We start from the raw sequence: 56,253 nt of genomic DNA, 5'->3' as shown, positions 1-56,253 counted from the left end.
GCAGTCGCTTACCTTCGGCTTCGATGTCAGATCGCTGGCCGACAGCGGCTTCAGGCACCCCGCCTTGACCTATTACGGCGAGCAGGTTTCCGACGGCATCGATTATCTCAGCCTGTTTCCCGTGGGCGGCGCAACCCGCGCGAACCTGTTCACCTTCCGCGAGGTCGGCGACCCCTGGGTAAAGGCGTTCCGGCAGAACCCGAAGGAGACGCTGGCCGCAACCCTGCCCGGATTGGCTGGCGTTCTCGGCGATTTCGAGATCGTTTCCCCGGTGCAGAACTGGCTGATGGACATAGCCGTGTCGGAAAATTGCCGGCAGGACGGCATCGTCCTGATCGGAGACGCCTACCAGACATCCTGTCCGGCCGCCGGCACCGGCGTGGCGCGCCTGCTCAGCGACGTCGAACGGCTGTGCACGGCCTGCGTCCCGGCCTGGTTGTCGACGCCTGGAATGCCGGCCGCCAAGATCGGCGAATTTTACGACGACGAGCAAAAGCGCGGGGCTGACGCCCACTCCCTGGAACTGGCGCGATACCGCAGGAGCCTGACCACCGAAACGAACCTTCGCTGGCGCGCGCGCCGACTGATGTCGTTTTCGAAACGCCGGACATTTTCCAGCCTGGAACGCTACGTTCCATCTGTGGTGGCGGCCCTGGTGGCAGTCCTGCAAATGGTTCGCGGTGAACGTTTCATCTGATTGTCTTTGCGCCGGCAGGCCTGAAAAAAACCGCTCAGTCCGCCGACGGGGCGCGGTTGAAGATGCGGCGCGCAAGCTTCTTGACCGCAGGCAACTTCTCTACCGCCAGGCCCGCGGCGTAGCCGAGCAGGCTGCCGTGGCGGGAAATCTGCCACATGGCCGATGGTTCCGAGCCGAAAGTGAGCTTGTAGGGTTCGTCGCCGATGGTGAAATCGAGGAAGCTCTCACCCCGCTCGATACAGTCGCGGGCCACCTGCTCGAACATCAGGCTTCCGATCGACATGTTCTTGAAGTCGAAATCGAAACCGCCAAGGATGACGAGCAGCGAGTTGCGGTGCGCGAGGCCAAGCGCAACGGCGATAGGCTTTTCATCGAGCCACATCGCATAGGTACGCGCCGAGCCGTCGCGTCCCGCCATGGCGATTGCCGTGTAGAAATCGTAATAGGGCGGCAATTGCAGCAGGTCGCCGGTGCCGTCGCGGTACTTGAACCGCTCTCCGCGATAGACACGCATCGCCTGAAACGCTGTCGCCATGGCATCCGGGTCGGTGACGCATTCGAACCGGACCTCGCCGCGACGATGCAACTGCCGGGATTTCTTGGCGATTTCCTTGCCGTAGGACTGCGTTATCCGTTTTTCCCGCCATTCGGGAAACGATGCTTCGAGCTTCGAGGCGTAGGCACTCATGCCCATGTCTTCGCGCGCGTCGATGCCGAGCAGCTTTTCCAGGCGGAGCGAGCGGTCGGCCAGTTTGCCGATCCGCAGCAGGTCGTAGGGTTTCAGCAGGCGCTGGATGGCCGCGACGCTGGCAGTATCGGCGACAATCGCGTCGAATGTCCTGGCATCGGCCACGGGCGAGGCGTAATCCGACACGCGCAAATCCGCGAACTCGATGACCCGCAGCCCTGCGTAGCGCCGCCGCACGAGCGGCAGCACCAGCGCCAGACGCTTGTCGGCCTGAATGCGGACGACGATGACCAACGGGGCAGCCGAATTCGGCTCCATCAGCTTTGCGTAGAGCGATGAAAGCCAGTGCGGGTGCTGAAAGGCAGAAGCCTCTGATTCATCGAACAATTTTCGATATTCCGAAGACTGGAAATCGAATGAATTTTCAACGGCTACTTCGAACATGATCTACCCGGCGCTTCTCAAGTGAGATGGTCTCCCAACCGACCTCTTACCCCTTGTCCTATACGTATCAATGGTTTGTTACTAAATTCGCCCTAGTCTGGAGGGCGGTGAGGGGAAATAACAGTGACGGCAATTGAGGTAATCGTTCCGCACCCTGGACCGAGGCTGTGGCACCGCATCGTGATCGAACGGTTGCGAACGGATGGGCATGGCGTGTCGGTCGTACACCAGTCCGGTGCCGGCCAATGGCCACCGTCGATGAAGGCTGCGTTGCGCTTCGAACGACGCCTCTTTCGCAGGCACGAACCGGGATTGGCTTCCATCCTGCCGGAAATTTCCGAAATGTCATCGGCTACTGCACCGAACCTGCGCGTAGACCTGTCGGGCGCAGCACCTAACGGTTCCATACCGACGCTCCGGCTGGCGTTTGACGGAGCCTGTTCGGACGCTGCCATGGTCGTCGCCATTGCCAATGGCCGCTTGCCGGAAATCGAAGCCGTGCTGGACGCTGACCGCGTGGTCGGCAGAGCATTTCCGATGCTGGACAAGCGCGAGTCCACCGCGCTCGGCTCCGACGACGTGCTTGCCCGCGCCGTGACGCTGGTTCTGGCTATGGTCAAGCGCTTCGATGGTGGCTGGAGTGCCGATGCCGGCAAGGCTCGCCCGCGCATCCTCGGCGCGGCAGGCGATCTGCGCTTCATGTCGGCTTACGCCTGCAAGGCCTTGCCGCGCCTTGGCCGCGAAGCCCTGCGGCGAAGCCGCTACCGCCACGCGCATTGGCGCGTCGGCTACCGCTTTATCGACGGCCCCGGCATCGCCCAAACCGGCGCGTTGGGAACCGGATGGGCGCGGATTGCCGATCGGGGTGATCGTTTCTATGCCGATCCGTTCGCTTTCGAATGGCAGGGAAAGCCCTATATTTTCGTCGAAGACTACCCGCACGCCACTAAAAAGGCGGTGATCTCGGTCGCGGAATTCGATGCCGGCGGCGTTGCGCAAACTCCCGACCCCGTGCTGGAGGAGCCTTTTCATCTTTCCTATCCGCAGGTCTTCCACTGGGAAGGCGAGGTCTGGATGCTGCCGGAGGGGAGCGCCGGCGGCGGGCTGACGCTTTACCGCGCGGCGGAATTTCCGCGACGCTGGGAAGCCCATTCCACGCTGCTCGAGGGTGAGATTTCGGACGCCACCCTGCTGGAGCACCAGGGGCGCTGGTGGCTTTTCGCTACACAACGCGACGGCCATGGCAGCACCTCCGATACGCTGGTCGTCTTTCAGGCGCCCAAGCCTGTCGGGCCGTGGACGCCGCACCGGTTGAACCCGATCCTCATCGACCGCCGCACGGCGCGGCCCGGCGGCGCGTTCATTCGCACGGACGGCAAGCTTCTGCTGCCGGTGCAGGATGGCACGCTTGGCTATGGCGGTGGTCTTGGCCTGGTCGAGCTTCTTGAACTGAACGACGAAAATGTCCGGCTTTCCGCGCCGGCCGCGATCTCGGAAACCGGCGATTGGCCCTATCCGCAAATCCACACGCTCAACCGCGCCGGCCGTCTGGAAGTCATCGACGGCATCGCCGCCGTGCGGAAATAATCAAGAACCGAGAAGCAGGTTCTCGTAGCCGACGCACATCGTCATCGGGGAATAGCGGTCGCCAAGACCACGCCCCGTCACTGAAAGTCTTTCGGCAAGGCCGGGCTCATCCATGACGCGGGCAAGTGCCGAGGCGATATTTTTGGCCTCGGTCGCATCGACAAACAAGGCAGCCGGTTCGCCGTCGTCGGCCGTCAGGACCTCGCGCAGCACGGGAAGCCCGTTGGCGATAATCGGCAAGCCGGCCATCGCGGCTTCGACCGCAGCCAGGCCGAACGTTTCGTTGACCGACGGGAAGACATAGGCATCGCCCGTCGCCAGGAATTCGAAGATTTGCGTGGGCAATATTTCGCCGACGAGATGCAGGCGCGCCGTCGTGCCTTGTTTGGCGGCCAGCGACAGGAGCGCCTCGCGTTCAGGTCCGGCCCCGGCGATGGCGACATGCAGCGATGGCAGTTGGCCAAGCGCTGCTACCAGCGCGCGATGGTTCTTCTGTTCGCTCAGGCGCCCGGTGCTTATCGCGATGAAGGCATCGCCGGGTAGTCCGAACCGTACGCGCGCGGCCATTTTGGCGTAGGGCCGGTCCGGGCTCGCCACGCCATGGTCGATGCGCCGTATGCGCCGCCGGTAGGCTGCCGGATAGGCCGCGAATTGCGCCTCGGTCCAGCCGGAATTGACGACGTTCCATTGATAGGCGCCGACGGTGCCCATTGCCTTGTCGATCCGGCTGAGCATGCCCATCACGCCGCTCGATTGCGGCGCGCCGCTCTGGTTGGCGACAATATGGCGAACACCGGCAAGGCGCGCGCCCAGCGTGCCGAAGATGTTGCCGTAGTGCTGGTAGGAAATGACGGCGTCCGGGCGCGCCCTTCGCAGGTAGCGTATCAGCCCGAATGCCGCCATGGCCTCGCCGGAAAGCCCGCGCGGCCGATCCTTCAGCACGAAATCGGCGTGGGCGTCACGGTCGTATATGTCGGTCTTGCGGTACATGAACACGGTGCGCACGTCGTGACCGCGCGCCCGCAGCCCTTCGCCGATCATGTCCGAAACGCGTTGCGCTCCGCCTGCTTCCGCCTGGGTCTGAACCTGAACGATCTTCATGCGGCGGTCTGGCTGGCGGGATCGATTCCTGAAGGGCGGCGTCCGGCAAACAGTCCCATGATCGACGGGTTGATGCCGATGGCGCGCCATGAGATCGAAACGCCGATGATGTTCCAGGTGATGACGGTGCCGGTTATGCCCACTGCCGACCCGACCGGGCCGAACAGATAGGTCATCGCGGCAGTTACGGCCAGGCCCACCACATTGACCACGATCAAAAGCTTGAGCAGCGAATTCTGCAAGCCCGTCAACTGCATCAACAGTTCCAGCGGCCCACAGGACGCCACCACCGTTACCCCGATGCCGAAGACAATAAGCACGGTGTGCATGGTCGGCGTGGCATAGGCATGATCGAAGATGCCGAGGAGTTGCGCCCCGAAGACGAAGAACACGGCAACGGTGGCGATTGCGACGGCGCTGCTGGCCAATGCCGTCAAGCTGGTTGTGCGTTGGACGTGCGCCTTGTCGCCGCCATAAAAGGCGCTGGATATTTCGGGCGCAAGCGCCTGGTTGATGCCGCTCAGCGCCAACGCGGCCAGCCGGGTGGTGCGGTCGGCGACGAACACCGCGCCGGCGATTTCCGGACCGAGGATCGCCGCGACCAGAAGCGTGCTGACTTGCCCCAGCGCCGGCGGCAGCGAGGTTACGCCCCATAGACCGAGCGTCACGCTGGTGAATTCGGATTTCTGCGCCTGTGAAAGCGGCTGCCGCTCTGCCCCCAGCGTGTCGCGCAGCAGCACCGCCGTTTGCGGCAGCACCACCAGGATGAGCAGGACGGCCGTTATCAGCGTCGCGGAAACCGCAGTCAGCCCCACGTCGAGATACCATAGCAAACCGACGGCTGCGATGGTCGCTGCGCGCCAGATCACGTCCCTGGGCAGCAGGCCCGAAATAAGCGCGCCTTTCGCCCGGAAGGCGCCGGAAGCGAACTCCGACCAGGCAAGCGCCAGCGAAAGCAGGGCCGCCGATGCGCATAGCGGCAGCCATTCGGGCGTGCCACTGCCGACATAGGGCGCGAAGCCGACCGCAAGCACCAACAGGCTGGATACGATGACGCCGGCCAGGGCAACGAAAATGGCGCGGTGCATCAGACCATGGGCGGAAGACAGGTCGTTGGCTTCGGCATATTGCGGCCAGAACCGCAGGACCGTGCTTTGCTGGCCGACACTGGCAAAGAACGAGACGAGGCTCGCGCCCGCATAGGTCGTGCTGTAGAGGCCGAACTGGCGCGCGTCGGTGATCGTTGCGATGATGACGAACATCAGGAAGGACAGGCCGGCGCTGCTAAGCTTGATGGCACCCGCAATCGCGCCGCTTCGGGCCAGCACCGCAATCGACATGCGGCCTGTGCCGTTGGTATCGGCGGCCGGCAGGGGAGAGGTTTCTCGGTCTTTCATCGGTCCGGTGCCGGAGGCTCTGGAAAAATACATGCGCGCGTCCTGTCGACGGCATCGCCGCTGCGTCGCCTGTGGCCTGCCACGGGATGAACGCGCCCACCCATAGTCCAAACACGCCGGCTTGCGCCACAAGGAACCGCGACCATGGTTAGCACCTGTATACTGCCCCCAGATCTCGACCGTGACAGCATCCATATAGGGCTGCGCCGCTGCCGGCACGATTGAGGCCGACATTAAAATTCCGATAACCTTAACCCACTGCTAACGTTGATTGAGCATGGTGTATTCCCAAGATCAGGCGCGCGCGCCCTCGAAAGGAACCATGCTCGATGAGCCCAGCCATCGCAGACGATCGCGATCTTCCGCCCTTGTTCGATATCGGCGCTGTGCTGAAGACCCTGTGGGATCGCCGTATCCTGATTCTGGTTGCCGTCGGCGCTGTCGTCATGGTTGCCGTGCTTTATCTTGCCGTCACCAAGCCGGTCTACACGGCTACCGCTTCGATCCTCGTCGACCCGCGCGATTCGCGCGCGACCAGTTTCGACAATGTGTTGCCGGGCATCGGCGCGGACAGCGCGGCAATCGCCAGTCAGGTTGCCGTCATCAACTCGACCGACCTGCTCAACTCCGTGTTCGACTCCGAGGGCCTGCAAAACGACCCGGAATTTTCGGGCGGCGGCCTGTTTTCGTTGTTTCGGGCGAGCCGTCCTCTGGACCGGGATGCGATTTTCCAGCGCTTCCGCGGCAATGTTTCCGTCGATCGCGAAGGGCTGACCTACGTCATCGATATCAGCTTCAAATCGGAAGATCCTGAAAAGGCGGCGCGCCTCGTCAAGGCTATCGTCGCTCGCTACAAGGCCAGCCGTTCCGGCGAAAAGGAAACGGCAAATAGCGAAGCCAATACGATGCTGACCGACAAGATCGGCGGCCTGCAGACCGCCGTTAGCAACGCCGAGCGCGCGATCCAGGATTTCAAGTTCGAGAACAATATCTTCGACGCCAATGCCGGCGGCACGCTGCAATCGCAGATCGACCAGTTCAGTTCGCAGCTTGTCGCCGCGCAGGATCAGGCCGATCAGGCACAAAGCCGCTACGACCAAGCGGTGGCCGCCGGAACCTCGCCTGAGGGCTTGAGCAGGCTTTCCGCGATCCTGAGTTCCACCACCGCGGAAAAGCTGAGGCAGGATTATAACGATCGCGCCGCCAGCCTTGCCAGCGCCCAGGCCGACCTTGGCCCGAAGCATCCCACGATCGCCCGGCTTTCGGCTGAACTCGCCAAGATGCACAGCCTGATGGTCAGGGAAGCCCAGCGCATCACCCAGGAACTGAAGGCCAGCCGCGACATCGCTGCCAAGAATGTCAGCCAGTTGCGGGCCAAGCTCAATGGCCTGCGCGGCAATTCCAACGAATCCAATCTCGCGCAGGTGCAGTTGCGCCAACTGCAGCGCAACGCGGACGCGGCGCGCGCCGTGCTCGACGATTTCCTGAAGCGCTCACAGGAAACGCTTCATATGCAGGGCATGCAGATTTCGCAGGTGCGCGAGATCAGCGAAGCGGTGCCGCCCTTGCAGCCGACCTGGCCGAAGCCCAAGCTGCTGCTGGCGGTAAGCGGGGTTCTGGGGCTGATCATCGGTTGCGCGCTTGCGCTGATGCTGGGGCCGGTGAAAGCGGGCTCGAAAGGCCTGCTCGCGCGCGCCCACAAGTTGCCGGATAACACAAATCCGGGCGGTTCGCCGAAATCCGGAAGGCGCCCTGCCGTCGCCAGGGCGCCAGGCCTTGTCGATTTGGGCGTCTATGCGGTGCCAGCGACGCCGGACGGGACAGCTCGAGGCGGCGTTCATGCCATTGCGCTCAAGGTGCGGCAGTTCGACAGCACGCCGTTCCTGCTTTCCATGCAGCAAGTGCTGGTTCAAATCACCAATCGCCTGAACGAGCACCCGAAACCCTACGTGCTGTTTTTCTCTTCGATCCAAAAGGGCAGCGAGCGCAACCTTGCCGCCGCGCTGATCGGCATCGGGCTTCAGCACATAAAGGAGCGGGTGCTTGTCATCGAGATTGCCGGACAGGCGCGCCAGTTGCCGGCTTTGCGCAGCAGAAGGCCGATGATCGACCCGGCCAGCGGCCTGCCGACAATACTGGTGGACGCCACCGTCATGGGCAAGAACGGCCCGATGGACAATTCAAGCGCCGTCTCCGGCATACTGGCCGAGCAGCGGGGCGCCTTCGATTTCGCGCTGGTCGTCGGTCGTCCGATGGCCGATCCGCTTTATAACCCGGCCCTGGCGGCCGGCGCCGATATGGCGATTTTTGCGTTCACGCCTGCCCAGCGTGGCAGCGGCGCGGCGTGGTTGCAGCAAAGGCTTGCTCCTACAAATATCGCCCGAACGGCGACACTGGTGATCGAGCAGGTCCGCGATCGTCCAGCGATGGCCGGCGCGCAAGCTCGACCCGTCGCCGCCAACGGAAGCCCGCGCCGGAAAACCGTCGCCGCGCAGGGGTGACGGGCTGTGTCCGGTGGCGAGCGGCAGCAAACGACTTTGCCATCGGCGATAACGCGCCGCCAGCTAGGCAGCGGATTGGCCGCGGTCCTTGCCGCGCAATCCTTGCCGGCCTTCGCCTCGCAAGACGTCGAACCCGTCGCGCCGACTCGCGGCTTCAATCTACCCGGCTGGGTCGATCGCGAGGAGGGTGCGGCTCCGGCCAAGGAGACACTCGAAAAGCTTCAAAAGCTGGGCTTTGAGACTGTCCGCCTGCCGGTCGCCGCCGATCTCCTGTTGTCGGGAATTTCGGCGCGCGCGATCATGCTCGGGCGGATCGCCAGCGCCGTTTCGCAAATGACCGCCTTGGGCTTTTCGGTGCTTGTCGACCTGCATCCGGCCGACAAGTTCGCATCCGCATTGCGCAGCGGTTCACCCGAAGGCGAACAGCAGGCGGTCGAGGCGTGGGAAGCGCTTGCGCCGATGCTGGCGGATACGCCGGCCGGCAAGGTCTATGCGGAACTGTTGAACGAACCGCCGATGGAGCCGGCTTCATGGCTGCGCCTGCGCGACCGGCTTGCGCAAACCGTTCGCGCCAGATGTCCCCGCCACACCATCGTCTGGGGGACGGCTCCGTATCAGGGCATATGGGAACTGGCCGATACGCCAAGGCTTGCCGACGACAACGCCGTCGTTGCGGTGCATTACTACACGCCGATGGGCTTTACCCATCAATGCGAGAATTGGGACGCCTCGCCGCTTGGCCGTCTCGCCAATCTGCCGTTTCCGGCCACCGTGGATACGCCGCAGGTCCAGGCGCTCTTCGACAAGCTTGGCCAGTCCGGCGACGAGGCCGCTACCGCCTTCCTGAAGGAGCAATTTTCCCACCCGTGGACGACCGCGAGCATCGCCGCCGATTTCGCCACGCTCGGTCAATGGTCGGCCAAGAACCGCTGCCCGGCAATTGTCGATGAATTCGGCGTTCTCGATTTCTGCGTCGATCCGGCGAGCCGCTCGACCTGGGTGCGGGCGGTGCGACAGGCAGCCGAGGCGAACGGCGTCGGCTGGGCCTATTGGGAACTGGACCAGGGCTTCGGCTTCATCAAGAACCGCACGAGTACGGAAGGCTTCGATCTTTCGATGATCGAAGCCTTGACGGGAGCCTAGCAGTGGCGTCGCCAGCCGCATCCCTTGGCGCAAACCCGGCGCGAAGCCGGCCGCAACCGGGCGCGGAAGCGGCCTTGCATATCGTCGCGGCGCTGCTGCTCATTGGCGGGTCTGTATCTAGCTTCGCTGTATCGACGATCTTCGGCGCCGCCGCCGCCTTCGTGCTGACCCTGCTGGTTTCCACCGCCCTTCCTGCCAGCGTGCCCACCGCCATTGCCTGCGCCTTCCTGTTCCAGAATATGATCGTTGCCTGGTTCACGCCCTACATACCAGACAACAATGCCTTCGATGCGCTACGCGGCGCCAATTTCGTGGTGCTGATGACAGCCTATGGCGCGTTCCTGGCCGCCTCGTTCCAGGTGCGCCTGCGCGCTGTCACGCAGGCGCGGCCCTGGTTGTTGTGGGGAATGGCGCTGGCCGGCCTCATTGTCTTCTACATGCTGCTGGGCGCGGTGCGTGGCGCGCCGAAGGATTCCATCATCTATTTCCGCAACACCATCACGCCGCTAGCCTGTTTTCACATCGGGCTGGTGGCGGCGAGCCTCTACCGGATCGATCTGCGCAAAACCCTGTTTTGGCTGGGCGCGGGCATCATCGTCTATGGCTATTGCGAGCTTACGTTTACGATGGACTTCCTGGGTCTGTTCAACGGCGACCTCTATATCGTGCGCGGAATGCATCGCCAGATCGACACGGGGTACTGGGAAAAAACCATGCAGCAAACAGGCTTCGTGCTGCGCGGCCTGCAAGACGTGATGACCACCACCTTTTTCAACACGCCGTTGTTTGCGGATTTGTTTCCGCCGGTCTTTCGCATCGGCGGGCCAAATTTCCACCCGATCTCCTATGCTTATGCGCTCGGCGTGCTTTCGGTCTGGCTGTTGTTCAAGGGGCGCTGGCTCCTGCCGCTTGCCGCCCTGCCGCTGTTGCTGGTCATCGGCTCAAAGGGTGCGATGTTCATGGTTGCGCTGGCGTTTTTCGTACGCTTCGCGCAGCGCCCGCTGGGCCTGAGGCTGACCCTGCTCGGCGTCCTGGTTGCTGCCGGAACCTGGATCGCCGCGGCGATCGGCTACGGCATTACTCATGGCGACTATCACGTGCTTGGCCTTGTCGCCGGCGTGCGGGGTTTCCTTGGCAATCCGCTCGGGCAGGGGCTGGGCATAGGCGGCAATCTGTCAAGCACCAGCTTCAATCTCGACTGGGATCGTGCGCAGGCGGCCGGTGTCGCCGCCGTCCCGGTCGAAAGTGCTGTGGGCGTGATGCTCTACCAGATGGGCGTCGGCAGCGTCGTGTTCTTCGGTTTTCTGGCCGCCCTTGCCAACACCGCGCGAAAACTGCTTTTGAAAACAGGCAACCCCGAATTCATGTTCGCCTTCGTCGGCATCGTCACCATTTCCACCAATGCGGTGCTGCAGGAAGAGGCGTTCTATTCGCCGCTGGCTCTCGGTTTCTGCCTGCTGCTGGTGGGCACGGCATTAGGCACGCATTGGCGTGAGGAAAGCTTTGCCGCGCGGTTCAGGCCGCCACCGCCCGCTGCTTTCGCGCGCCCCCCGATCCGTGGTTAAGTGCCGGTATGGCGTTTTCGATCCGGCAGTTGCAGTTTTTCGTCGCGGTGGCCGAGCAGGGCACGGTATCGGGCGCTGCCCAGAACCTTTCCATCTCGCAATCGTCGGTGACCGAAGCGATCAAGGAACTGGAGTACGACCTAGGCGTCGAACTGTTCGAGCGCCATTCGCGCGGCCTGAACATCACCCACAAGGGCCACCAGTTCCTGCGCCACGCGACGAAAATCCTGGCGGATGTCTCGGATGCGCGGCGCGCCTTTTCCGACGAGCAGGTGGCCGCTGGCGGCAAGTTGCACCTCGGCGTGACATCTCTCGTCGCCGGTTACGTCCTGTCCGACCTCCTGGCGCGCTACCGCCGAGCCTATCCCGGCGTCGAGGTTTCGGCCATCGAGGACAATGGCGATTACCTCGAACATTTGCTGATCGGCGGCAAGTTGGACATCGCGGTGATGGTCACCACCAATTTGCGCGACCGCATGGCGCTGCAATCCGAAATCCTCGAAGTCTCGGCCTACCGGTTGTGGTTGCCGCTCGGTCACCGGCTGACCTCGACCGAGATCATCGGCATCGGCGACCTTGCAGGCGAGCCGCTGATCATGCTGACCCTGGACGAAATCGAGGAAAGCACAGGCAAACTGCTGGCGGCAATCGGCGCCAAACCCAACGTCGCCTTTCGCACCCGCTCGGTGGAAGCCGTGCGCAGCCTGGTGGCGACGGGAGCCGGGCTGGCGTTGCTGCCGGACCTCGTCTACCGGCCGTGGTCGCTAGAAGGCGACCGCATCGAGAGCCGCGACATGTCCGGCTCCTTGCCGGTGGTGCAGGTGGGCATGGTGTGGCGGCGAGGTTCCGGTCTGCCGCAGGCGGCGCGCGATTTCATCGGCATCGCGCAATCGCAGCGCACGGTTCGGCAGCGCATCTGAGGCTTCTTGGTATCGGTAAAACCGATAGCGACGTTCTGATAAATGAATTTGCGAATGCGGCGATTTCACGACACCTTGTCGCACGCATCGGGCGGCAACGGGAGAGCGGCCGTCCACATGGGAGGATCGACCAATGAATTCATTCCTGAAGTCGTGTACGGCATTTACCATCGCGCTGACCTTCGCCGGGCAGGCCACCGCGCAGGAAATGCTCAAGGAACTGGGCAAGGGCGAGGGCGCGGTCAGCATCGTCGCGTGGCCGGGCTATGTCGAGCGCGGCGAGAGCGACAAGGCCTATGACTGGGTCACCGATTTCGAAAAGAAGACCGGCTGCATGGTGACGGTCAAGACGGCGGCGACTTCCGACGAGATGGTCGCGCTGATGAACGAGGGCGGCTTCGACCTCGTCACCGCTTCGGGCGATTCCTCGCTGCGCATGGTTGCCGGCAAGCGCGTGCAGCCGATCAACACTGATCTCATTCCAAGCTGGAAAACGGTCGACGAGCGGCTGCAGAATGCGCCGTGGTTCACCGTCAACGACGTCCATTACGGTGTGCCCTATCAGTGGGGGCCGAACGTTTTGATGTACAACACCAACGTCTTCAAGGAAGCGCCGAAAAGCTGGAACGTCGTGTTCGAGCCGATGGATTTCCCGGACGGCAAGCCCAACAAGGGCCGCGTCCAGGCCTATGACGGCGCCATCCATATCGCCGACGCCGCCAACTATCTGATGGCCCACAAGCCGGAACTCGGCATCAAGGACCCCTATGAGCTGAACGAAGACCAGTACAAGGCGGCCCTCGACTTGTTGCGCGTGCAGCGCACGCTGGTCGGCCGCTACTGGCACGACGCCATGATCCAGGTTGACGACTTCAAGAACGAGGGCGTCGTCGCCTCCGGCTCGTGGCCGTTCCAGGTCAACCTCTTGGCCAGCGAGAAGCAGCCCGTCGCTTCCACTATCCCTGAAGAAGGGGCGACCGGCTGGGCCGACACCACCATGATGCATGTCGATGCCGCCCATCCGAACTGCGCCTACATGTGGATGGAGCATTCGCTGTCGTCCAAGCTGCAGGGTGACCTCGCCGCCTGGTTCGGCTCCAACCCCGCCGTCCCCGCCGCCTGTAAGGGCAACGAGCTTTTGACCGACGAAGGCTGCAAGACCAACGGCTTCGAGGATTTTGAGAAGATCAAGTTCTGGAAGACGCCGGTGACCCAATGCGCCAGCCAGGACAACCAGTGCGTGCCTTATTACCGCTGGGTGTCCGATTACATCGGCGTTATCGGCGGCCGCTGAGGCCTAGGGCGATGGGATACAGGACTCTACGTCCTGCATCCCCCTCTCCGCCTCGCTTTGCTCGGCACCTCTCCCCCTAAAGGGGCGAGGAACCCAAGCTGGGGAAGCTCGGCATTGCGGCAGCGCTTCCTCGCTCTGCGAAGCGAGGCGGATAGGAGTGTTCGCTGCATCAAATCCTACAGCGTTGAATCGGTAGAAAACTGAACCCATGACCGCAGCCGTATCCTTCCGACAAGTCTCTCGCCATTTCGGCAGCGTGCGCGCCGTCGATGCGGTCGACCTCGACGTCGCGCCCGGCGAGTTCTTCGCCATGCTCGGGCCGTCTGGCTCCGGCAAGACCACCTGCCTGCGCCTGATCGCCGGCTTCGAGCAGCCGACCGCCGGCTCGATCTCGATCTTCGGCGAGCGTGCCGAAGGCGTCCCGCCTTACCGGCGCAACGTCAACACAGTGTTTCAGGATTACGCCCTGTTTCCGCATCTGAGCGTGCTCGACAACGTCGCCTACGGGCTGATGGTCAAGGGTGTCGGCAAGGCGGAGCGTCACAAGGCGGCCGAGGACACCTTGGCGCTTGTCCAGCTTCCCGGCTACGGTGCGCGCCGCCCCGGCCAGCTTTCCGGTGGTCAGCGCCAGCGCGTGGCGCTCGCCCGTGCCCTGGTCAACCAGCCCAAGGTGCTGCTGCTGGACGAACCGCTCGGCGCGCTTGATCTCAAGCTGCGGGAAAACATGCAGGAGGAGCTGAAGGCGCTGCAAAAGGCGCTCGGCATCACTTTCGTCTTCGTCACCCACGACCAGGGCGAGGCGCTGTCCATGGCCGACCGCGTCGCCGTCTTCAACGACGGCAAAATCATGCAGGTCGGCTCTCCGGAAGACATTTATCAACGCCCGGCGACGCGCTTCGTCGCCGATTTCGTCGGCTCGTCCAACGTCCTGCCACCGGATTTCGTCAAGCGCTGGTCGGGCCAGCATCGCTGGGGCAGCCTCAGGCCGGAATCCATCCGCATTGCCCGCACGTCAACGGGCGACGGCGTGCCCGCGCGTCTCATTTCCACCAACTATCTCGGCGCCACCACCAAGCTTCTGCTCGATGTCGAAGGGTTGCAACTGCACGCCACGGTGCCCGCCGGCGCCGCCTTGCCGGAAGCGGGCGAGGCGGTGATGCTCACTTTCAACCGCGAGCATTTGCACCTGATGGATGAGGCGTCATGACCGCCGCCACCATCCCCCCAAACGCCGCGTCCGCCGTTCTGCCCGGCAGCGGTGGCATGCGCGGCGCTCTGTCTGACCTTTTCTGGCGCAGGCCGAAATTTTTGCTGATGCTGATGCTGTTGCCGCCGGTGCTGTGGCTGGGCATCGTCTATATCGGGTCGCTCATTGCACTCCTGGCGCAAAGCTTTTTTTCCATCGACGAGTTTTCCGGCCTCATCAACTACCAGTTCACGCTGAAGACCTATGGCGACCTGTTCCGGCCAGCCAATCTCGACATCATTTTGCGCACGGTGACGATGGCTGCCTGCGTCACCCTTGCTTCGATCGTGGTCGCGTTCCCCATCGCCTACTACGCGGCACGCTATGCGCAAGGCCGCTGGAAGGTATTGTTCTATCTTGGCGTCATGCTGCCGCTGTGGTCGAGCTATCTGGTGAAAATCTACGCCTGGAAGCTCATCCTCGCCAAGGAAGGCATTTTGACCTGGGTGCTGGCAAAGCTGCATGTTCTGTGGGTGCTCGACGCCTGGCTGTCGCTGCCCATCGTCGGCGGAAACTCGCTGTCGGTGTCCTTCACCGGCACCTTCATCGTCTTCGTCTATGTCTGGCTGCCCTTCATGATCCTGCCGATGCAGGCGGCACTGGAGCGCGTACCCCGCAATCTGGTAGAGGCATCTTCCGACCTCGGCGCATCGCCCGGCCAGACCTTCCGCAACGTTTTGTTTCCCCTTGCGTTGCCCGGCATCGTCGCCGGCTCCATCTTCACCTTCTCGCTGACGCTCGGTGACTACATCATCCCGCAGATCATCGGCACGTCGCGCCTGTTCATCGGTCAGGCGGTCTATGCCCAGCAGGGCACCGCCGGCAACATTCCGCTCGCCGCCGCCTTCACCGTGGTGCCCATCGTCATCATGGGTTTCTATCTGTGGGGCGCCAAGCGCTTGGGGGCCTTCGATGCGCTCTGACCGTTCTCAACGCACGCCGCTTGGCCTGAAAATCGCCGCCGGTTGCGGGCTTTCGTTCCTGCACCTGCCGATCCTGCTGATCTTCGTCTATGCCTTCACCACCGAGGAAAAGAGTTTTGCGTGGCCGCCGCCCGGCCTGACGACGCAATGGTTCGCCGTTACCTGGAACCGGCCTGACGTATGGCAGGCGCTGTCGCTGTCGGTGCGGGTGGCCAGCATTTCGACGCTGATCGCGCTGGTGCTCGGCACGCTCTGCTCCGCCGCCGTCAGCCGTACCAAATTCTTCGGTCGCGAAACGATTTCGCTGCTGGTCATCCTGCCGATCGCGCTGCCCGGCATCATCACCGGCATCGCGTTGCGCTCGGCCTTTTCGCTGGCCGAGATCCCGTTCTCGTTCTGGACGATCGTGCTCGGCCACGCCACCTTCTGCGTTGTCGTGGTCTACAACAACGCCGTCGCCCGCTTCCGGCGCACTTCCGGTTCGATGATCGAGGCGTCGATGGATCTCGGCGCGGACGGTTTCCAGACCTTTCGCCATGTCGTGCTGCCCAATATCGCGACGGCGCTTCTTGCCGGCGGCATGCTTGCCTTCGCGCTGTCCTTTGACGAGGTCATCGTCACCACCTTCACCGCCGGCCAGCAGCAGACGCTGCCGATCTGGATGCTGGAGGAACTGATCCGCCCGCGCCAGCGCCCGGTCACCAATGTCGTCGCCATGGTCGTGGTGCTGGTGACGCTGCTGCCGATCCTTGCCGCCTATTACCTGACCCGCGACGGCGACCAGATCGCCGGTTCGGGCAAATGAAACGAGAAGGTGCATCCTTCAAGGCTCGGCTATCGCCTCACGCCTCAGGATGAGGAAGGCAGCACCAACTCCCTCATCCTGAGGTGCCCGCGAAGCGGGCCTCGAAGGACGCACTGGATCACCGTAGGAGGAAGATAAATGGACACCGAGATGCTGATTGGCTCGAAGTTCGAGAAGGGCACGGAATCCGAGGAGGCCGTCCTCAATCCGAAGACCGGCGAAACCATTTTCAACCTGCCGGAAGCCGGCCCCGCTCAGATCGAGGCGGCGGTGGCCGCCGCCGAAAAGGCGTTCGTCACCTGGTCGCGCACCACGCCGGCGCAGCGCTCGGGCTACCTGTTGAAGATCGCCGACCGCATCGAAGCGGAGGCGGAAGGATTTGCAGCCCTTGAAGCGCTGAATTGCGGCAAGCCGATCAACGCCGTTCTCAACGACGAAATCCCGGCTATTGTCGATTGCTGGCGCTTCTTTGCCGGCGCGGTGCGCTCCATGCCCGGCGTCGTTGCCGGCGAATACATCCCCGGCCACACCTCGATGGTGCGCCGCGACCCGATCGGCATCGTCGCCTCCATCGCGCCGTGGAACTACCCTCTGATGATGATGGCGTGGAAACTGGCGCCAGCGATTGCCGGAGGCAACACGGTCGTCTTCAAGCCTTCGGAACAGACGCCGCTGACGGCGCTGAAGCTGGCCAGGATTTTTGCCGAAGTTTTGCCCGAAGGCGTGGTCAGTGTCGTTCTCGGCCGTGGCGAAAGCGTCGGCAGCCCGCTGATCAACCACCCGAAGGTCAACATGATCTCGATCACCGGTGATGTCGCCACCGGCAAGAAGGTGCTTCAGGCGGCCGCGAAATCGGTCAAGCGCACGCATCTGGAACTGGGCGGCAAGGCACCTGTCATTGTCTTCGACGATGCCGATCTTGATGCCGTGGTCAGCGGCCTGCGCGCCTTCGGCTACTACAATGCCGGGCAGGACTGCACCGCCGCCTGCCGCATCTATGCCGGTAAGAAGATTTACGACAAGCTCGTCGCCGACCTGTCGTCGGCGGTCTCGACCATCAAATACAATCGGCCCGACGACACGGAAAACGAGATCGGCCCGCTGATCTCGATGCGCCAGCGCGACCGCGTCGCAAGCTTCGTCGAGCGCGCCTCGGAACTGAAGCACATCGAAATCACCACCGGCGGCAAGCCGGGCGACGGCTCCGGCTTCTTCTACCAGCCGACCGTGGTTGCCGGTGCTCTGCAGGAAGACGAGATCGTGCGCCGTGAGGTGTTCGGGCCGGTCGTCTCCGTCACGCGCTTTTCGGACACGGACGAGGCGGTCAACTGGGCCAATGACAGCGACTATGGGCTCGCTTCCTCTATCTGGACCAAGGACGTCTCGCGCGCCATGGCGACCGCTGCCCGGCTGCAATATGGCTGCACCTGGATCAACACGCACTTCATGCTGACCAACGAGATGCCGCATGGCGGGCTGAAACAGTCCGGCTACGGCAAGGATATGTCGCTCTATGCGCTGGAGGATTATACGGCCGTCCGCCACGTCATGGTCGCGCATGGGTAAGTCCATGTAGCCTCACTCGCTCGCGTCGTCCTCCGCGATCACCTGCCGGCGTTGTTCCCAGGTGCCGGCGGTCTGCGGCTTGACGAACAGGCTGGTGATCTCCGGCACGTCCGCCTTGAGCCGGGCTTCCAGCCGCTCCACGCACGCCTCGATCTCGGGCGCGGCAAGGCGGTCCTCGAACTCGATGCTGAGGCCGGCGACGATCTCCTGCGGCCCCATATGCACGGTGAGAACGCCGTTGGCCCGCTGCACGGCGGGGTCCTGCTGGACGATTTTCAGGATCTTTTTCTGCATGGCTGGTGATGCGGGCTCGCCCATCAACAGGCTCTTGCTTTCGCGGGCGAGGAAGATCGCGGTTGCACCGAGAATGAGCGCGATCCCTATCGAGGCGACGCCGTCTAGTTCCGGCATGTCCAGCAGTTCGGCGGCCAGGATGCCGGCGAAGGCGACGACAAGGCCGAGAAGCGCCGCACTGTCCTCGAACAGGATGGTGTAGACGCTGGGGTCCTTGCTCACATGAACGGCCTTGAACCAGCCGAGCTTGCCCTTGGTCTTGTGGAATTCCTTCAGTGCGATCCACCATGTACTGCCTTCGAACAGGAAGGACAGACCGAGCACAATATAGTTCACCTTGGGATTGGAGACCGGTTCGGGCGTCATGATGTGGGTGACGCCTTCGTAGAAAGAGACCCCCGCACCCAGCGCGAAAACCAGAAGTGCTACGATAAAGCTCCAGAAATAGAGCTCGCGGCCGTGACCGAGCGGATGCATGCGGTCTGCGGGCCGGGCTGCGCGGTGCATGCCATAGAGCAGCAGGCCGCCATTGCCGGTGTCGACCAGCGAGTGCACGCCTTCCGAAAGCATCGCCGAACTGCCGGTAAAGAAAGCGGCGGCGAATTTTGTCAGCGCGATGGCCAGATTGCCCACAAGCGCCGCGTAGATAACGACTTTTGACCCGCTATGTGCCGCCATTGTCACTCCATGAAAGCAGATCAACGCTACATAGTGCCGCCGCTGGAAGCGCCCAGTTTTTCATCGCTCGGCTTTTCATGGGCCTTGCGGACGCGTCAAACTATTGGTTCTATCCAATCTAGCCAACCGCAGGAGCGAATCATGGCCAAAGGTGCGATGAAGGCAGGCAAGGAAGCCCGCAAACCGAAGAAGGATGCCAAGAAGCCGGCGCCAGAACCGGCGCTGAAAGCGCCGCCGGTCAAGGCGACGCGGCTGAAGGACAAATAGCGCACGATCCACCGCCCAGGGAACGGGTTGTCGGCGGCGATTTTCGCTATCCTGAACTAGTCGAGATTTCGATCGTGCGTCGGCGCTGGTGCGACTGCCGATCCGATTTGCTATTCCTGCAGGGACGACCCTGCGGTCTTATGAACAGTCAGCCGGGACGACCCGCCAAATCGACGGAGTTCTTCGATGGCGTGGACCATTCTGCTTATTGCCGGCCTGTTTGAAATCGGCTGGGCAATCGGCTTGAAATACACGGACGGTTTTACCCGACCGCTGCCGACGTTCCTTACCGTAGTATCGATGATTATCAGCATGGCCATGCTCGGCCTCGCGCTGAAGACGCTGCCGGTCGGAACGGGCTATGCCGTGTGGACCGGGGTCGGCACCGTGGGAACGGCACTGCTCGGCATCTGGCTGCTGGGCGAGCCGGCGACTGCAATCAGGCTTGGCTGCATCGCGCTGATCGTTTGCGGCATCCTTGGGTTGAAACTGGCGGCCTGACGTTTTCACAGAGCATCGGAACAACCGAATACCGGACCAGGTTTTTCGGTCCGATGCTCTTGAAACATGTGAAGCCAAAAATCGGCGGCTACAACGCGTCACACCTGAATGGGACCATGCGGTGCGTTTCAAGCCCTTGTTTTGATGCATGTCGTTGCCCCGAAACCGGTTCCCACTTTCAGGCGACATGCATTGAAAATCGGCGAAACGCCAAAAACCGGCATTGCCGCGAGGGCATGCCGGTTTTTCAATTTGGATGCTTACGGCCGGAGCCGGATGCGTCAGCGCGCCGTAAAGCCTGGAGGCGTCCGCCCGCCACGCTGCTTGCGCGCTGCGTAGCGTGCATCGCGCTTGGCCTTGCGTTCCGCGTCGTCCGACAGGAGGCGAGCGATACGCTCGGTCTCTTCTGCCTCGCGAAGCTTGGCTTCGGCCTGCGCTTCTTCTTCCGCAGCGATCCGCGCCGTTTCCGCCGCAGCCTCGCGTTCGGCTTTCTCTGCCGCCTCGCGTGCCAGTTTTTCCTGCTTCAGCCTTGCCTTTTCGGCTTCGCGTATCGTGCGGGCTTCCAAAATGGCCTTGCGTTCCGCCTGCCGCGCCAGCACTGCGGGATCATCCGCCGCCGGTTTTGCCTTGAAGCGCTCCAGAAGCGCCTTTTTTGCCTCGTTTGCAGCATTACGCCGCTCGAAAACGTCTTTTTCCCTATAGATAGCCAAGTCCACTTCCTTGAAGTCAATTCGCGTCGCTTACATACGCGCGGAATGCGAGAATTCAAGCGACAATACCGCATAACTGGCATGAAATTCCGGGGTGTTGCCGTGAAAATACACCCTTTTTCGGGTTGAATCGGGCGCGGAACGGCCAGACTCGCACATTCGGGCACCCCTTGGGCGGCCGCACTTGATCCTTGGACGGGTCAGTCTTCGCCCTCGACCACTCTCAGGCGAAGCTGCCCGGTCTTCGAATCGGCGGCCCGCATGGCCGGCTTGGGCGGCGGCGCGTCGGTATCCTCCTTCGCGTCATCGGGCGGAGTGCCGAATTCCAGCGCCTCGATCTTCTGGCCGCGCTTCGTAACCTTCGACGTCGAGACCAGAATGTCCTCGATATCCCTGGCGGACTGGCCGAAATGCGTTTGCAGCTTGCGCACGCGCTCGTCGACGCGCGCCACATCCTCCATCAGCCGGATTACCTCGCCCTGGATCAGATGCGCCTGTTCGCGCATCCGCGCATCCTTGAGGATCGCCTGGATGACCTGGATCGACAGCATCAGCAGCGAGGGCGAGACGATGACGATGCGGGCACGGTGCGCCTTGTGGACGATGGCCTCGAAATTCTCGTGGATCTCGGCAAAGACCGATTCCGAGGGTACGAACATGAAGGCCGTGTCCTGCGTCTCGCCCTGGATCAGGTATTTTTCCGAAATATCGCGAACATGCACTTCGATGTCGCGCCGGAACGCCTGCGCCGCGACCTTCTGCAGGTCCGGACCGTCGGCCGCGCGAATGGCGTTCCACGCTTCCAGCGGAAATTTCGCGTCGATGGCGAGCGCCGGCGCGCCGTTCGGCATTTTTATCAGGCAATCGGGCCGGCTGCCGTTGGACAGCGTCGCCTGGAACTCGAACGACCCCATCGGCAGGCCGTCGGCGACGATCGCCTCCATGCGCGATTGTCCGAACGCGCCGCGCGTCTGCTTGTTGGACAGGATCGCCTGCAACTGCACCACCTGGCCGGCCAGCGACTGGATGTTGTTTTGCGCGGTATCGATGACGGCAAGCCGCTCCTGCAACCGGGCAAGGCTCTCATGGGTGGATTTCGTCTGTTCGGTCATCGTTTGGCCGAGCCGCCCGGTCATGGCGTCCAGACGTTGCCCGATGGATTGTGTCAGTTCGGCCTGGCGTGCGCCAAATACGTCGGCGATGGCCCCCATGCGCCCCTGCATCTCGGCCTGGGATTGCAGGATGCCGGCCATGCGGGCTTCCGCGTCGCGGGCGTGCTCGGCAGCCTCAGCGGCCGCAGCCGCACGCGCCTTGGCCGAGCGCCACAGGGCGATCACAAGCGCCGCAAGTAGAAGAAAAAATACGACGCCGCCAAAAACCAGCATCTGGCCAAGCGTAATCGTCGTCGCGCCGAGCCGGATTATCGGTTCGGAAAAGGCAGCACTTGTCTCATTCATGGGGACAGCATAGCCGATTCGACCGATCGCGTCAGATCAAAACGTGAACAATAAGCTTGCGGGCGTTGACGCTGTTTGTGTGAGGTCTTAGGTGAGGCGAATGTCGATAAAGCCGCTCATCATCCTGCCCGATCCGGTCCTGCGTCAGGTTTCCAAACCCGTCGAACGGGTCGACGCGCCGTTGCGCAAACTGGCCGACGATATGCTGGAGACGATGTACGACGCGCCGGGCATCGGCCTTGCGGCAATCCAGGTGGGCGAGCCGCTGCGCGTGCTGGTCATCGACCTCGCCAAGGAAGGCGACGACCCCGCGCCGCACGTCTTCATCAACCCCGAAATTCTGGCTCGCACCGACGACCGCTCGGTCTACGAAGAGGGTTGTTTGTCGATCCCGGATTATTACGCCGAGGTCGAGCGCCCGGCGTCGGTGCGGGTGAAATATCTCGACCGCAGTGGCGCCAGCCAGGAGATCGAGGCGGAAGGCTTGATGGCGACCTGCCTGCAGCATGAGATCGACCACCTCGACGGCGTCCTGTTCATCGACCATATTTCCAAGCTCAAGCGCGATATTGTCATCCGCCGGTTCAAGAAGATCGCCAAGGAACAGCAACCGGGCAAGCTGAGGGCATAAAAATGCCGCTCCGCATCGTCTTCATGGGCACGCCGGATTTCTCCGTGCCGACGCTCCGTGCGCTGGCGCAGGCCGGGCATGAGATCGTCGCCGTCTATACGCAGCCGCCGCGCGCAGCGGGCCGCCGCGGGCTGGAATTGAAGCCGTCGCCCATCCAGCGCGAAGCCGAGCGGTTGGGGCTGGAGGTGCGAACGCCGACATCGCTGAAGGCCGAGGCCGAGCAGGCGGCTTTTCATGCCTTGAATGCCGACCTTGGCGTGGTCGTCGCCTACGGGCTGCTCTTGCCGCAGGCAATCCTCGATGCGCCGCGCCTTGGTTGCCTCAATGGGCATGCCTCGCTTTTGCCGCGCTGGCGCGGTGCCGCCCCCATCCAGCGCGCCATCATGGCTGGCGACACGGAAACCGGCATGATGGTAATGAAGATGGAGGCCGGCCTGGATACCGGACCGGTGGCGATGGTCGACAAGGTCGCGATCGGCCCGGACATGACCGCCAGCGCGCTGCACGACGCCTTGATGGATCGCGCCGCAGGGTTGATGGCCGAGGCGGTGGCGCGGCTGGAAGCGGGCGAACTCGGCTTTGCGCCTCAAGCGGCCGAAGGGGTGACCTACGCCAGAAAGATCGATAAAGCGGAAACCCGCGTCAATTGGACGCTTCCGGCCGATGAGGTCCACAACCATATTCGCGGCCTGTCGCAATTTCCCGGCGCGTGGTGCGAAGTGGAAATCGGCGGCCGCATGGAGCGGCTGAAATTGCTGCGTTCGGGGCTTGCCGAAGGCACTGGCGAGCCGGGGTGCCTGCTGGACGATCAGTTGACTGTCGCCTGTGGCATAGGTTCCGTCCGGCTGGTCGAAGTGCAACGGGCAGGAAGCCGGGCCGTTGCCGCATCGGAGTTCCGGCGCGGCACACGAATGGAAAAAGGAATGAAATTGTCATGAGCATGATGTCGATACGGGCGGCAACGCCGCGCGACCGCGACCAGATCCGGCTCGTCGAGGAAAACGCGTTCGGCCAGCAGGCGGAAGCCGGACTGGTCGATGCCCTGATCTCCAGCGGCGACGCCGTCGTCGAACTGGTCGCGGAAGAAGACGGCCAGGTCGTCGGCCACATCCTGTTTTCGCGGCTGTTCGTACAGAATGGCGGCAAGAAGTTTGCCGCCGTGGCGCTTGCGCCGCTGGCGGTCGATCACTCGTTCCACGGCACCGGCATCGGCGGCGCGCTGGTCCGCGAGGCGCATATCCGGCTGAAAGCCGCCGGCGAGCAGCTTTCCATCGTGCTGGGCGATCCGGCCTATTACGGCCGCTTCGGCTATTCCCATGCACGCGCGGCAGCGTTCGAGAGCCCGTATCAGGGGCCGGCATTGCAGGCGCTGGCATGGGGCGAAGCGCCGGAAATCGGCCTGCTCGTCTATGCCACGGCCTTCGAATCGCTGGCCGCCTGATCCTGTTGCCGGGGGATGCCGCGCTTTCGCCTCGACATCGAATATGACGGCGCGGCCTATGCCGGCTGGCAGCGGCAGGCCGACCAGCCCTCGGTACAGCAGGCGATAGAGACCGCGATCCTGAAATTCAGCGGTGACGCCATCGCGTTGCGCGGCGCTGGCCGCACCGATGCCGGCGTCCATGCCACCGGGCAGGTGGCGCATGCCGACCTGACGAAAGACTGGACCGGCGACAAGGTGCGCGATGCCGTCAACGCGCATTTGCAGATGGCAGGCGAACGGGTTTCCATCCTGAAGGCTACCCCGGTTTCCGATGAATTCGACGCCCGCTTTTCGGCGCTTGGCCGTCATTACTTTTACCGCATCCTCAATCGGCGCGCGCCAGCAGCGCTCGAAATGGGCAAGGTGTGGTGGGTGCCGAAGCCGCTCGACGCGGCTGCCATGCACGAGGCCGCCAAAGTGCTGCTCGGGCGGCATGATTTCACCACCTTCCGCTCGACCCAATGCCAGGCCAAAAGCCCGGTTCGGACGCTGGAGCGTCTGGAAGTTACGCGCAGCGGCGATGTCATCGAAATTCGCGCATCGGCGCGCTCGTTCCTGCACAACCAGGTGCGCTCGATTGCCGGATCACTGAAGCGGGTCGGCGACGGCGCTTGGACGGCCGACAGGCTGAAGGCGGCGCTCGACGCGCGCGACCGTGCCGCCTGCGGACAGGTTGCGCCGCCGGATGGGCTTTTTCTGACGAAGGTCGACTATCCGGAAATGCTTTAGGCGGTTTCCGGCACGGTGATGCCGAGCATCGCCTGCAGCGCAAACACCACCACGAGCGAAATCACGAACATGCCGACGAAAACGGCGGTGCCGATGGCTGCACCCTTGCCGACCACGGCGTTGGTCATGCGCCAGGTAAGAACCATCGACAGCAGAAAGCAGAACAGCGATAAGAAACCGGCGGTCGGGTCGCTGGCGGGAAGAAACAGCCGGATAAGCGCTGGGGGCAGCATCAGCCACGCGATGATGGCGGAAGCCCAGTTGCTGGCCACCACATAAGCGACAAAACGTTCACCGATGCCGGCGCGCGGCGCGACCAGGGCAAGGCCGATCAGCGGCAGTACCCAGGCGCCGAAATCTACCGCCGCCAGGCCAAACAGCATTGCGAGGCGCCCGGCAAAGACATCCGGGTCGCCGATTTCATTGGCGATGCCGACCCAGCCGACGATAAGGGCAGGCACGGCGAAAACCATCGCATAGAAGGAATTCCAGAAGCCGTCGGCGGAAAGGTCGAGCAGGCGCAGGCCGTCAGGCTTGCCCAGCATCAATCGCCAGGCGCCCGTGAGCGAAGCCTGTGTTTCATCCGCCGAGAGCAGCATCGACTTGTCCCTCAGCCTTGCTTGAACCAGTCTTCGAGAAAACGCTCATAGATTTGGGTCAGTTGCTCGAGATCGGCAAGGGCAACCCGCTCGTCCACCATATGCATGGTCTTGCCGACCAGCCCGAATTCGACCACGGGACAATAGTCCTTGATGAAACGGGCGTCGGAGGTGCCGCCGGATGTGGACAGGGCAGGGGTTTTACCGGTCACCGCGTTGATGGAGCCGCTCAGTGTCTGGACCAGTTTGTCGTCGCGCGTCAAAAAGACATGGCTCGGCCGGTCGCGCCAGACCAGTTCGTAGTCCACGGGCTCGCTTCGCCCGGCGCGATACTTCTTGCGCCGCGCCGCCCGATCGAGCCGGTTGTGAATTTCCGCCTGGATAGTTTCGGCGTTCCAGGTGTCGTTGGAGCGGATATTGAAGGTGGCCGTCGCCTTGGCGGGAATGACGTTCGTGGCCGTGTTGCCGACATCGATGGTGGTGATTTCCAGGTTGGTCGGCTGGAAATCCTTCGTGCCCTTGTCGAAGACCGGCAAAAGCAGCGCGTCGATCAAGCTCATCAGGCCCCGAACCGGATTGTCGGCCAAGTGCGGATAGGCGACATGACCCTGGCGGCCGTTGACGGTGATGGTGCCGGACAGCGACCCCCGCCGGCCGATCTTGATGCCATCGCCCAGCGTGTCCGGGTTGGTCGGTTCGCCGACGATGGCCGCATCCCAGGTCTCGCCCTTGGCTGCTGCCCAGTCGAGCAGCTTGGTGGTGCCGTTGATGGCCGGTCCTTCCTCGTCGCCGGTAATCAGCAGCGAGATCGAGCCTTTCGGCCCGCCGTGCTTTTCGACATGGCGCGCGACTGCGGCGATGAAACAGGCAATGCCGCCCTTCATGTCGACCGCCCCGCGGCCATACATTTCGCCATTGGCAATTTCGGCGGAAAAGGGCGGGTGCGTCCACGCTGTCTCGTCGCCGACCGGCACAACGTCGGTATGGCCGGCAAACATCAGATGCGGCCCGTTGCCGGAGCGGCGGGCGTAGAGGTTTTCGACGGAAGGCGTGCCGTCCTCGGAAAAGACCGGGCGCTCGACCGCAAAGCCGAGCGGCTCCAGCATGGCTTGGAGCACCGATAACGCCCCGCCTTCGGCAGGGGTGACGGAGGGGCAGCGGATCAGGGCTGCAAGGTTTTCAGCGGGATCGAGAGGCATCATCATGGCGCCAAGCGATAGTCGAAAGCCGGCGGCCTGTCATCAGCCGACCTTTGCGCCAGAGGCCTCTGAGGCTCAATCCGGCGCGTTGGTCTGGCGGCCATAGCGATTGGCTTCGGGATCGCCCGGAAACAGGCAGAGCACGAACAAGGCGATGAACGAGACGATCGGCACGAACAGCAACAGCGCCGCCAATCCCGGCTTGCCGAAATCGTGCAACCGCTTCACGGCCAGCGCGATGTTCGACCAGAGCGAGCCAAGGAAGGCGACCATGAAAAGGGCGGCCCAGATTTCGCTCGCGGTCGTGCCTTCCGGCGTCAGGGTGAAGCGATAGAGCGGGAATACCTGGGCCAGCGCGATCAGCAGCCCGCCAAGGAAATAGACCATCCGGCTGACGCGGCCCGATGTCCTGAAGAACAGCCAGATGAGTTCCGATTTTCCGGGCAAGGCATTCCATTCCGTAGTGGCTGGGGCTTGAAGGCCCAAAGGGAGGCCGAAGGAGGGCGGCGGGTCTGACTGCCGCCCTTAGAGGTGCGCGTTTCAGCGCGAAATCAGTCCCGCAGCAATTCGTTGATCGAGGTCTTGGAGCGTGTCTTTGCATCGACCCGCTTGACGATGACCGCGCAATAGAGGTTCGGGCCGGGTTCGCCATTGGGGAGCGGCTTGCCAGGCAGGGATCCCGCGACGACGACGGAATTGGCCGGGACTTCGCCATAAAATACCTCGCCGGTGGCGCGGTCGATGATCTTGGTCGATTGGCCGATGAAGACGCCCATGCCGAGCACGGAGCCTTCGCGAACGATGCAGCCTTCGACCACCTCGGAGCGCGCGCCGATGAAGCAATTATCCTCGATGATGGTCGGCCCGGACTGCATCGGCTCCAACACGCCGCCGATGCCGACGCCGCCCGACAGGTGCACGTTCTTGCCGATCTGCGCGCAGGAACCGACCGAGGCCCAGGTGTCGACCATGGTGCCGCTATCGACATAGGAACCGACATTGACGAAGGACGGCATCAAAACGACGCCCGGCGCCACATAGGCCGAACGCCGCACGACCGCCGGCGGCACGGCGCGGAAGCCGGCCTTTTCGAAGTCGACCGCGCCCCAGTCGTCGAATTTCGACGGCACCTTGTCCCACCACACGGCCTGGCCGGGGCCGCCGCCGATAATATCCATCGGGCTGAGCCGGAAGGACAAGAGGACGGCTTTCTTCAGCCACTGGTTGACATGCCATGTGCCGTCGGCCTGGCGTTCCGCAACGCGGGCGGTTCCCTTGTCGAGCAAGTTCAGAGCCGACTCGATGGCCTCGCGGACTTCGCCGCGTGTGTCGGTGGAAATGCCGTCGCGCGCCTCGAACGCCTTGTCGATGGTCTTTTCGAGACTGGCTAGATCGGGCTTCGGCATGCGGGCGGCTCCATTTCCATGCTGTTAAGGGCTGGCCCTTAACCTGTTCCAAAATCGCGCGGACCCTATGTTAAGGTCCGGGGTCGGTCAATCAGCACGGCGCCGTGGCGTGCGCCGAACAGGCAGCATTTGGGGATTTTGGGCATGAACACCGAGGAAAAAGCGAGCTGGACGCCGCTTCCGCATTCGGACGAGGATCTGGAGCGGGCAAAAAGCGTGCCCGATACGCCGCAGACGCGCGCGCCGACCTATCGCCTGGCCTGGAACGACGAGGATTTCATGACGCGGCGCGAATTGCGCGCCGTGCGGCTGCAACTCGAATTGCTGAAGCCGGAGATGATCCTGGCCGAACGCGGCATCCGCTCGACGGTGATCCTGTTCGGCGGCGCGCGCATTCCCGAACCCGGCGGCGATGCATGGGCGGCGAAGAATGAGACGCAGCGGAAAAACCTCGAAGAAAACAGCAAATATTACGAGGAGGCGCGCAAATTCGCTCGCCTGTGCTCGCAGCAATCGGCCACCTCCTACTACCGCGAATTCGTGGTGGTGACGGGCGGCGGTCCCGGCGTGATGGAGGCGGGCAATCGCGGCGCCGCCGACGTGGGTGCGCCCTCCATCGGCCTCAACATCGTGTTGCCGCACGAACAGGCGCCCAACATCTATGTGACGCCGGAGCTATGCTTCAATTTCCACTATTTCGCGATCCGCAAGATGCACTTCGTCATGCGCGCAAAGGCGGTTGCCGTATTCCCCGGCGGTTTCGGCACCATGGACGAATTCTTCGAGACGCTGACGCTGATCCAGACCGGCCGCATGGAGCGCGTCCCGGTGATCCTATTCGGCAAGGCGTTCTGGAGTCGCGCGCTCGATCTCGATTTCCTGGCCGAGCAAGGCACGATCACGCCCGGCGACCAGGACATCATCGACTATGTCGATACCGCCGACGAAGCATGGGACATCGTCAGAAGATTCTACAAGCTGGGAATAGGGAATAGGGAAGCTATTCCCTGATATGAATTATCTTGTCCCTACTCCCGCATTCGCACTTACGATCGCGTTCAGGAAACTCGGCAGATCGTCGGTAACGAAATCGACATCGTCCTCATGGGCGGGATCGCTTTCCCATATTTCGGAAAAAGTCGGCTCGAAATTGTTCGGCACGACCAGCACGGTCGTCATCCCCAGCGCTTTCGGCACCGAAAGATTGCGCGCGAGATCCTCGAACATCGCCGTGGCCTGACCGGTGACGGCGTGGAGTTCGACGAATTTCTCATAGGTCTGGCGCGCCGGCTTCGGCGTCAGCCCGGCGGCGACGATGTCGAAGATGGCATCGAAATTGTCGAGGATGCCGAGCTGGCGCGCGGCGCGTTCGGCATGGCGGCGGTCGCCATTGGTGAAAATGAACTTGCGGCCCGGCAGTTGATGGATTGCCGTTCCCAGCACCGGATCCGGCACCAGCCACGAATAATCGATGTCGTGGACCTTCTCCAGGAAATCGTCCGGGTCGATGCCATGCAACTCCATCAGCCCGTTCAGCGTGGTGCCGTACTTCAGGTACAGTTCCTTTTGCAGCTTGCGCGCATCCTCGCGCGGAAGCGCCAGCAGCTCCGCCACATAGGCCGTCATCCGCACATCGATCTGCGAGAACAGGTTCGAATGGTGCGGATAAAGCGTGTTGTCGAGATCGAATACCCAATCGGTGACATGGGCGAAGCGGGTAGGGTCGGGCAGGTTTGTCATGCGGCCCTTATGCCATGGATTGGGGTTTGGAGAAGGGGCAATTCGCAAACTTTAGCGCCTCAGGTGAGGCCGTCGTAGATCAGCTTGATCGAGATGACCGCGAGAACGATCTTCACCGCGCGGAAGAAGAGAAGATCGGGGATGATTCTCGTCGCGTGCGCGCCGACATAGGCGCCCACTATGGATACCGGTAGCAGCCACAATGTAATTCGCGTGTTGTTAGCCGATAGCTCGCCAAGCGCCCAGTAGGGCAGGAGCTTTGCGACATTGATGACCGCGAAGAGAATTGTCGAGGTGCCCGCAAAGACCAGCTTTTCAAGCTTTTGCGGCAGCACATAGACCTGAAACGGCCCGCCGCCGGAATGCGCGACGAAACTGCTGAGGCCCGAGAGCGTGCCCCAAATCAGGCCAGGCGCGACCGCAGCCTTGCTGGGCGCCCGATCCGGTTTTGCGAGAAAACTGCTGACGCAATAGAAAAGCCCGACCGCGCCGACCAGCAGCATGACGTGGTCGCTCGATACGAATTCGGCCGTCAGCCAGCCGAAAAACACGCCGGCAAGCCCGGCCGGAATGAGGATCGTCAGATTGCGCCGGCTGAAATGCCGCCGGTACAGCCATAGGCCGATCAGGTCCGAACCCACATAAATCGGCAACAGCATGCCGGCGGCCACGACCGGCGAAATCGACAGGGTCAACAAGGGAACTGCGAGCGAACCGACCACCGGCAGCCCGCCTTTCGAAAGCCCTACGGAGAATGCGGCCAGGACTGCCAGAGAGACAAAGAACGGATCGGAGAGGCTCATTCATTTCCTTGTCAAACGAAGTCCATCGATATCAAGGCTTTGCACGCGCGCCGGCGAGGCGGCAAGACAAGTCAGGGACTGTCCACGCTCAAATTCGACGCAACGTTTAGGTACCTGCGACCCTGTCGGCGCTTGACTGGGCGGCCGTGGTTGGCGAGGAAGCCGTCTTAGAGAATATGACCCGGTGAGAAGTGCGCATCAGCTTTGAGAAATGTAAGATCTGTGTCAACACAGCGAAGCGCGCTGCGGGCGTCCAGTCGGGGCGTCGTGGCAGACAGACGTCGGCGTTGAGGACGAATAGACCTTCATTCATCGGGCGTTGCGTATGAACAGCGAAGAGACCCCTTCACGGACCGCGGTCGGGAAACTGCATCGCATGTTCTTATGGCGGCGGGCCATCGATCCGGTTCTTCTATCAATCGCCATCGCCTGCATCCCGGTCAAGCTGGGTCTGGATATTCTTATCCTCGGCCTGATCCTCTGCGGCGGCATCTTCCTGATAATCCTGCGACACCGGTCGATGCGCCTGATCGATCCCTACTACGCGCTGGCGGCGCTGGCCTATTCGCTCGTAGCCCTGGCGATCGGCCTTTATCATGGTGAGTTCGCGGCAGACATACGCTGGATCACCTTGTCCTTGTACTTCGCGCTCGGCATTCCCCTGTTCACCGGCTTCGCCCTGATTCGTGACCCGTTGCGGCAAATGGCGATCGGTGCGCGGGTCGGCCTCATCGTGACCCTGGTGGTGGCCATTTTCGAAGGCTTGAACGGCCAGGTTCGAATCGGTCTCGGCGGCAATGCCGCCAATGCGGCCTTCGTTATCTGCATGATGGCCGTGATGGCGCGATTCCAGGTGAGCGAAGCGCCGCGCTATCTGCCCAATAGCCGGCTGTGGTTTTATCTGGCGCTGGTTCCGGAGTTGATGACGGGAACGAGGAGCGTGCTGCCGATTTTTGTTTTCGCCGCGCTGATCGACGTCGTCGAACTGCGCGAGGTTATTCTCGTGAAGGTGCGTGAAGCGGGTGCCCGGCGGTTGATCGGCTTCAGTCTGGCCGGCCTGGTCGCGCTTTCTGCGGTAGCCTACCAGACAAGCGATATCGTCATGGAGCGCGCCGTCTATACGGCAAAGGAAGTCGACAGTCTGGTGCTTCCCGCCGACAAGGACGTCACCGGTATCGGAATACGCATAACGCTTTGGAAAGGCGCGATAAAAATCTTCCAGGAACACCCATTGCTGGGGCTGGGCGGCGAGGAAAGCATGCGCCAGATAAAACAGGGAATACCCGAAGCCCAGCGCGGGATCTACGCCCTCTACAGCCATGTTCATTTCTTCGTGCTCGATGAGCTGCGCACCAGAGGGCTGGTTGGTCTTGTTTTCCTGATTGGCCTTTTTGCGGTCGCCTTCACGCGGATCTTCGGCATCAAGGATCACGACATCCGGGTCAATGCGCTCATTTTCCTGGGGTTCCTGCTGTTCTACGGATCGTTGCACGGGCTATTGCTGGGCGACAGGAATGTCGCCGTGACCATTCTGCTCTTGACGGCGCTGCTTGCCAGGCGCCGGAAGGACGAGATCGGCTGCCGCGCGGCTCTCAGGAAATAGCTGGACGGACCAAGGCGCCGACGAAGCGTTTTGCATAATCGGCAGCCCTGAAGAATGCCGCCGGAATTCTCATCGGCAACGCAAGTTTCGTGGCCTTGTACACCGATCTTCCGCCTATCGTGGTCGTGCGTTGATCGGCTTCCGACACGAGGAACCGGCGTGTCTCGAAGACGGGGACGCCATGGCTCCAGTCTCTTTCCAGCGCAACATCGTAGGGCAAAAACATCGGCAACAGGCGCTGCCGCAAGCGTTGCGCGGCTTGCCTGCTTACCACATAGGCCATCGACGACCCCAGCGGCCCGTGCAGGCAAGAGCCGATCTCGTCGCCTGCCGCCGTGGTTGCCTTGCGGCGAAATCCCTTGAGGCGGTGGTTGTAGAGCTTGACCACGCCAAGCCGATTGCCGCCTGTTTGCCTGTCCAGCTTCGCGATGGAATCCGTGCGCGCGACGAAATCGTCGGCAAGCAAGGCATCGTCTTCCAGGATGATCGCATAGGGGTGGCCTCCCGCCACGATCATGTCCATGGCGCGCAGATGGCTCATGTAGCAGCCATATTCGGCGGCAAGCGCTGTCCGGCCATGGCAGAGGCGAAACCGGGTTTCGCTGAACCCTTCCAGCGCCGATCTGTCCAGGAGGCGGCCGTCTATGGCCGGGACGCGGGTGATGGCCAGGCCAAGCTGCTCCGCTCTCGCGGAGAGGGTGGTCCAGCGGTCGACCGAACTGTCGAGGTTGATGACAAAAATGGGCAGCGGCATCGAGTCAAGTTCTCCGGCCTCGGCAACAGCATCGGACCGCAGGCTTTGCATTCTTTTCGTCAAGCAATCCCCGGCGGCGATGGCCAGGCTCGAGCGCGGCTATGCGTCGTGGTGAAGCGCCAGGCTGTTGATCGCGGCTTTTTGCCTGAGCGCCGTCAATTCCTCCATGCATGGGCGAAGCCCCCGCAGGTAAAGCGCGCAGGTCGTACGCAGCATCGACGCGAAATTCTGGATTTCGCCATTGATGTCGATAGCCTCGTCATACAGCTTGGAAATGAATTTCGGCGTGCTCAGGTTCTGGCTTTCGGCAATCTCGTCGAGCAATTCCCAGAAGGTGGCCTCCAACTGAATACTGGTCGAATGGCCGTCAATGCGGATCGAGCGATTGATCTGCCGATAGCCGTCCGGGTCCTGGCCAGCAAAAACCTTGCACATCTCGAAACCTCCTGGTCGCCTTTGATCGTGGGAAGGATAGTGCTCGCCCGGCGGTCACAATCGCTCCAATAGCATTCTTCATTCAAAAAGACGGAAACGGCAACCCGGCTTTCGCCCTTCTGGCGCCGCGGCAATTTGCGCGTGGTAACGGGCTGCCACCATCTTTGCTGCGGTAACGCCATAATCGCTCCCGAACGACGAAGCGGAGTTTCGATTTGGCGAAGGCGATCCACACCATGATCCGGGTTCTCGATGAGGCCCGATCCACCGATTTCTACCAGAAGGCGTTCGGCCTCTCCGTGGCCGAGCGGCTTGATTTCGACACCTTTACGCTGATTTATCTCTCCAATGACGAAGTGGCATTCGAGGTCGAGTTGACCGTCAACAAGGGCCGCACCGAGCCTTATGCGCTTGGCGACGGCTACGGGCATCTTGCGGTTTCGGTGAACGATCTCGATGGCGAGCATGACCGGTTGGGTGCGCTCGGGTTCAACCCGAAGAACATTGTCGAGTTCAAGAACGACGGCGTCCTGCTCGCCCGCTTCTTCTTCATCGAAGACCCCGATGGCTACAAGATCGAGGTCGTGCAGCGTCACGGTCGCTTCAAATAGGAGAAATGCTCGCAAGCCGAGCCAGCAACGGCGCCGATAGCGCCCATAGCAAGCCAGGGAGGAAAATATGGTCACGATTTACGATGGAAAGCCGAAGTCTTCGGACGGAAAAGGGCTTTCGCGCCGCGATTTGCTGAAACGCGGTGGCGTCGGCGCGCTGCTGGTGATTTCCGGCAGCGCCGTCATCAGCCCCGAGCATGCCTGGGGGCTTGAAACCTCAGCGCTCAAGCCGGAAACCATGGCGACGCTGATCCAGATGGCGCGCGACATCTATCCGCACGACCAGGTTGCGGACAAATATTATGCCATCGCCGTCAAGGGCCATGACGAGCAGGCCGGCAAGGATCCGGCCCACAAGGATCTCATTGAAAACGGCATAACCGACCTTGACCAGAAGGCGGGCGAGGGCGGCTATACCGGCCTTGGCTGGGAAGAGCAGCGCATCGCCGTGCTGAAGCAGATCGAGACGACGCCGTTCTTCCAGGCGATTCGCGGCGGGTTGGTCGTCGGTCTCTACAACCAGAAGGAAATCTGGCCGATCTTCGGCTACGAGGGCGAGTCCTATTCGAAGGGCGGCTACATCGAGCGCGGCTTCGACGACATCGAGTGGCTCTGAGCCCTTTTCCGCATCACAAGAATTAGCACTCATGGGAGGAATCCATGGCAGCACCATTTGATCTGAATAACGACGACGTGGTCGTCATCGTAGGCTCGGGCGCCGGCGGCGGTACGCTGGGCAATGAACTGGCCCAGAAGGGCATCGACGTCGTCATCCTCGAGGCCGGCGCGCGTCACGAATATGAGGACTTCATCAACGACGAATGGGATTCGTTTGCGCAACTCGCCTGGACCGACAAGCGCACGACTTCCGGCAGTTGGCGGGTGGCGAAGGACTTTCCCAACCTGCCGGCCTGGATCGTCAAGGCGGTCGGCGGCTCGACCGTGCACTGGGCGGGCGCGTCGCTACGCTTTCAGGAGCATGAGTTCAAGACGCTCACCAACTATGGCAAGCTGGAAGGGGCGAACCTGCTCGACTGGCCGATCACGCTGGCCGAACTCGAACCCTACTACGCCAGGGCCGAGGACAAGATGGGCGTCACGCGCACCAATGGCATTGCCGGCCTGCCGGGCAACAACAATTTCAAGATAATGAAGGCTGGAGCCGACAAGCTCGGCTACAAGGAATGTCACACCGGCAACATGGCGATCAATTCCGAAGAGCGCGACGGCCGCATGGCCTGCCAGCAGACCGGCTTTTGCTTCCAGGGCTGCAAATGGGGCGCAAAATGGTCGACGCTCTATACGGAAATTCCCAAGGGCGAAGCCACCGGCCATCTCGAAGTCCGGCCGAACGCGATGGTCATCAAGATCAATCACGACGCCAGCGGCAAGGTCACCGGCGTGGTCTATGCCGATAAGGACGGCAAGCAGCACGAGCAGAAGGCACGCATCGTCGCCGTTGCCGGCAACTCGATAGAAAGCCCGCGCCTGCTGCTCAATTCGCAATCGAGCCAGTTCCCCGACGGCCTCGCCAATTCGTCCGGGCAAGTGGGCAAGAACTACATGCGCCACACCACGGGGTCGGTCTATGCGATCTTCGACAAGCCGGTGCATATGTATCGCGGCACCACCATGGCCGGCATCATCCGCGACGAGGCGCGGCACGATTCCTCGCGCGGCTTCGTTGGCGGCTACGAGCTTGAAACGGTGTCGATTGGCATACCGTTCACCGCGGCGTTTCTCGATCCGGGCGCCTGGGGGCGTTCCTTCACCACCGCAATCGACCATTACGACCACATGGCCGGCTTGTGGATCGTGGGCGAGGACATGGCTCGCGAGGAAAACCGCATCACGCTGCACGCCGACGAAAAGGATGCGCACGGCATGCCGATCGCCGACGTGCATTTCGACGACCATCCCAACGACACCGCCATGCGCAACCACGCCTACAAGCAGTCGATCGCGCTCTACGACGCGGTCGGCGCAACGCGCACCCTACCGACCCCGCCCTATCCTTCGACGCACAATCTGGGCACGAACCGGATGAGCGAGAAACCGCAGGACGGTGTCGTCAACAAACATGGACAGGCACACGACATCAAGAACCTGTTCGTGTCCGATGGCAGCCAGTTCACCTCGGGCGGCGCAGAAAATCCGACCCTGACCATCGTTAGCCTGGCGATCCGGCAGGCCGAATATATCGCCAAGGAGATGGCGGCCAAGAACATCTGAACATCACAGCGACAGCCCGCGCCACGACAAAAGAAGTGGCGCGGGCGGCCAATCCGCCTAGATGCCAAGACAAGCCGGAGCGCTTCAGCCGGGCTTGCGGTCGGCCGCGATAAGGTCGAGCGGCTGGATGATCGGCCGCTCTCCAGCTTCGCCGAAATAGGCTTCGACGCGGTAGACCGAGCGCAGCCTAGCTGCCGTCAAGACCTCGCGAGGCGGCCCGTCCGCGACCACGACGCCATTGTCGAGCAGGATCAGCCGCGAGCACCAGCGCGCGGCAAGGCCGAGATCGTGCATCGAGGCGACGACGCCGTTCCCCTCGCTGGCAAGCGTTGCGAAGGTTTTCATCAGCGCGATCTGGTGCGACGGATCGAGACCGGCGGCTGGCTCGTCGGCCAGCAGCAACGGCGCGTCCTGCGCCAAGGCGCGGGCAATCAGCACCCGCGCCTTTTCGCCGCCCGAAAGTTCCATTGCCGATCGATCGCGAAATCCGTCTATTTCCATGCGCCGCATGGCGCGCTCGACGATTGCCCTGTCAGCGCCATTGGCTGCCGCGAGGGCTGGCCGGTGTGCGAAGCGCCCGAGCGCCACGACCGTCTCGACCGATACCGGCCAGGCGATGTCGCGCTCCTGCGGCAGATAGGCGACGTGGCGTGCGCGCGCGCGCGCGCTCAAGGTGATTGCGTCGTGCCCGTTGACGGAAACGCTGCCCTGATGCGGAATGAAACCGAGGACGGTACGCAGCAGCGTCGATTTTCCCGCGCCGTTCGGCCCGATCAAGCCGACGAACTCGCCCGCGGCGACCTCGAACGACAGGTTTTTCAGCACCGGCTTGCCGCCCAGCGAGGCATGGAGGTCCTTGACCGAAAGCAGGCTCACAGCATCTGGCTCCGTGTCCGGTAAACCAGCCATAGGAAGAACGGCGCGCCGACGATGGCCGTCAGCACGCCGAGCTTGAGGTCCCGCTCCGGCGCGATGACGCGCACCAGCGTGTCGGCCGCCAGAAGCACGCAGGCGCCGCCAAGCGCGCTGGCCGGTAAAAGACGCGACGGCCGCGAGCCGACCAGCGGGCGCAGCATGTGCGGCACCACCAGCCCGACGAAGCCGATGACGCCGGCCACGGCCGTTGCCGCACCGACGCAAGCCGCCGTGCCGAACACGGCCAGGAACTGCACCCGGCGCATGTCGACACCCATGCTGGCGGCGGCATCGCCGCCCAGCGTCAGCGCATCGAGCGAGCGGCCAAGGCTTGCCAGCATCACCCAGCCCACCAGCATGAACGGCCCGGCCAGCCACACATGCGTCATCGAGCGGTCGGTCAGCGAGCCCAGCATCCAGAACATGATTTCAAGGGCCGCGAACGGGTTGGGTGACAAGTTCAGCGCAAGTGCTGTCATGGCGCTGGCGAGGCTCGATACGGCAATGCCGGCAAGGATGACGGTGAGCGCGCCACCGCGCAGGCCGGCCATCGCCTGCACCACCAGCACGGCTGCAACCGCACCCGCCAGCGCCGCCAGTGGCAGACCGAGCGGAAACAGGGCGGACAAGCCCGTATAGATCGCGATCACCGCGCCCAGCGACGCGGAGGCGCTGACGCCGAGCAGCGCCGGTTCGGCCAGCGGGTTGCGCAGCCAGCCTTGCAGCGCCGCCCCCGACAGGCCGAGCGTCACGCCGATCATCAGGCCCAGAATAGCGCGCGGCAGGCGGATTTCCTGCATGATCAGCGCGATGGTGCCGCCGTTCGTGGAAAACAGCGCCCGCATGCTGTCGCCGAACGCCACCGCCGCCGGCCCGACCGTCAGCGACAGGAAGAACAAAGCGAGCGTGAGCACGCCAAGGGCCGTCAGCACCAGCCGATAGCGCAGCCCATCGCTCATTGCGCGTCGCTGCCTTGGCCAAGCGCGGCGCGCTGGAGCATGCGCGAGGCTTCCAGCGTAAACGGCGCGCCGCAGATCGTGTATTTATCAGGTATGGGCACGACCCGGCCCGAAAGCGCGGTGAAGGCGGGGTGCGAAAAATTCTCCTTGGCCAGCACCGGCGCGCTGTACTGGCTGTCTCCCTCGATGATGATGTCCGGGTTGGCGAATATCAGAAGTTCCAGCGGCATCCGCGTCATGCCCTTGAAGCCGAGCGTCTCGCCCATATTGGTCAGCCCCGCCGCCTTGACGATGGCGTCGGCCAGCGTTCCCGAACCGGAAGTATAGCTGTTGGCGTAGTAGAAGGCGGCATTCTTGGCCGGCACCTTTTGCGCGGCAAGGTCGGCCAGGCCCTTGTCCAGTTCCGCGACCAGTTCGGCGGCGCGCTGTTCACGGCCAAGCAATGCGCCCATGCGGATCAGGCTTTCCCGCACGTCCTCGAAAGAGGAAGCCGGTTCGAATTGCTCGACCCGGAAGCCGAGTTCCTCGAGCAGGCCAACCGTTGCCTTGGCGGTGTAGGTGCCGGCCAGCACCAGGTCGGGCCGCATCAGGAATATCTCCTCGGCCTGCCCATGGTTGAGCCGGTAATGGGCGGCCTCGTCGACCATCATCGAGGTGCCCTTCTCGATAGCAAGGAAGGACACCGACCGAAGCTGGCCAGGCCCGGCCATCAGCATCGCCAACTGGTCGGTGCACAAATTGATCGAAACGACGCGCTGCGGCCCAGGTTCGGCGGCGACCGCCGCGGAGACAAGCGACATCATGACCGCCGCCAGGGCAGTTCCGAAAAGGCGGCACCGCGACGGGGAGGCGGTCATGATGGCCAAGGCTCCTAGAACGACCGGGTGAAGCTCAGGTCGATCGTCCGCCCCGGAGCCCGGTAGTCCTGTTTGGTCTGATATTGCTCATCGAAGATATTAGCCACCGAGAACTTGAACTGCGACTGCTCGTCGAGCGCATAGAGCGCCGTGAAGTCCGCCGTCACATAGTCCGGCAATTTGACGAGGTTGGCGGCGTCGGCATAGCGCGCCCTGCCATAGATGACGGCGGCCGAAAGCTCGAGTTTCGTCGTCGGCTTGTAGGTCAGCCCGGCGGTGGCGTTGAAGCGGTCGCCATAGGCAACGTATTTGCCATGCACGCCGGGGCTTTTGTTGAGCGGCTCGCGAATGTCGATGCCCAGCCGGCCGCTCCACTCGGCGTTGAATTCATGCGCCAGGGTCGCCTCAAAACCGGTTATCTGCACCTGATCGATGTTGTCCGGGTGCCACGGCCCCCACGCGTCGTTGGGGTCGATGGGCGCCCAGTTGATCTGGTCTTTCACCTGCGTGCGATAGACCGCCATGTCGAGGCTTGTCTGGGTCGTGGCCTGCCAGTTCAAGCCGATTTCGTAGGACCGCGACCGCTCCGGCTTCAGGTCCGGGTTACCCGACAGATAGGGGTCGGGATAATAGAGGTCGTTGAAGGTCGGGGCGCGAAAGCCGGTGGCGTAGGAGGTGCGCGCCACCAGCCCGTCCGTCAGTTCGTAGCTTGCGCCGATATTGTAGGTGGTGGCGCTGCCGAATTGCTCGTCGTGATCGTAGCGCAGGCCGCTATCGACGGTAAGCGCCTCGTACTCGAACGAATATTGGCCGAAGACGCCCGTCAGGTCGCGTTCCGTCTTGGCATAAGCGACAGCGGAGATGGAACTGCCATCGACCGTATCGCGATAGGCTTCGACCCCGCCCGACAGCGTATGTTTCGCTTCACCGACCTCGAACGTTTTTTGCGTGGAGGCGAGAATGCCATAGCGCAGCGTGTCGAAATCGTCGCCTTTTTCGCTCGGCCCGAAGTTCGAGGCATAGTCGAGCGCGGTCATCAGTTCGACGGTGGACGACCAGCTATCGGAATGGTCGATACGCGCGCCGATACGGCCGGAGAAATTGCTGGTATCGGCCTCGTTCACCGGCTGGCGGTCGTATTGGTTGCGGCCACGCGCGTAAAGCCCGTCAGCATAAACCCGGCCCCAGTCCAGATCCTTCGACAGCGAGAAATTGAACGAGCCTTGCCGGAAACCGTCCTTGTCCGGCTCGTGCCCATAGGCGGAAGGTACGGTGAAGTCGTAGCCCTGCGTCCCCAGCACTTGGGCCCCGAAGGAATAGTTGGTGCCGCCGTCGCTCTGGCCTTGCAGATTGCCGGACAGGTACCCACCCCAGGGATGTGTGACGCCCACCGTGACCGTACCGCAGCTTTTGCTTCCGTCGGCGCAGATGCCGCCCTGCCTGGTGATGATGTTGATGATGCCGCCGATGGCGTCCGCGCCATATTGTGCCGAATGGCCGCCCTTGGCGATTTCGATGCGTTCGATCGAAGCCAGCGGAATGCCGGACAGGTTGACGGTTCCCGACGTTGCCGAGCCTGCGCGTACGCCATTGACGAGCACGAGCGTCTGCGCGGCGGTGGTTCCACGCAGCGAAATGCTCGAATCCGCGCCCATGCCGCCATTGGCGGTCACGGTGACGCCTGGATAGGCCTTCAACAGGGACAGCAAGTCGGAAGCCGCCGACTGCTTGATCTCTTCCTCGCTTACCACGGTTACCGATGACGTCGACCGTTCCAGCGACGATTCACGCCGCAAGGGCGTGGTGATGAGGATGCGGTCGAGCTTCGTTGCACCGGAAGCGTCCGTGCCGGCTTCCTGCGCTCCTGCGTGGCCTGTCAACACCAGCGCCAACGCGCCGGCCATCCCGATTATCTTCTTCAATTCGACCTCCAGAACTTTGCAGGCGAAGCTGTTCGCCACTGGCTCATCTCAAGCCGCGTTCTGGTTCCAGCGATTGGCGGGGTTGATCTTCCACCCCCTCGACCGTCCCGGCGCGCGGCAACACGTTATCGTGTCACCGCCACGGACGACCGCGCCTGAACACCCCTCGTGTTCGGGCATGGGTGACTGGAATGGCAGGTCTCCTGACTTCCGTGTCATTGCCGGTCTTCCGCCTTCCCGAGCGCGCCAGGCGCGTTCAGTGGCAAATGGGAGAAGGCTCAACGGTTACAGTTGCGGGGGCAGTCTCGGTTTCGGCCGGTTTGCCGGCTTCACCGTGTTCCCTTTTAAACCACCTTGCGGCGGCACCAGTTCCAGCGCGGAAACTAGTCGGCGCGGGCAGGGGCGTCAATCGCTCAAGGGCCGAAGTTCCAAAACAATTCTGAAGGCTGCGCGCGGGCATCTTGCCGGCTGGCTTGAGCAATGAAAGAAGAGCCGGCATGAAAGCCTTTTCAGTTTCGTGCGCCAGCCCCATTCTCGTCGCGGAATTTGCCATTCCGCAGACCGTGCTGAGCTGGTCGCTTACCCGGCCGGGTTTCGTCACGGCACGCAAGGTCGCGTGGCTGCATGTTCGAAACGACGACCTGCCGTTGGGCGTCGATCCCGCCCGGTTGCTCGAAACGCGAATGGCGGCGGCAGGCCACGCGGATGCGGTCCACCTGATGACGTCGCGCTATGTGGAGCGCCATCATCTCGCAACGGCGGTATCCGGTGCCGCCACCGCGACCTGCCTGGCGACGGTGGGCCTGGGCAACGCCGCAAGGGTTGGCGCGCCGCCGCTGGCTGGCGCCCCCGTCGGCACCATCAACCTGCTCGCCCATATCGACCGGCCGCTTTCTCAAGCCGCCCTGATCGAGGCTATATCGATCGCGACCGAGGCCCGGACCGCGGCCATCATCGACCTGGACTGGCGTCAGGGCGGCAAGCCCGTCACCGGAACCGGGACCGATTGTATCGCCGTCGCAGCGCCATCCATGGAAGGCGGCGAGAATTTTGCCGGGCTGCATACCGACATCGGCGCCGCGATCGGCCGCGCGGTGTATGACGCCGTCAGCCAGGGCGGCGCGCTCTGGGTCGAAGAAAGGCGGGAACTGGCCTCGGCCGGCATTCAGCCATAGGTTAGTGTTGACGGGGTTCAGGCGGGGCCGGGCCTTACGGTTTCGCGCCAGACGATCGGTGCGGCAAAGGTCATGCGGCTGCTGGTATTGACGCCGTCTTGCGGCGAGGAAACCAGTTCCGCTACATGCAGGGCTATGGCCTCTATCGGAGGGGCAAAAGTGGTGAGCCGATACGACGTCCAGCCGGCCTGTTCGATGTCGTCGAACCCGATGACGCAAAGGTCGCGCGGCACGTCCAGCTTGAATTCGTGGCGCGCGGTATCGAGAAAGCCGCAGGCGATCAGGTCCGTTACGCAAAAGGCCGCATCCGGGCGCATCTTGCCTGCAAACAATTGCCGCGCCCCCTGCGCGCCGGTGTCGTAGGAGGTTCGGCCTTCCCGCCAGACGATAACATCCAGCCCATGGTTGCGGGCCGCCGATACGAAGGCCTCTTCGCGCTTCAAAAGGCTCGGCGTTCCTGCCGCCGACGTTACCAGAGCGGGTCTTTTGCAGCCCGCGCGCACGAACGCATGAAGGGCTGCCTCCGCCGCCGAGGCACTGTCGACCTGGATATTGTGCGGCCCGGAGAACCTGTCGTCACGGTTGATCAGGATAAGACGCTGCCCGTTCTCAAGGCAACTGCGGATCAGCGATTGCGGCGGCGCTCCAGATAAGACGACCGTTGCATCGGCCCGGTAGTTGAATGTCTGCTTGAGGGCATGGTCTATGTCCTGGCTTGGGCCGGACGTGTTGAGGACCATGATAACCTTGCCCGCGTCGCGCAAATGCCGGGCCAACGCCTGCAGCATGCGCGCCTGATACGGCGTATCCGCTTCGGCAACCGCCAGACAGACGATGCCTGTGGAGGACCGCATCAGGCCGCGCGCCAGATGATTGACGTGATAGCCGAGTTGTTCGGCGGCCTGCATCACCCGTTCGCGCGTCTGGCTGGAGACGCTTGCTCCCGGCGTGAAGGTGCGCGATACCGCCGAACGCGAGACGCCCGCGAGTTCCGCGACCTGCTTGGCGCTTGAGAAGCTGTTTTGAGGCTTTGGAATTTTCAATTTCAGGCCATGGCCATGTGTCGGTCTCGATATTTTGCACACCATTGCAAACTCATCAATGAGCTTGATGGAAAGTCGGTGGATCTCGGGCCGATTGCAGGTACCAGCCTATCGGGAGAATGACGAGCGATACTCGCGGGGCGACATGCCGCGCAGCCGCCGGAACTGCCGGTTGAAATTGGCGAGCGATGCGTAGCCTACCTCGTCGGCGATATGCTGGATGGGCTGGTTCGTGCCTGAAAGGCGCGAGCACGCCTCGCCGATCCGCAGGCCGATCAGATAGTCCGAGATGCTCGCCTGCGTGTGCTTGCGGAACATGCGATGCAGGCCGGAGACGCTCAGCGAGGCAATCTCGGCCACTTCCGCCAGATGCAGCGGTTCAGGATAGTGCTGGTGGAGGTGCAGCAGGACGCGATCGATGCGCAGCCGGCTTCCTCCCACCGGCTGGGGCGCTCTGGTCGAGAGCGGCTGGCTGTCCTCGGCATCCGCGATCCGCAACAGAATGTCGAGCAGCCCCATGAGGCGTTGCGCCGGCGGTTGCGCATAGATCGCCTGGAAATTTTCCGCCAGTGTCCGGCCCAGCCCGGTTTCGAAGGCCAATCCGGTCGAGGCGCGGGCGATGAGCCGTTCGATGGGTCGAAGTTCTACGGTTCCTTCGATCAGGCCCTCGATCCATTCCTTTCGGAACCAGAGGACCAGCGCCATATGCGGCTCGGCCGGGTTGAGCTTTTCTCGGGAAGCCCATGTGTGCGGAAGATTGGGGCCGACGAGCACAAGGTCGCCATGGTCGTAATTGCCCACATGATCGCCGATGAAACGTTGGCCGCGCGAATTGAGCGTCAGGGTCAGTTCGAACTCGGGATGATGGTGCCACTGAAACGGAATGGCGTCGGGGAGCCGGCGGTTCAGCATGCTCCAGGACGCATCCGGCGGTACGGGCAAATGTTCCAGTAATGGCCGCATCGAGCACCAGTCAGGTTTATCACGCCATAATAGTATCAGAACTTGCCAGTCTCCGGCAACATGGCGCGGCTTGCGCGCGTATTCTGCTCTCATGCCTGATGTTCAGGGAGGCCAAGATGGGAGACCGACATGCAGACCGCTACCGCACTCAAGCGCGACAGCCATCCGACGACCGCCGCTACGATCCAGCTCAAGGATATTCAGAAGACCTTGCCGCTGCGCGTTCTGTCGAAGGCAGACTGGGAACATTGGACGACGAAGGGATACGTCATTGTCCGGGGGGCGGTGCCTGCGGCCAATGTGGAGCGGCTTGTCGATCTGCTCTGGCAGTTTGACGAAAAGGACCCGGCGGACGCTTCCACCTGGTACGCGCCGCAGCGGCGCGACCACAAGATGAAGGAGCTGAACAATACGGGGATGCTGGAAATCTACAATCACCAGTACCTTTGGGACAACCGCATGGAACAGCGCGTCTATGATGTCTTCGTCGACATCTGGGACCGGGAGGACCTTTGGGTCACGATCGACCGCGCCAATCTCAATCCGCCCAGGAAGGTCAAGGGCAACCCCAACGGTTTCATTCACTGGGACGTGGACACCTCCATCCGGCCGCTGCCGATCGGCGTCCAGGGGGTGCTCAGCCTGCAGAAGCAGGACGGCGATGTCGGCGGCTTCCAGTGCGTCCCCTACCTCTTCGAGCATTTCGAGGAATGGGTGAAGACCCAGCCGGAAGACCGCGATCCGATGCATCCCGATATGACGGGGCAAAAAGCGGTCAATATCGACATGGAACCCGGCGACCTGATGATCTTCAACTCGCTGCTGGCGCACGGCGTCCGCCCCAACCATTCGGACAACCGGGTGCGCATGGCGCAATATGTGTCCATGCATCCGGCGGAATGGGAAGACGAGGCGGTACGGCAGGAACGCATCCGGCTCTGGCGCGAACTGGATCACTCCAAGCGCGATGCTTTCCCCGGCGATCCGCGTGAGTGGGAAAAGCACAACGCCAAAACCGCGTCGCTCTCGCCCCTTGGCGAAAAACTGCTCGGTCTCACGCGCTGGTAATTTGGTGCAAAGGCGGCTGTTCCGGCCGCCTTTGCCTCGGATGATGTAGCGCCGTGGCCGAATTCCGGCCATGGCGAAAGCTCCGGTTCAGACAAAACGACAAGCCTGCCTATTGACACACCGGTCCGGATGAAACAGTTTTGCACACGAGTGCAAAGCTGTTTGTGCATGGAGAGGCACCGGATGAACGCTGCGAGATGAATGCCCCCGCCACTCAGTTGTCGGTTGCCGATCTGGATCGCCGCGAAGCGGTCTGCCGCGAATTGCTGGCGTCGGCCGGGCGCATCGCCATGGCAGGATTTGCGCAGTTAGGCGCGGGTGCGGCAGTCTCGTTGAAAGGCCCGCAGGATTTCCTGACCAGGACCGACGGTGAGGTCGAGGCGCATGTGCGCGGCGCTCTTGCGCAGGCGTTTCCTGATGACGGCTTTCTGGGCGAGGAGACCGGCGGTGTCGCGTCCTCGCGCATCTGGGTGGTCGATCCGATAGACGGCACGGCGAATTTCATGCGGGGCATTCCGCATTTCTGCATTTCCATCGCCTTTGTCGAAGACGGACGCGTGATGATTGGCGGCTTGGCCAATCCGGCAAATGGCGAGGTCTATTTCGCCAGGCGCGGGCAAGGCGCGAAGCGGAACGGCCAGGCGATCCACGTCGCTGCCACGCATGAATTTGAAAGGGCGACCGTCGAGTTCGGCTGGTCGCCCCGTATCCCCAACCAAGCCTATATCGACAAGGTCGCGGCATTGCTTTCGCTGGGCGCCAATGTGCGCCGTTCGGGGTCCGGGGCGCTGGGCCTCGCTTACGTCGCCGACGGCCGCACCGATGCCTATGGCGAGTTGCACATAAATTCGTGGGATTGCCTGGCGGGATTGCTGCTGGTTCGGGAGGCCGGCGGACGGGTCAACGCCTTTCTGGATGGCCAGGGCCTGATGCACGGCAACCCGGTGCTGGCGGCTGCTCCGGGCATAGCCGAAAGCGTCAGCGCTGCCCTTGGCATCCCCTTGGGCGCCCAAGAGGTTTGACCGCGAGGTTTTGACAGCGACCGTAACGAAAACATCGAAGGGAGGAATAGCAATGAACAAGAACGAATTTGCCGGCCGACAGAGGTCCGGCCCATGGTTGGCGCTCGCAGCCGTGGTCGCCGTATTCGGTGTTTCAGGCGAAGCCCGCGCGGCCGATCGTAATCTGGTCATGTATTGCGGCGTCGACGAAGCCTGGTGCCGCGCCATGGCAACGACCTACCAGAAGAATACCGGCGTCGACGTCGATATGACGCGAATGAGCGCCGGCGAAATCTATGCAAGACTGCGCGCCGAAAAGGAGAATCCACAGGCCGACATCTGGTGGGGCGGCACCGGCGATCCGCATCTGCAGGCGGCCGAAGAGGGACTGTCGCAGGAATACAAGTCGCCGCAGCTCGCAAATCTGCGCGACTGGGCGCAAAAACAGGCCGAACGCTCCAAATACCGCACCGTCGGCATTTACCTCGGCGCGCTCGGCTACGGCTACAATGGAGACGATCTCAAGCAGCGCAACCTGACGGCCCCGAGCTGCTGGGCCGACCTGATCAAGCCGGAGTTCGAGGGCGAAGTCGAAATGGCCGATCCCAATTCGTCGGGAACCGCCTGGACGATGCTGGCCACGATGGTCCAGTTGATGGGCGAGGACAAGGCATTCGACTATTTCAAGCAGCTTAACAAGAACATGGCCGAATATACCAAGGCGGGCGCTGCTCCCGCATTGGCCGTCGGCAAGGGCGAAACGCTGGTCGGCATCGCTTTCCAGCACGATGTCATCAACGCCGCCAAGCACAACCCGGCGGTCAAGGTGGTATCGCCCTGCGAAGGCACAGGCTACGAGATCGGCTCGATGAGCATCGTTACCGGCGCCAAGCATCTGGACGAGGCGAAAAAATTCTACGACTGGGCACTTAGCCCCGACGCGCAGAAGCTCGCCGCCCCGAATGGCAGCTACCAGATCCCGTCCAACAACGACACGCCCGTGCCGCCGGAGGCTCCCGATCTCAGCAAGATCAAGTTGATCGACTATGATTTCGCAAAATATGGATCGACCGAGGTACGTACGCGGCTGCTGAAGCGCTTCACCGACGAAGTGCGCAACGGCGGCTGACCGAATAAGCGGCCCGCTCCCTCGGGGGCCGGCCGCTTATTCCCGGCGCAAGCCTCCCATCGATAGCCGAAGTTTTCGAGCCGACCTTGCAGAAAGGACAGACCATGGCGCGCCCGTCGCCCTTATCTGCTGCCGATGCTACCCGTGGCGCTGTCTGGTGGCTCGTCGCCGGCTGGGCCGGCTTCGTGCTGCTGCCCTGGTACAAGGTCGAGGGCGGGTTCTTCTCCCTGGACTGGCTTGCCAATCCGGCCGGCGCCAGCCCGGCGATCATGTTCGGCCTCAGCGATCGGCCCTGGCTGCTGCCCCTGGCATTGCCGTTGCTGCTGGCCAGTTGGCAGGTGCTCCGCCACCGTACTCAAGGTCTGGCGGTAGCAGGCGTTCTAGGTCTGGTCTGGCTCTCGCTGCAGGGACTGGCGATCATCCATTCCGGGTGGAGCTTTGAGTGGCTCGCCAATCTTGCCCAAACACCGGGACCGACGCAGCCCGGCCTCGGCTGGGGCGCCGTCGCCTATGCGCTTTCCATGCTGATGTTCATCGCCGCTTTCCTGGCCAAGCGCGGCTGGTGCAAAGGCGACCGCTTCGTCATAGGCTCCCTGCTCGTCATCATAAGCTCGCTGGTGCTTTTCGTCGCCTATCCGCTGCTGAACATCCTTGCCTCGGCCGTGAAGGACAATGCGGGAACGGTCGCTCCATCGCTGTTCGTTGAAAAGCTGTTCAGCGCCAATATCTGGAGCCTGAACTGCCTCGTCGGAGGCAACGTCTGTGGCGTGGCCTGGAACACCGTTGCCGTGGCGCTTCTCGTCGGCCTGTTGTCGACGGCGCTCGGGCTTGGCCTGGCGCTGATTGCGCTTCGTACCGACCTGCCGGCCAAGTGGTTGCTGCGCGGCCTGTCGATCCTGCCCATCATCACGCCGCCCTTCGTCATTGGCCTGGCGCTTATCCTGCTGTTCGGGCGCTCGGGCATGGTCACGAATTTCTTGTCGCTGCATCTGGGCATTCCACGCAGCCGCTGGATTTACGGTATGGCCGGCATCACCATCGCGCAGGTGCTGGCCTTTACCCCGATAGCGTTTCTCGTCATCGTCGGCGTGTTGCAGGGCGTCAGCCCGAGCATGGAAGAGGCATCGCAGACGCTGCGGGCCAACCGTTGGCGCACCTTTTCCACCATTACCTGGCCGCTGATCCGGCCGGGGCTTGCCAGCGCCTTTCTGATTGCCTTCATCGAAAGCATGGCCGATTTCGCCAATCCGCTGGTCATCGGCGGCAATTTCAACGTTTTGTCGACCGACATCTTCTTTGCTGTGGTCGGCGCGGCGCACGATCAGGGGCGCGCCGCCGTGCTGGCCATCGTGCTTTTGGCGTTCACGCTTGCCGCCTTTGTCATCCAGCGCCGCTGGGTCGGCAACCGCAGCTATGTGACGGTATCGGGAAAAGGCGACGGCGGCGTTCCTGCACCCTTGCCGGCCGGCTTGCGCATCGGCTGTTTTGCCGTGGCGGCTCCGTGGCTGCTGCTGACCGTGGTGGTCTACGCGATCATCCTTGGCGGCGGCTTCGTGCAGTCGATCGGCCGCGACAATACGCCGACGCTGCAATATTTCCTGACCGCCTTTTCCGTCGAGAAGGGCGTCGACGGCTGGTTCCTCAGCGGTTCGGCCTGGCCCTCGCTGACCATGACGATCGGGCTTGCTCTGCTTGCCATGCCGTTCACGGCGGCACTCGGCATCCTGACGGCCTACCTGCTCGACCGGCAGAATTTCGCCGGCCGCAGCCTGTTCGAATTCCTGGCCATGATGAGCTTCGCCATTCCGGGCACCGTCATCGGCATCAGCTACATCCTGGCCTTCAACGTGCCGCCGATGCAATTGACCGGGACCGGGCTGATCATCGTCATCTCGTTCGTGTTCCGCAACATGCCGGTGGCGATCCGGGCCGGCCTCGCCAATCTCGGCCAGATCGACAAGAGCCTCGACGAGGCGTCGCTGACGCTCGGCGCCAGTTCGTTCCAGACGCTGCGCCGGGTCATCCTGCCGATCCTTAAACCGGCCATCATCACCGCCATGATCTACAGTTTCGTGCGCGCGGTAACGGCCGTCAGCGCCGTCATCTTCCTGGCCACCGGCCGCCTCAACCTGGCCACCGTCTATATCGTCGGTCGTGCCGATGTCGGTGAATACGGCATTGCCATCGTCTATGCCGCGGTGATGATCGTGGTGATGCTGGTCATTCTCATCGGCATTCAATTGCTGGTCGGGGAGCGTCGGCTGGGCCGGCGGCGAGCGGGCGGCGAAGCGATCGTGGCGCAGATTCAAGCGGGAAACGAAAATGAGCGATAACACCAGCGCCGCGACAACCATTCCCACAGGCGAGCCGGCCGTGCGTTTCGACGTGGTGACCAAAAAATATGGCAACGTCGTTGCCGTCGATCGGGTCTCCTTCGATATTGCCCCGGCCAGCCTCGTCACGCTGCTCGGGCCGTCAGGCTGCGGCAAGACGACGACCCTGCGCCTGATCGCCGGCCTGGAACAGGCGAGCGGCGGCCGTATCCGCATCGGCGGCGTGGATGTGACCACGCTTTCGGCGGCGGAGCGCGACGTCAGCATGGTGTTCCAGTCCTATGCGCTGTTCCCGCACATGACGGTCATGGAAAACGTCAGCTACGGGCTGCGCTCCATGGGACTGAAGAAAGCCGAAGCGGCAGAGCGCGCCGCCGAGAAACTCAAGCTGGTAGGCTTGACCGGGTACGAGTTGCGCCAGCCGAGCGAACTCTCCGGCGGCCAGCAGCAACGCGTCGCGGTGGCCCGCGCCATCGTACTCGAACCCAAGGTGCTGCTGTTCGACGAGCCGCTGTCCAACCTGGACGCCAAGCTGAGGCGGCAGGTTCGCGAGGAAATCCGGGGCCTGCAGCAGGACCTTTCACTGACCGTCGTCTATGTGACGCACGACCAGGAGGAAGCCCTGGCGGTGTCGGACCGGATCATCGTCATGCATGCGGCGCGCATCGCGCAGGACGGAACCCCGCGCGAACTCTATAATGCGCCGGCAAACCGCTTCATCGCCGATTTCATGGGCGACGCCAATCTGCTCGATGTTGCGGTGACCGGCCTCGATGGCGCGGACGCACTTGTCAGCGCCGGGCCGCTGCACTTGCGGCTGCCGCATCGCGGTATCGGCAAGGGCATGGCCAGCCTGGCGGTGCGGCCGCATGGCGTGCACGTTGCAGCGCGCGAGGCAAAGCAGGGCGAAATCCCGGGGCGCGTGCTGAAAAGCGCCTATCTCGGGGACCATATGGAATACAGGATCGCGACCGCCGATCCGGACGCGGAATTTTTCGCCATTGCCGCTGATGTCAAGACGCCGCTGGCGGTCGGCTCGACGGTTGCCGTGTCGTTCAGTCTGGACGATGCGGTGTTGGTGCCTGCCGCCGATAAAGGCAAGGACGGCCCCGCTTGATCGGTCTCGCCGATTTCCTTCTGGCCGCTCCGTTTCGCTAAGCTGGCACGGGTGCATCCTGCGCAACGATTTCGGTGAGCGCGGCAAGCGTGCGCTCGATCTCTTCCATTGTGTTGTAGTGGGCGACGCCCAGCCGCACGACGCCCTCGTCTTCATCAAGGCCCAACAGGCGCGCTGGTTCCAGCGCATAATTATGGCCCGACCATGCGTAAATGTTCCGCTCGCCGAGTGCTGCGGCGATGGCGTGTGTGGAAAGGCGGGGATGCGTGAAGGAAATCGTTGGCACGCGATGCGCCATGGAAGCCGGATCGGTGATGCCGTGAATGGCGATGTCGGGAAGTTGCAGCAGCCCCTCGATCAAGCGCCGGGAAAGCACGTTTTCATAGGCCTCGGCGCTCTGGTAGGCGCCCAGCAGTTTCTGCCTTCGCGTGCCCTGGTGGCCCGTGGCTTCGCCCAGCCATTCGAGATAATCGACCGTGGCGGCAAGACCGGCGAGCAGTTCTGTCTGCGGGGTTCCCGTCTCGAACCGTCCGGGCAAGTCGTCGCTGGCGCAGCGCAACTTGTAGGGTTCCAGTTCGGCCAGAAGGCTCTCGCGCCCCCAAACCATGCCGAGATGCGGGCCGAAGAACTTGTAAGACGAGCAGGCCAGGAAATCGCAGCCCAGCGCCTGCACGTCCGGGAGCCGGTGCGGCAGCAGCTGAACGGCATCGACATAGATCAGCGCGCCGGCCTGCTTGGCCATGGCGGTGAGGGCCGCGACATCGTTGACGGATCCCGTCATGTTGCTGGAATAGTTGAGCGCGAGCAGGCGCGTCCGCTCGCTGAGCAGCGGCTTCAGGTCGACCGGTTCGATGCGCCAACTCTCGCGATTGAATGGCAGCCATTTGACCGTCAGGCCGAGATCCTGCGCGAGAAGCAGCCACGGCGAAACATTGCCTTCGTGATCCATCCGCGTGACGATGATCTCGTCGCCCGGTTGCAGCCGCCTGCCGATCGAGCGGGAAAGATGCAGCGTCAGCGTCGTCATGTTCTGCGCAATGACGATCTCGCGTTCTGAAGCAGCGCCAAGCAGGTCGGCTGCCGCCCGATGTGCGTCAAGCCAGATGGCTTCGGCCCGCTTCGAGGCGGCGAAGAACCCGCCCAAATTGCTGCTGGCGCCGGCCATCGCCTCGCTCACGGCATCGATCACCTGTTGCGGCACCAGCGTTCCGGCCGGGTTATCCAGATAGATCGGCGGATTGGCGGTCCTGGAAAGCGCGGGGAAACGGCTGCGCACGATCTGAATGGGAAACGCGCTGGAAGTACCGTGCATGGTCATGGCTCGCCTCGGGGTCAGATGCGACTGCGTCGCTAATCACAAGCTACATGAATGTCTCATGCCCAGGGCGCAAGCAACCTTTCGGGGAATAAGTATTGGCCCATCGTAACGGCAGCGCGGCTTCAGGTTCCGCCAAGCGCCTTGTCGACGATGGTCTGCGCTTCGGTCAGGATGGCGTGGAGATGGTCTTTCCCGCGAAAGCTTTCGCCGTAAATCTTGTAGATGTCTTCCGTGCCCGATGGGCGTGCGGCGAACCAGCCGCTTTCCGTCGTCACGCGCACGCCGCCGATTTCCGCATTGTTGCCTGGCGCGCGGCTGAGCACCGTCTGGATCGGTTCTCCAGCCAAGGTCTTCGACGTGATTTCATGCGGCGAAAGCTTTGACAGCTTTTTCTTTTGCGCCGGCGTCGCGGTCGCCTGTATCCGGTCGGCGACCGGGTCGCCCAGTTCCTTCGTCAGGTCGCGGTAGACCTCACCGGGGTTCTTGCCCATCCTCGCCGTGATTTCGGCCGAAAGCAGCGCCGGAACGATGCCGTCCTTGTCGGTCGTCCAGACGGCGCCGTCGCGGCGCATGAACGCTGCGCCGGCACTTTCCTCGCCGCAAAAGCCGAGCGAGCCGTCCTGAAGACCCTGCGCGAACCATTTGAAACCCACCGGAACTTCATACAGCTTGCGTTTCAGCCGGGCGGTAACGCGGTCGATCATCTGGCTGCTCACTACCGTCTTGCCGATGGCGGCATCGTTGCGCCATTCGGGCCGATGCTGGAGCAGATAGTGGATGGCGGCCGACATATAATGGTTCGGCGGCAAGAGGCCGTCTGTCCGGGTAACGATCCCATGCCGGTCGTGGTCCGTATCGCAGGCGAAGGCGATGTCGAAACGATCCTTCATGTCGATCAGCCCCTGCATGGCGTAGGGCGAAGACGGGTCCATGCGGATCTGGCCGTCCCAATCGACCGTCATGAAACGGAAGGTGGCATCGACCTGCCGGTTGACGATGGTCAGGTCGAGTTTGTAGCGCTCGCCAATGGCGGGCCAGTAGTGGACCCCAGCGCCGCCGAGCGGATCGACGCCCATGCGGATATGGGCGCCGCGAATGGCGTCCATGTCGATGACATTGCCGAGATCGTTCACATAGGCGTTCAGGAAATCATGGTCATGGGTGGTCGGGGCCTTGAGCGCCTTTTCAAGCGGCATCCGCCACACGTCCTTCAGGGCACCGAGGAGCAGTTCATTGGCCTGCTTTTCGATCCAGCCGGTGACGTCGGTATCCGCCGGCCCGCCATTGGGCGGATTGTACTTGAAGCCGCCGTCGCGCGGCGGATTGTGCGACGGCGTGATGACGATGCCGTCGGCCAGCCCGGTCTTGCGGTCGCGATTATAGGTGAGGATCGCATGCGAAACGGCCGGGGTCGGCGTGTATTCACTGCGCGCCGCCATCATCACCTCGACGCCGTTGGCGGCCAGCACTTCCAGCGTGCTGGCAAAGGCCGGTTCCGAAAGGGCATGGGTGTCGATGCCGATGAAGACCGGGCCGTCGATGCCATTCTTCTTGCGATACAGGCAGATCGCCTGGCTGATCGCCAGAACATGCGCTTCGTTGAACGTGTTGTCGAAGGAAGAGCCGCGATGCCCGGACGTCCCGAACACCACCCGCTGCAGGGCAACCGAAGGGTCCGGCGTCTGGCTGTAATAGGCCGTGACGAGCCTGGCGACATTGACCAGCAGGTCGGGCGTGGCGGGCTTGCCTGCCAATGGGCTGATTTTCATGGCCATGCTGATTGCCTTTTGCTTTGGAGATCAAAGTGCGTTTGGGGTCGGACACCTAAGTGGCGGTTGCGGTTTCGCCGAACAGGGGATCATGCCAGCCGCCGTCGCCTGCGGTGAGGGAAGCTGCTTTCGCGGGTCCCCAGCTTTGCGGCTCGTAGGGCTCGATCGGGACGGTATTTCCTAGAACCGGTGCCACGGTGCGCCAGGCGGCTTCGATGCTGTCATAGCGGGCAAACAGCGAGGCATCTCCGACAAGGGCGTCGCCCAGCAAACGGTCATACGGGGTTTCCACGCCGCGCTCATGGCGTTGGGCGACAAGTTCCACGGTTTCGCCGATCATGGCTTCGCCGGGGGTCTTTACCTGCGCGTCGATCGAAATGAAGACATCGGGGCTGATCCGGAACCGGACGGCGTTCGGCGGTGCCGGTTCGAACAGGGCATGGGACGGCGGCTTCAGCCTCACCGTGACTTCGGTCGCGGTACCGGGCATCTGCTTGCCGGCGCGGATGTAGAACGGCACGCCGGCCCAGCGGTCGTTGTCGATATGAAGGCGCAGGGCAACGAATGTCTCGACCTCGGAACTGGCGCTCACGCCGGGCTCGTTGCGGTAGCCGGCGAACTGGCCGCGCACCACATCGTCGGGAGAGAGCGGGCGCATCGCCTTGAACAGCTTGTGCTTGGCGTCGCGCATGGCGTCGGACCGTTGGTCGGCGGGCGCGTCCATCGCCAGCAGCGACACCACCTGGAGCAGATGGTTCTGCACGACATCGCGGATCGCTCCCGCACTTTCGTAGAAGCTCCCGCGCCCCTTTATGCCGAACGCTTCGGCCATCGTGATCTGGACGCTATCGATATAAATGCGGTTCCAGATCGGCTCGAGGAAACTATTGGCGAACCGGAAATAGAGCAGGTTCTGGACCGGCTCCTTGCCTAGATAGTGGTCGATGCGAAAGACGGCTTTGTCCGGGAAGAATTCCAGCAGCGTGCGGTTGAGCGCCCTCGCCGATGCCAGGTCGCGCCCGAACGGTTTTTCGACGATGATTCGCGCGCCTTCGGCGCAACCCGAGCCGGACAGTCCCTTGACCACGGTCCCGAACATTTCCGGCGGAATGGCGAGATAGTGCAGGGGCCGGACGTCGGCGTTTCCAAGAACCGTGCGCAGCCGCTTGAAAGTGGCATTGTCGCCGTAGTCGCCGCTTATATACTGGAGACGGGCGGCCAGCTTGGCGAACGCCCGGCTGTCCATGACGCCGTGCGTTTCAATACTGTCGCGGGCGCGGGTTACCAGTTGGTCACGGGACCAGTCCGACTTGCTTATGCCGATGACCGGCATGTCGAGCTGGCCGTCTTTGGTCAGGGCCAGCAAGGCCGGAAAGACCTGTTTGTAGGCCAGATCGCCGGTCGCGCCGAAAAACACGAATGCGTTCGATGGGGCAGGGAGCATGCCTTAGCCGACCATCGAAGAGCACATTTCGGGTGGAAAAAAACGATAAATCACCGGATGCCGCGCCACTTTGCTATCCCCTCATTCTTTCGATCGTTCTGGCGCAACCAAGCTGCGCTATGGGGCGCCGATCCTGGCCCCGATAAGGCTGCATCTGCAAGACAATCCCTGCAGGCAAACGGCCGCTTTCCCACCACGTTCCTTCACAAAGGCGTGTGGCCGCCTTGCGTGGTCCCGATTTCAAGTCGTTCATTTGCTGGCGACGGCATCGATGATGGATATTTAAGCGGTTTCGAGCCGTCTTTGGGATACCAATCCTTTGCCGGAAGGGGCTAGATGCCTATATTCTCGCAATGAACGGAGATTGCTATGGGTCTTCCGGAATTTCGGGAAGAGTTTGAAGCGTTCAAGAAGACGCTGCCCGATCCGGGGGTGATCAATTGGCACCCCAACGGGTTCAGCCTCCCCGATCCTGACCTCGCCCTCGATCGCACCGAACTCATGTTCTACCAGTGGTGGGCGGCCATGGCTGGCGCCCGCAACCAATATCGGTCCATGGTTCAGCGGCAGGAAGGGGACGCGCTGCGCTACGGCCTTGACGTTGGTGTGCCGTGCCTTCTCGAGCATATCGATTGGGTTCTTGCTTTTCTGGAAGGGCTACCGGCCGTGCCGGACTGGAATGCTTCGAACATGAATATCGGGCAACGGGTCGAACTCATGGATTTTGCCAAGCGGTATGTCCCATCAATCCGGCGGTGGCTTTCCCTCACGAGAAGCCTGCGAGATTCCGTCCAGTCTATGGTGCGGGATTTTGACTCCGGCCGGGTCTCGTTTTTGAACGAGTAGGCCGAAGCCGGCCGATGAAGTCCCGACCAGGGACAAGCGGTGGAGCTTGCAAACCCCACGCTTGATGGGGCGATGCTTGTGACGCGTCAGGAAGGCGCAGGGACAGCCATGCGCCCGCCGCGTCGTGCCAAAAACAAAGTTGACTTCCGACTTCTTCTCGACAATCTGCCGGACCGGGTCCGGCATTGAACGCGGGTGGCGAGTTCGTAGAGAACGGTCGGTGACAAATGTGAAATCGTTTCGCCTTGCCGTACCTAGCCTGCCGTTTCGCCTGAAATTGAAGTTACTGCGGTGAGAACGGCGCTATAACCAGACGACCGCGCCGGAACCACAGCCCGGCCGTTAAGGCGAAAGTTGCGCTTGCCGCGATCAAGGGCGAGAAGAC

The 56,253-nt window shown here is 62.6% G+C and carries 52 protein-coding genes and 1 riboswitch (1 of these 53 only partly in view); of the genes, 29 read left to right on the top strand and 23 right to left on the bottom strand.

All coding sequences use genetic code 11. The features are described from left to right. On the top strand, nucleotides 1-697 hold the 3' portion of the coding sequence (locus ACX3P1_RS14370) for an FAD-dependent oxidoreductase (protein ID WP_459080269.1). It extends 530 nt beyond the left edge of the window; 697 of the gene's 1,227 nt are visible here — the last part of the coding sequence; its start codon lies beyond the left edge, outside the window; the stop codon is at nucleotides 695-697. A gap of 34 nt (nucleotides 698-731) precedes the next feature. Here ACX3P1_RS14370 and ACX3P1_RS14365 read toward each other — a convergent pair whose 3' ends face one another. Continuing rightward, nucleotides 732-1,772 (bottom strand): GNAT family N-acetyltransferase, encoded by a 1,041-nt coding sequence (locus ACX3P1_RS14365; protein ID WP_459080268.1) that lies wholly within the window; start codon nucleotides 1,770-1,772, stop codon nucleotides 732-734. A 180-nt stretch (nucleotides 1,773-1,952) separates the two neighbouring features. On the opposite strand from ACX3P1_RS14365, the gene ACX3P1_RS14360 reads away from it, so the two are divergent. Beyond that, nucleotides 1,953-3,416, top strand: coding sequence for a glucosamine inositolphosphorylceramide transferase family protein (locus ACX3P1_RS14360; protein ID WP_459080267.1), 1,464 nt, complete (start codon nucleotides 1,953-1,955; stop codon nucleotides 3,414-3,416). Here ACX3P1_RS14360 and ACX3P1_RS14355 read toward each other — a convergent pair whose 3' ends face one another. Further along, nucleotides 3,417-4,517: a glycosyltransferase family 4 protein gene (locus tag ACX3P1_RS14355; protein ID WP_459080266.1), complete on the bottom strand. Its 1,101-nt coding sequence runs from the start codon at nucleotides 4,515-4,517 to the stop codon at nucleotides 3,417-3,419. Beyond that, the gene (locus tag ACX3P1_RS14350) at nucleotides 4,514-5,947 is read right to left on the bottom strand and encodes a lipopolysaccharide biosynthesis protein (RefSeq protein ID WP_459080265.1); all 1,434 of its coding nucleotides are present in this window, start codon (nucleotides 5,945-5,947) and stop codon (nucleotides 4,514-4,516) included. The genes ACX3P1_RS14355 and ACX3P1_RS14350 overlap by 4 nt, the downstream gene beginning before the upstream one ends. Before the next feature lie 296 nt (nucleotides 5,948-6,243). Here ACX3P1_RS14350 and ACX3P1_RS14345 point away from each other — a divergent pair, with 296 nt between their 5' ends. From ACX3P1_RS14345 to ACX3P1_RS14305, 9 genes are all read left to right on the top strand, one after another. Then, a complete protein-coding gene (locus ACX3P1_RS14345) occupies nucleotides 6,244-8,415 on the top strand; it encodes a GumC family protein (protein ID WP_459080264.1) in 2,172 nt (723 codons plus the stop codon). 75 nt (nucleotides 8,416-8,490) lie between these two features. After that, complete coding sequence (locus tag ACX3P1_RS14340; protein ID WP_459080263.1) at nucleotides 8,491-9,558, top strand: glycoside hydrolase family 5 protein; 1,068 nt, start codon at nucleotides 8,491-8,493, stop codon at nucleotides 9,556-9,558. A 2-nt stretch (nucleotides 9,559-9,560) separates the two neighbouring features. Then, entirely contained in the window at nucleotides 9,561-11,123 is a 1,563-nt protein-coding gene (locus ACX3P1_RS14335) for a hypothetical protein (RefSeq protein ID WP_459080262.1), read from the top strand. Nucleotides 11,124-11,131: 8 nt separating this feature from the next. Continuing rightward, nucleotides 11,132-12,043: a LysR family transcriptional regulator gene (locus ACX3P1_RS14330; protein WP_459080261.1), complete on the top strand. Its 912-nt coding sequence runs from the start codon at nucleotides 11,132-11,134 to the stop codon at nucleotides 12,041-12,043. A 133-nt stretch (nucleotides 12,044-12,176) separates the two neighbouring features. Beyond that, nucleotides 12,177-13,337, top strand: a complete 1,161-nt coding sequence (locus ACX3P1_RS14325; protein WP_459080260.1) for an ABC transporter substrate-binding protein — start codon at nucleotides 12,177-12,179, stop codon at nucleotides 13,335-13,337. Between the two features lie 208 nt (nucleotides 13,338-13,545). Then, on the top strand, nucleotides 13,546-14,544 hold the full coding sequence (locus ACX3P1_RS14320) for an ABC transporter ATP-binding protein (RefSeq protein WP_459080259.1): 999 nt from the start codon (nucleotides 13,546-13,548) through the stop codon (nucleotides 14,542-14,544). Beyond that, on the top strand, nucleotides 14,541-15,506 hold the full coding sequence (locus ACX3P1_RS14315) for an ABC transporter permease (RefSeq protein ID WP_459080258.1): 966 nt from the start codon (nucleotides 14,541-14,543) through the stop codon (nucleotides 15,504-15,506). The genes ACX3P1_RS14320 and ACX3P1_RS14315 overlap by 4 nt, the downstream gene beginning before the upstream one ends. After that, nucleotides 15,496-16,311 (top strand): ABC transporter permease, encoded by an 816-nt coding sequence (locus tag ACX3P1_RS14310; protein ID WP_459080257.1) that lies wholly within the window; start codon nucleotides 15,496-15,498, stop codon nucleotides 16,309-16,311. Before ACX3P1_RS14315 ends, ACX3P1_RS14310 begins: the two co-directional genes overlap by 11 nt. Before the next feature lie 138 nt (nucleotides 16,312-16,449). Further along, complete coding sequence (locus ACX3P1_RS14305) at nucleotides 16,450-17,877, top strand: gamma-aminobutyraldehyde dehydrogenase (protein WP_459080256.1); 1,428 nt, start codon at nucleotides 16,450-16,452, stop codon at nucleotides 17,875-17,877. Nucleotides 17,878-17,889: 12 nt separating this feature from the next. Here the strand turns inward: ACX3P1_RS14305 and ACX3P1_RS14300 are convergent, their stop codons facing one another. Next, complete coding sequence (locus tag ACX3P1_RS14300) at nucleotides 17,890-18,849, bottom strand: cation diffusion facilitator family transporter (protein ID WP_459080255.1); 960 nt, start codon at nucleotides 18,847-18,849, stop codon at nucleotides 17,890-17,892. Between the two features lie 9 nt (nucleotides 18,850-18,858). Between ACX3P1_RS14300 and ACX3P1_RS14295 the strand changes: the two genes are divergently transcribed. Both ACX3P1_RS14295 and sugE read left to right on the top strand, forming a co-directional pair. Continuing rightward, nucleotides 18,859-19,116, top strand: a complete 258-nt coding sequence (locus tag ACX3P1_RS14295; protein ID WP_459080384.1) for a hypothetical protein — start codon at nucleotides 18,859-18,861, stop codon at nucleotides 19,114-19,116. Between the two features lie 186 nt (nucleotides 19,117-19,302). Further along, nucleotides 19,303-19,617, top strand: coding sequence for a quaternary ammonium compound efflux SMR transporter SugE (gene sugE / locus ACX3P1_RS14290; RefSeq protein WP_459080254.1), 315 nt, complete (start codon nucleotides 19,303-19,305; stop codon nucleotides 19,615-19,617). Nucleotides 19,618-19,898: 281 nt separating this feature from the next. Here the strand turns inward: sugE and ACX3P1_RS14285 are convergent, their stop codons facing one another. Both ACX3P1_RS14285 and ACX3P1_RS14280 read right to left on the bottom strand, forming a co-directional pair. Then, entirely contained in the window at nucleotides 19,899-20,327 is a 429-nt protein-coding gene (locus ACX3P1_RS14285) for a DUF6481 family protein (protein ID WP_459080253.1), read from the bottom strand. A gap of 200 nt (nucleotides 20,328-20,527) precedes the next feature. Next, on the bottom strand, nucleotides 20,528-21,784 hold the full coding sequence (locus ACX3P1_RS14280) for a DNA recombination protein RmuC (RefSeq protein WP_459080252.1): 1,257 nt from the start codon (nucleotides 21,782-21,784) through the stop codon (nucleotides 20,528-20,530). A 100-nt stretch (nucleotides 21,785-21,884) separates the two neighbouring features. On the opposite strand from ACX3P1_RS14280, the gene def reads away from it, so the two are divergent. The 4 genes from def to truA are packed head-to-tail and all read left to right on the top strand — an operon-like array spanning nucleotide 21,885 to nucleotide 24,627. Next, nucleotides 21,885-22,415, top strand: a complete 531-nt coding sequence (def, locus tag ACX3P1_RS14275; RefSeq protein ID WP_459080251.1) for a peptide deformylase — start codon at nucleotides 21,885-21,887, stop codon at nucleotides 22,413-22,415. 2 nt (nucleotides 22,416-22,417) lie between these two features. Further along, the gene (fmt, locus tag ACX3P1_RS14270; RefSeq protein WP_459080250.1) at nucleotides 22,418-23,353 is read left to right on the top strand and encodes a methionyl-tRNA formyltransferase; all 936 of its coding nucleotides are present in this window, start codon (nucleotides 22,418-22,420) and stop codon (nucleotides 23,351-23,353) included. Then, nucleotides 23,350-23,856 carry a GNAT family N-acetyltransferase gene (locus ACX3P1_RS14265; RefSeq protein WP_459080249.1) on the top strand — a complete coding sequence of 169 codons (507 nt, stop codon included), beginning with the start codon at nucleotides 23,350-23,352 and terminating at the stop codon, nucleotides 23,854-23,856. The genes fmt and ACX3P1_RS14265 overlap by 4 nt, the downstream gene beginning before the upstream one ends. A 15-nt stretch (nucleotides 23,857-23,871) precedes the next feature. Then, nucleotides 23,872-24,627: a tRNA pseudouridine(38-40) synthase TruA gene (gene truA / locus ACX3P1_RS14260; RefSeq protein WP_459080248.1), complete on the top strand. Its 756-nt coding sequence runs from the start codon at nucleotides 23,872-23,874 to the stop codon at nucleotides 24,625-24,627. On the opposite strand, the gene ACX3P1_RS14255 is transcribed toward truA, so the two are convergent. The 4 genes from ACX3P1_RS14255 to dapD form a co-directional block, all read right to left on the bottom strand. Beyond that, a complete protein-coding gene (locus ACX3P1_RS14255) occupies nucleotides 24,624-25,223 on the bottom strand; it encodes a transporter (RefSeq protein WP_459080374.1) in 600 nt (199 codons plus the stop codon). The genes truA and ACX3P1_RS14255 overlap by 4 nt on opposite strands. 14 nt (nucleotides 25,224-25,237) lie before the next feature. Next, entirely contained in the window at nucleotides 25,238-26,431 is a 1,194-nt protein-coding gene (gene dapE / locus ACX3P1_RS14250) for a succinyl-diaminopimelate desuccinylase (RefSeq protein ID WP_459080247.1), read from the bottom strand. 69 nt (nucleotides 26,432-26,500) lie between these two features. Continuing rightward, nucleotides 26,501-26,872, bottom strand: a complete 372-nt coding sequence (locus tag ACX3P1_RS14245) for a DUF805 domain-containing protein (RefSeq protein WP_459080246.1) — start codon at nucleotides 26,870-26,872, stop codon at nucleotides 26,501-26,503. Nucleotides 26,873-26,976: 104 nt separating this feature from the next. Beyond that, nucleotides 26,977-27,831: a 2,3,4,5-tetrahydropyridine-2,6-dicarboxylate N-succinyltransferase gene (gene dapD, locus ACX3P1_RS14240; protein ID WP_459080245.1), complete on the bottom strand. Its 855-nt coding sequence runs from the start codon at nucleotides 27,829-27,831 to the stop codon at nucleotides 26,977-26,979. 144 nt (nucleotides 27,832-27,975) lie between these two features. Here dapD and ACX3P1_RS14235 point away from each other — a divergent pair, with 144 nt between their 5' ends. After that, nucleotides 27,976-28,842, top strand: coding sequence for an LOG family protein (locus ACX3P1_RS14235; RefSeq protein ID WP_459080244.1), 867 nt, complete (start codon nucleotides 27,976-27,978; stop codon nucleotides 28,840-28,842). Nucleotides 28,843-28,848: 6 nt separating this feature from the next. Here ACX3P1_RS14235 and ACX3P1_RS14230 read toward each other — a convergent pair whose 3' ends face one another. Both ACX3P1_RS14230 and ACX3P1_RS14225 read right to left on the bottom strand, forming a co-directional pair. After that, complete coding sequence (locus tag ACX3P1_RS14230; RefSeq protein WP_459080243.1) at nucleotides 28,849-29,571, bottom strand: pyrimidine 5'-nucleotidase; 723 nt, start codon at nucleotides 29,569-29,571, stop codon at nucleotides 28,849-28,851. Nucleotides 29,572-29,630: 59 nt separating this feature from the next. Beyond that, nucleotides 29,631-30,374, bottom strand: coding sequence for a sulfite exporter TauE/SafE family protein (locus tag ACX3P1_RS14225; protein ID WP_459080242.1), 744 nt, complete (start codon nucleotides 30,372-30,374; stop codon nucleotides 29,631-29,633). A 376-nt stretch (nucleotides 30,375-30,750) separates the two neighbouring features. Between ACX3P1_RS14225 and ACX3P1_RS14220 the strand changes: the two genes are divergently transcribed. Then, nucleotides 30,751-31,977 (top strand): O-antigen ligase family protein, encoded by a 1,227-nt coding sequence (locus tag ACX3P1_RS14220; RefSeq protein WP_459080241.1) that lies wholly within the window; start codon nucleotides 30,751-30,753, stop codon nucleotides 31,975-31,977. Here ACX3P1_RS14220 and ACX3P1_RS14215 read toward each other — a convergent pair. Both ACX3P1_RS14215 and ACX3P1_RS14210 read right to left on the bottom strand, forming a co-directional pair. Continuing rightward, nucleotides 31,967-32,731, bottom strand: coding sequence for a glycosyltransferase family 25 protein (locus ACX3P1_RS14215; RefSeq protein WP_459080240.1), 765 nt, complete (start codon nucleotides 32,729-32,731; stop codon nucleotides 31,967-31,969). The genes ACX3P1_RS14220 and ACX3P1_RS14215 overlap by 11 nt on opposite strands. A 99-nt stretch (nucleotides 32,732-32,830) precedes the next feature. Then, entirely contained in the window at nucleotides 32,831-33,166 is a 336-nt protein-coding gene (locus ACX3P1_RS14210; RefSeq protein ID WP_459080239.1) for a ribbon-helix-helix domain-containing protein, read from the bottom strand. 215 nt (nucleotides 33,167-33,381) lie between these two features. Here ACX3P1_RS14210 and ACX3P1_RS14205 point away from each other — a divergent pair, with 215 nt between their 5' ends. The 3 genes from ACX3P1_RS14205 to ACX3P1_RS14195 all read left to right on the top strand — a co-directional run bounded on the left by ACX3P1_RS14205 (nucleotide 33,382) and on the right by ACX3P1_RS14195 (nucleotide 36,009). After that, on the top strand, nucleotides 33,382-33,777 hold the full coding sequence (locus ACX3P1_RS14205; protein ID WP_459080238.1) for a VOC family protein: 396 nt from the start codon (nucleotides 33,382-33,384) through the stop codon (nucleotides 33,775-33,777). 67 nt (nucleotides 33,778-33,844) lie between these two features. Next, complete coding sequence (locus ACX3P1_RS14200) at nucleotides 33,845-34,393, top strand: twin-arginine translocation signal domain-containing protein (RefSeq protein ID WP_459080237.1); 549 nt, start codon at nucleotides 33,845-33,847, stop codon at nucleotides 34,391-34,393. 44 nt (nucleotides 34,394-34,437) lie between these two features. After that, nucleotides 34,438-36,009, top strand: a complete 1,572-nt coding sequence (locus tag ACX3P1_RS14195) for a GMC family oxidoreductase (RefSeq protein ID WP_459080236.1) — start codon at nucleotides 34,438-34,440, stop codon at nucleotides 36,007-36,009. Between the two features lie 84 nt (nucleotides 36,010-36,093). Here ACX3P1_RS14195 and ACX3P1_RS14190 read toward each other — a convergent pair whose 3' ends face one another. The 4 genes from ACX3P1_RS14190 to ACX3P1_RS14175 are packed head-to-tail and all read right to left on the bottom strand — an operon-like array spanning nucleotide 36,094 to nucleotide 40,644. Beyond that, nucleotides 36,094-36,885 (bottom strand): ABC transporter ATP-binding protein, encoded by a 792-nt coding sequence (locus ACX3P1_RS14190; RefSeq protein ID WP_459080235.1) that lies wholly within the window; start codon nucleotides 36,883-36,885, stop codon nucleotides 36,094-36,096. Beyond that, nucleotides 36,882-37,883: a FecCD family ABC transporter permease gene (locus ACX3P1_RS14185; RefSeq protein ID WP_459080234.1), complete on the bottom strand. Its 1,002-nt coding sequence runs from the start codon at nucleotides 37,881-37,883 to the stop codon at nucleotides 36,882-36,884. Before ACX3P1_RS14185 ends, ACX3P1_RS14190 begins: the two co-directional genes overlap by 4 nt. Then, nucleotides 37,880-38,740, bottom strand: a complete 861-nt coding sequence (locus tag ACX3P1_RS14180) for an ABC transporter substrate-binding protein (protein WP_459080233.1) — start codon at nucleotides 38,738-38,740, stop codon at nucleotides 37,880-37,882. The genes ACX3P1_RS14185 and ACX3P1_RS14180 overlap by 4 nt, the downstream gene beginning before the upstream one ends. Before the next feature lie 14 nt (nucleotides 38,741-38,754). After that, nucleotides 38,755-40,644 carry a TonB-dependent receptor plug domain-containing protein gene (locus tag ACX3P1_RS14175; RefSeq protein ID WP_459080373.1) on the bottom strand — a complete coding sequence of 630 codons (1,890 nt, stop codon included), beginning with the start codon at nucleotides 40,642-40,644 and terminating at the stop codon, nucleotides 38,755-38,757. A 194-nt stretch (nucleotides 40,645-40,838) separates the two neighbouring features. Continuing rightward, a riboswitch (cobalamin riboswitch) is annotated at nucleotides 40,839-41,047 on the bottom strand. A gap of 112 nt (nucleotides 41,048-41,159) precedes the next feature. Between ACX3P1_RS14175 and ACX3P1_RS14170 the strand changes: the two genes are divergently transcribed. Further along, nucleotides 41,160-41,837 carry an adenosylcobinamide amidohydrolase gene (locus ACX3P1_RS14170; RefSeq protein WP_459080232.1) on the top strand — a complete coding sequence of 226 codons (678 nt, stop codon included), beginning with the start codon at nucleotides 41,160-41,162 and terminating at the stop codon, nucleotides 41,835-41,837. Between the two features lie 17 nt (nucleotides 41,838-41,854). On the opposite strand, the gene ACX3P1_RS14165 is transcribed toward ACX3P1_RS14170, so the two are convergent. Continuing rightward, nucleotides 41,855-42,880, bottom strand: coding sequence for a LacI family DNA-binding transcriptional regulator (locus tag ACX3P1_RS14165; RefSeq protein WP_459080231.1), 1,026 nt, complete (start codon nucleotides 42,878-42,880; stop codon nucleotides 41,855-41,857). Nucleotides 42,881-42,988: 108 nt separating this feature from the next. After that, the gene (locus ACX3P1_RS14160; RefSeq protein WP_459080230.1) at nucleotides 42,989-43,792 is read right to left on the bottom strand and encodes a helix-turn-helix domain-containing protein; all 804 of its coding nucleotides are present in this window, start codon (nucleotides 43,790-43,792) and stop codon (nucleotides 42,989-42,991) included. Between the two features lie 180 nt (nucleotides 43,793-43,972). Here ACX3P1_RS14160 and ACX3P1_RS14155 point away from each other — a divergent pair, with 180 nt between their 5' ends. From ACX3P1_RS14155 to ACX3P1_RS14135, 5 genes are all read left to right on the top strand, one after another. Beyond that, nucleotides 43,973-44,911, top strand: coding sequence for a phytanoyl-CoA dioxygenase family protein (locus ACX3P1_RS14155; protein ID WP_459080229.1), 939 nt, complete (start codon nucleotides 43,973-43,975; stop codon nucleotides 44,909-44,911). 197 nt (nucleotides 44,912-45,108) lie between these two features. Beyond that, nucleotides 45,109-45,933, top strand: coding sequence for an inositol monophosphatase family protein (locus tag ACX3P1_RS14150; protein ID WP_459080228.1), 825 nt, complete (start codon nucleotides 45,109-45,111; stop codon nucleotides 45,931-45,933). Nucleotides 45,934-45,985: 52 nt separating this feature from the next. After that, nucleotides 45,986-47,041 carry an ABC transporter substrate-binding protein gene (locus ACX3P1_RS14145; protein WP_459080227.1) on the top strand — a complete coding sequence of 352 codons (1,056 nt, stop codon included), beginning with the start codon at nucleotides 45,986-45,988 and terminating at the stop codon, nucleotides 47,039-47,041. Nucleotides 47,042-47,145: 104 nt separating this feature from the next. Further along, nucleotides 47,146-49,374 (top strand): ABC transporter permease, encoded by a 2,229-nt coding sequence (locus ACX3P1_RS14140; RefSeq protein ID WP_459080226.1) that lies wholly within the window; start codon nucleotides 47,146-47,148, stop codon nucleotides 49,372-49,374. After that, entirely contained in the window at nucleotides 49,364-50,491 is a 1,128-nt protein-coding gene (locus ACX3P1_RS14135; RefSeq protein ID WP_459080225.1) for an ABC transporter ATP-binding protein, read from the top strand. The genes ACX3P1_RS14140 and ACX3P1_RS14135 overlap by 11 nt, the downstream gene beginning before the upstream one ends. A 37-nt stretch (nucleotides 50,492-50,528) precedes the next feature. On the opposite strand, the gene ACX3P1_RS14130 is transcribed toward ACX3P1_RS14135, so the two are convergent. From ACX3P1_RS14130 to zwf, 3 genes are all read right to left on the bottom strand, one after another. Then, nucleotides 50,529-51,809: a cysteine desulfurase-like protein gene (locus ACX3P1_RS14130; protein WP_459080224.1), complete on the bottom strand. Its 1,281-nt coding sequence runs from the start codon at nucleotides 51,807-51,809 to the stop codon at nucleotides 50,529-50,531. A 122-nt stretch (nucleotides 51,810-51,931) separates the two neighbouring features. Then, nucleotides 51,932-53,584 (bottom strand): phosphoglucomutase (alpha-D-glucose-1,6-bisphosphate-dependent), encoded by a 1,653-nt coding sequence (gene pgm / locus ACX3P1_RS14125; RefSeq protein WP_459080223.1) that lies wholly within the window; start codon nucleotides 53,582-53,584, stop codon nucleotides 51,932-51,934. Between the two features lie 49 nt (nucleotides 53,585-53,633). Further along, nucleotides 53,634-55,022 (bottom strand): glucose-6-phosphate dehydrogenase, encoded by a 1,389-nt coding sequence (gene zwf, locus ACX3P1_RS14120; RefSeq protein ID WP_459080222.1) that lies wholly within the window; start codon nucleotides 55,020-55,022, stop codon nucleotides 53,634-53,636. Nucleotides 55,023-55,391: 369 nt separating this feature from the next. On the opposite strand from zwf, the gene ACX3P1_RS14115 reads away from it, so the two are divergent. Next, a complete protein-coding gene (locus tag ACX3P1_RS14115; RefSeq protein WP_459080221.1) occupies nucleotides 55,392-55,868 on the top strand; it encodes a hypothetical protein in 477 nt (158 codons plus the stop codon). Nucleotides 55,869-56,253 lie beyond the last annotated feature (385 nt).

Source organism: Mesorhizobium sp. A623 (assembly GCF_054489405.1).
The sequence above is the reverse complement of the archived record's forward strand: the minus strand, read 5'-3'. Positions and strand labels throughout refer to the sequence as shown.

Excerpts from the sequence above, each read along its gene's own strand:
- ACX3P1_RS14355 (WP_459080266.1), bottom strand. The coding sequence starts at position 4,517 with ATGAAGATCGTTCAGGTTCAGACCCAGGCGGAAGCAGGCGGAGCGCAA.
- ACX3P1_RS14350 (WP_459080265.1), bottom strand. The coding sequence starts at position 5,947 with ATGTATTTTTCCAGAGCCTCCGGCACCGGACCGATGAAAGACCGAGAA.
- ACX3P1_RS14345 (WP_459080264.1), top strand. The coding sequence starts at position 6,244 with ATGAGCCCAGCCATCGCAGACGATCGCGATCTTCCGCCCTTGTTCGAT.
- ACX3P1_RS14330 (WP_459080261.1), top strand. The coding sequence starts at position 11,132 with ATGGCGTTTTCGATCCGGCAGTTGCAGTTTTTCGTCGCGGTGGCCGAG.
- ACX3P1_RS14325 (WP_459080260.1), top strand. The coding sequence starts at position 12,177 with ATGAATTCATTCCTGAAGTCGTGTACGGCATTTACCATCGCGCTGACC.
- ACX3P1_RS14320 (WP_459080259.1), top strand. The coding sequence starts at position 13,546 with ATGACCGCAGCCGTATCCTTCCGACAAGTCTCTCGCCATTTCGGCAGC.
- ACX3P1_RS14315 (WP_459080258.1), top strand. The coding sequence starts at position 14,541 with ATGACCGCCGCCACCATCCCCCCAAACGCCGCGTCCGCCGTTCTGCCC.
- ACX3P1_RS14310 (WP_459080257.1), top strand. The coding sequence starts at position 15,496 with ATGCGCTCTGACCGTTCTCAACGCACGCCGCTTGGCCTGAAAATCGCC.
- ACX3P1_RS14305 (WP_459080256.1), top strand. The coding sequence starts at position 16,450 with ATGGACACCGAGATGCTGATTGGCTCGAAGTTCGAGAAGGGCACGGAA.
- ACX3P1_RS14300 (WP_459080255.1), bottom strand. The coding sequence starts at position 18,849 with ATGGCGGCACATAGCGGGTCAAAAGTCGTTATCTACGCGGCGCTTGTG.
- ACX3P1_RS14295 (WP_459080384.1), top strand. The coding sequence starts at position 18,859 with ATGAAAGCAGATCAACGCTACATAGTGCCGCCGCTGGAAGCGCCCAGT.
- sugE (WP_459080254.1), top strand. The coding sequence starts at position 19,303 with ATGGCGTGGACCATTCTGCTTATTGCCGGCCTGTTTGAAATCGGCTGG.
- ACX3P1_RS14280 (WP_459080252.1), bottom strand. The coding sequence starts at position 21,784 with ATGAATGAGACAAGTGCTGCCTTTTCCGAACCGATAATCCGGCTCGGC.
- def (WP_459080251.1), top strand. The coding sequence starts at position 21,885 with ATGTCGATAAAGCCGCTCATCATCCTGCCCGATCCGGTCCTGCGTCAG.
- fmt (WP_459080250.1), top strand. The coding sequence starts at position 22,418 with ATGCCGCTCCGCATCGTCTTCATGGGCACGCCGGATTTCTCCGTGCCG.
- ACX3P1_RS14265 (WP_459080249.1), top strand. The coding sequence starts at position 23,350 with ATGAGCATGATGTCGATACGGGCGGCAACGCCGCGCGACCGCGACCAG.
- truA (WP_459080248.1), top strand. The coding sequence starts at position 23,872 with ATGCCGCGCTTTCGCCTCGACATCGAATATGACGGCGCGGCCTATGCC.
- dapE (WP_459080247.1), bottom strand. The coding sequence starts at position 26,431 with ATGATGATGCCTCTCGATCCCGCTGAAAACCTTGCAGCCCTGATCCGC.
- dapD (WP_459080245.1), bottom strand. The coding sequence starts at position 27,831 with ATGCCGAAGCCCGATCTAGCCAGTCTCGAAAAGACCATCGACAAGGCG.
- ACX3P1_RS14235 (WP_459080244.1), top strand. The coding sequence starts at position 27,976 with ATGAACACCGAGGAAAAAGCGAGCTGGACGCCGCTTCCGCATTCGGAC.
- ACX3P1_RS14230 (WP_459080243.1), bottom strand. The coding sequence starts at position 29,571 with ATGACAAACCTGCCCGACCCTACCCGCTTCGCCCATGTCACCGATTGG.
- ACX3P1_RS14225 (WP_459080242.1), bottom strand. The coding sequence starts at position 30,374 with ATGAGCCTCTCCGATCCGTTCTTTGTCTCTCTGGCAGTCCTGGCCGCA.
- ACX3P1_RS14220 (WP_459080241.1), top strand. The coding sequence starts at position 30,751 with ATGTTCTTATGGCGGCGGGCCATCGATCCGGTTCTTCTATCAATCGCC.
- ACX3P1_RS14215 (WP_459080240.1), bottom strand. The coding sequence starts at position 32,731 with ATGCCGCTGCCCATTTTTGTCATCAACCTCGACAGTTCGGTCGACCGC.
- ACX3P1_RS14210 (WP_459080239.1), bottom strand. The coding sequence starts at position 33,166 with ATGTGCAAGGTTTTTGCTGGCCAGGACCCGGACGGCTATCGGCAGATC.
- ACX3P1_RS14200 (WP_459080237.1), top strand. The coding sequence starts at position 33,845 with ATGGTCACGATTTACGATGGAAAGCCGAAGTCTTCGGACGGAAAAGGG.
- ACX3P1_RS14195 (WP_459080236.1), top strand. The coding sequence starts at position 34,438 with ATGGCAGCACCATTTGATCTGAATAACGACGACGTGGTCGTCATCGTA.
- ACX3P1_RS14185 (WP_459080234.1), bottom strand. The coding sequence starts at position 37,883 with ATGAGCGATGGGCTGCGCTATCGGCTGGTGCTGACGGCCCTTGGCGTG.
- ACX3P1_RS14180 (WP_459080233.1), bottom strand. The coding sequence starts at position 38,740 with ATGACCGCCTCCCCGTCGCGGTGCCGCCTTTTCGGAACTGCCCTGGCG.
- ACX3P1_RS14175 (WP_459080373.1), bottom strand. The coding sequence starts at position 40,644 with ATGGCCGGCGCGTTGGCGCTGGTGTTGACAGGCCACGCAGGAGCGCAG.
- ACX3P1_RS14170 (WP_459080232.1), top strand. The coding sequence starts at position 41,160 with ATGAAAGCCTTTTCAGTTTCGTGCGCCAGCCCCATTCTCGTCGCGGAA.
- ACX3P1_RS14160 (WP_459080230.1), bottom strand. The coding sequence starts at position 43,792 with ATGCTGAACCGCCGGCTCCCCGACGCCATTCCGTTTCAGTGGCACCAT.
- ACX3P1_RS14155 (WP_459080229.1), top strand. The coding sequence starts at position 43,973 with ATGCAGACCGCTACCGCACTCAAGCGCGACAGCCATCCGACGACCGCC.
- ACX3P1_RS14150 (WP_459080228.1), top strand. The coding sequence starts at position 45,109 with ATGAATGCCCCCGCCACTCAGTTGTCGGTTGCCGATCTGGATCGCCGC.
- ACX3P1_RS14145 (WP_459080227.1), top strand. The coding sequence starts at position 45,986 with ATGAACAAGAACGAATTTGCCGGCCGACAGAGGTCCGGCCCATGGTTG.
- ACX3P1_RS14140 (WP_459080226.1), top strand. The coding sequence starts at position 47,146 with ATGGCGCGCCCGTCGCCCTTATCTGCTGCCGATGCTACCCGTGGCGCT.
- ACX3P1_RS14135 (WP_459080225.1), top strand. The coding sequence starts at position 49,364 with ATGAGCGATAACACCAGCGCCGCGACAACCATTCCCACAGGCGAGCCG.
- ACX3P1_RS14130 (WP_459080224.1), bottom strand. The coding sequence starts at position 51,809 with ATGACCATGCACGGTACTTCCAGCGCGTTTCCCATTCAGATCGTGCGC.
- pgm (WP_459080223.1), bottom strand. The coding sequence starts at position 53,584 with ATGGCCATGAAAATCAGCCCATTGGCAGGCAAGCCCGCCACGCCCGAC.
- zwf (WP_459080222.1), bottom strand. The coding sequence starts at position 55,022 with ATGCTCCCTGCCCCATCGAACGCATTCGTGTTTTTCGGCGCGACCGGC.
- ACX3P1_RS14115 (WP_459080221.1), top strand. The coding sequence starts at position 55,392 with ATGGGTCTTCCGGAATTTCGGGAAGAGTTTGAAGCGTTCAAGAAGACG.